Genomic DNA, 57,671 nt, shown 5'->3' on the forward strand with positions numbered 1-57,671 from the left:
CCAACCGCAGAACTTACTCTTCCTTTGATGAACTGAAACTGAGCATTTTTCAGTATATCAACGGTTTCTACAATTCTTTCAGACCTCATTCTCACAATAACGGCCTCTCTCCTGATCAGGCAGAAATGAATTTTTTGTAAAATTTGCTCTTTTACTTGTCTACTTTATTGACTATGGTCCACACATAGGACTGTCCCGTATTCTGTGCATCTTAAACTCCTTTCATTATACCAGCTCTCTTATTTTAAAGAAATACTGCATAAGTCTTCTGTTTTTCTTATAATTTAAGAATAAACCCTTTACCTGCATTCGCTCACCTCCTCTCAGAATGTGCCCATTCTTACGAATGAAAGAAATACCCTTGCCACCATTGCGAATAGAAGAAGAATTATTCTGGCAAGTCCTAAGACCAGCTTCAAAGCTCCAAGAATTATCCTTAATATCCACTTGAGTATCTCTAAAATCACTGTTCCTACGGCTCCCATAACTCTTCTCATAATAATCAGTCTCCTTTCGACATCCATCCCATTGCAAGACCTGCAACATCTGCATCGTCCATAACATCTTCTGTAAGTTCTTGTGCTTCACTATTGGCTGCCTGCATAATTACCGGCTGACCAACATTCATCCCGGATATCACTCCGCCTAACAGCTTTATTACCTCTTTTCTAGCCTCATTGGTTGCTGCTTCAATGACTTCTTCCTTAATGTCATCAATATCTTCTGACCGGATATATTCAGCCCTCTCTTTTTCCTTCTTCTTGATAACAAAGGTTTCTTTTCCATAATTATCAATGTAAAACTGAATCGCATCTATGATGAACTGATTCTTAGATTTGAAAATCTTTGGATCAAGGTTCTGAATCACATCATTGATTTTCACATGCTGAGGATTGCTCATGTTGAGGCGGACAGAAGTTTTTACTTCATATTCAAGTCTTCTTCCCATCATCTGCCTCCTTATGATAATCGCTTAGTGCTTTTAAGTCCCATCGTGGCAAGCTGTTCATATCCTCTTGCATTTGCCTTTACATCAAGGTTATAGGAAATGTTCTTTGCATCGTGACTGCCAAAATTCTTCATCACAACTGCCCCGCCACCGACAAATACAATCGGTGTAGTCTTTAAGTTATACCCAAACTCACGGATTGAGTTATATACCTTATCAACAAAATCCTCTATCTCTGCCTTGATAATGGCAAAGTATTCATCATCAATATCTGACCTGCCATATCGCATGATGTTCTGTATCTCTGACTCGTCTACCTCTCCGTTAAGCTGTCTTACACACTGCTCATTGATAGAACGCATACAGGTAATAAGACCTTTTGGAATCGTCACACACTTTGATTCATCCGGTGACTTGTTGATTACCGGCATAATGTCGATTGTCCAGCTTCCAATATCTACTATCAGTGTTTTCTTTGCCATAGCAGGAATCTTGTCCACTACTGCTGCATAGCACTGAGGAAATACTGCCACATCATCAATTTCAATATGATATGACTCATTCTCATATTTGAAGCTTACACGCTTATTCTTTGTCAGGTACTTGATAAAATCATTCTTCTCTGCTCCAAATCTTGTAAGTGGAAGTCCTACAGCAAGAAATACCTTTGCCTCTGCAAGACCTCTTCTTTTAAGTTCCTTGGCAACTGCTGCAAGAGTGAGAAGATAAAAGCTGTCATCTTCGACCTTTGTATCCTTTACTTCCTGCCTCACAGCTCCAACCTTATAGAACTTTCCTTCATACTCAAGTACATCGCCGAAAAGTGCCGGAGTTGTTGTAATCTCCTTAACACCTGTGACAAATACCTGAGAGATTGTTTTCATCATTGACCATCCATGATCAATGCCGATTACTTCTAACTTGTTATTCATGTGTTTTGCACATCCTTTCTTCTTAAACAGCCACTTGAACATCTTAACCACCTACTTTCCTATCAGCTTTCGCATACAAGGAAAACAATAACCATTCCCTCGATAATATGGACATCCGACACATTCCGTCGGAAGTTTCTGTTCCTTTTTCTTAGATGGTTTACAACATGTTCCATTGGCACATCTGTTGTTATGTCCCCAGAAGAATCTACAATGCATACAATCTTTTAATTCTCTTTCAAGCTTTTCTTCTGGAGATACAAACCTGCGTTTCTTATGCTTATCTCTTTTTTCAACTGTTCCCACCAGAGCTCTCCTCCCTTCCAAGGAGTGATTGCTCTCTTATCTGTTCCATTGTCCTGTCCGACTCTCCTGCCGTCCTAGCTAACGAATACAATACGATAAGAACAATAATTATTAATGCTATGCTAAATCCCATCACCACTTTATCCTCCTTCAAATTAGTTGCCATATAGACAGAATTTGAATTTGGAAGTGATATAGTCTACATGGCTATGCTTAACGCTAAGCATGTAGGTACACGCCAGTCTTCTAGACTCCTATATCGCCCCGTGTACAAAGAGGTGTTCTCACCTCCGGGAGTTACAGACGAGCCACAAAATGTGTTTCACGACGCCCTTCTGAATTATCAGAAGCACTATCTCCTCTTTTAGCCTTTTGAGGATAAGGACGAACTTCTCGCCCTCTGTGGTTAATTATCCTTACGCAACATGCCTATTCCTTTTACCAGATTTCCATCCAGCTTCTCGCCCTTCATCTTTCAATCCATCAGACTACTAATATGATAGCTGTGACTTTCATCCTCCAGGTACATGCCCCGTAATTTTACTACCTACAGATACTCTGCAGTGCAAACTACTTTGCAAATCTGTAACTGATTATTCAATTGTTATGTCCAATCTCTCTTGGACAATTGATATTCTACAATGCACTTTAATTTTACGGAAGTGACACCACTGGTGTATTTTTACGAATTTTCACCAGTTTTTGGTGTATTTGTCATTTCCTTTAATTTGTTCCATGTATGCTTAGGCAGTTCTCTTGCCGGCTCTCTGAATCGTTCAAGATATTTTTCAAATAATTCCGTATTGATTAATGCTGAATTACCGACTTTATAGACTGCTCCTGCCTCTCTCGCAATTACTATGATTCTAGATTTACTTATCCCATAAATAATCGCTCCTTCCTCTGCATTTACAAATTTTTTCATAAAATCCTTTGTATCTGAATAGCACTTATATGAGTAACTCATTCATCAGTCTCCTTTCACATTTGGCAATGGATGTTTCATTTCTGTTGGCGGTTCTCTGAATTGCTCCATATAATCATCAAAAATTTCCAAATTTATTAATATAGTATTTCCCTTAGCTGTTCCAATCTTATATACAGCACCCGCTGCTCTAGCCATTTCAATAAATCTATGATGCCCTATGCTATATGTCATTGAAGCTTCCCCAATTCTTACAAACTTCTTTTCTACGATTTTGTTTGAACTAGGCACTCTTGCAAAATGTTTCATAAATTTCATCAACCTTTCCTTATGTACTAATATAATCTTTGCAAGCTGATATCTTGCTCCAGCAGCTAATGCTATATCCATTGCCTCATCTCGTGTTACATCTAATAAAGCCATTACTTCATCAATACGAATAAATCTTGGTTTTACAATTTCTTTTCTATAGGCACTAACTGAACCACTCAATGTATTTACCATAACATCACCTACTTATAAAACTCAGAATCTGTAATATGAAAAGTTTCAAGATACTTATCCAATATTTCTGTATTAACAAGTACAAGCTGACCAATCTTATAACAAGCCTTGGCATCCTTAGCCACTTCTTGAAATTTTGTCATTCCCATACTGTACATCTTTGCACCATCTGAATATCTTACAAACTTTTTTGCATCCTCATATCTATCTTTTTTCTTTGATTCATCCATTGCTGTGCTCCTTTCACTTTGACTTCATAACAAATGACGTATTTTCTCCATAACGCAAAAAAGAGGACATCTTCTAAATTTCTTTAGAAAATGTCCTCTTAGTAGTTCATATTCGATTGAGTCTTATTCTTTTCAGATTGTGTACTCTTTCATACTGATGTAAATGACTATGCCAAAATACGTCTTTTAATGCGTCCTTTGACGTACTCAAATGCCTCAATCCCGCATAAACACTAGGTTTATTTATCCAAGCTCTTCATTGTCGGGAAAAGAAGTACATCTCTGATTGCAGGAGCATTTGTAAGAAGCATACACATACGGTCAATACCGAAACCGATACCGCCTGTTGGTGGCATACCGATTTCAAGGGCATTAAGGAAATCCTCATCTGTGTGATTAGCCTCTTCATCGCCTTGTGCGAGAAGTTCTTCCTGTGCTTTGAATCTTGCTCTCTGGTCAATCGGGTCATTAAGCTCAGAATATGCATTAGCCATTTCCCAACCATTCATAAAGAACTCGAAACGCTCAACATATTCAGGATTTTCTGGCTTCTTCTTTGTAAGAGGAGAAATCTCAATAGGATGATCCATAAGGAATGTAGGCTGAATAAGATGTTCTTCTACGAAAGCTTCAAAGAATAGGTTGAGAATATCGCCCTTCTTATGTCTTTCTTCGTATTCAACGCCTTTTTCCTTAGCAACAGCTCTTGCCTCTTCAAGAGTATGTATTTCGTTAAAATCAACGCCTGCATACTTCTTAACAGCATCAACCATTGTAATTCTCTCAAACGGCTTTCCTAAATCCATTTCTATGCCATTATATACGATAGTTGTTGTACCAAGAACCTCTTGTGCAACATGGCGATAGAGATTCTCTGTCAAATCCATCATACCGTGATAATCTGTATATGCTTGATAAAGCTCCATAAGAGTAAATTCAGGGTTATGTCTTGTATCAAGTCCTTCGTTACGGAATACTCGACCAATTTCATAAACCTTTTCAAGTCCACCAACTATCAATCTCTTAAGGTAAAGCTCAAGAGAAATTCTAAGCTTTAAGTCCTCATCAAGAGCATTGAAGTGTGTTTCAAATGGTCTTGCAGATGCACCACCAGCATTTGAAACGAGCATAGGAGTTTCAACCTCCATAAAGCCCTGTGAATCAAGATACTTACGAATTGTGCTGATAATCTTAGAACGCTTGATAAAGGTATCCTTTACCTCTGGGTTCATAATAAGGTCAACATAACGCTGACGATAACGAAGGTCAGTATTTGTAAGACCGTGATACTTTTCTGGAAGTGGCTTAAGTGACTTTGAAAGAAGCTTAACCTCTTTTGCATGAACTGAAATTTCACCCATCTGGGTTTTGAAAACAAAGCCCTTAATCTCAACTATATCACCAATATCCCACTTTTTGAGGAAGCCGTATTCTTCTTCGCCGAGGTCATCAAACTTTGCAAAAATCTGAATTTTGCCTGAGCGGTCCCAAAGGTCCATAAACGAAACCTTACCCTTGCCTCTTTTTGAAAGCAAACGACCTGCAACACAAACATCTTTGTTTTCGTATTCTTCAAAATTATTTTTTATTGTTTCTGTAAGAATATCACGGTCACTTGTTGTAATTACAAACGGATCTCTGCCTGCTTCCTTGAGAGCGTCAAGCTTTTCATATCTAACCTTGATAACATCGCTTGAGTTGCTCTGCTGTGGCTTTTGTTCCATTTCAATCATTCCTCTTTTCTTAAACATCAATAAATCTGACAGAACTGTAAAATCAGAATCAGTCAGTAAAAATTCTTAATTATAAAATTATTTTCTTATCTCAAGAATTTCAAACTTAACTTCTCCGTTTGGAGTTTCAACCTCTACAACATCACCGATAGCGTGTCCGAGAAGTGCCATACCAACAGGAGATTCATCAGAAAGCTTACCATTGAATGGGTCAGCTTCGCTTGCACCAACTATCTGATAGTCAACATCTTCATCAAAATCATAGTCATGTACCTTTATTTTAGAACCAACATGAACCATTTCATTTGTAAGCTCACTTGAGTCGATAACCTTTACATTCTTGAGCATAGCCTCAAGCTCTTGAATTCTGGATTCGTTAATACCTTGCTCATCTTTAGCTGCATCATACTCGGCATTTTCAGAAAGGTCACCCTGTGCACGAGCCTCTTTAAGTTTTTCTGCTATTTCTTTACGCTTAACGGTTTTGAGAAATTCAAGCTCTTCCTCATAATTTCTAAGTCCTTCATCTGTCAAAATAACCTGTTTCTGCATAGTGTGAAATCAGTCCTTTCAAAATTCACTAATACTTATTATTATATAAAAGCGTTGATTATATGTCAAGAAATTAGAATTGAAAAAGATTTATTTAGTTCGCTATTTTCTTGCTATAAAGAAAAAACTCGGAAATTTGAAAATTATCTCTTCATTTTGTTCGAGATAAGCTTTGATAACTTTCTTAAGAATATCGTTCTCAAATTCAAACTTATCATTTTCATCGATAGCACTGGATGATTATATTAAAAATGATGAAAGATTGTCTGAAAAAAATAAAGAATTAAATCCATTAGAATGGACAAAGTTAATGAATAATTACAAGAATATGGCTGAAGAAATTGTCTTAAATGAATATGTTTTTGTGTAAATAATCTTTAAAAAAGAGGAAAAAATTATCAAAATAATTTAATCCTCTTTTTATATTTTTTAGACTGTGGGAGTAAAAGTAGTGTCTAGCCAGCACTGAATTTATACTCCCGCATAAATTCTACTATGGGAATTCCCATACCCTTTTTTTATTTATAAACTTAAATTTCCAGAAATATTTTTTAGTTGCCCATTGTTATCAAATTCTACTGTTAAAATAGAATTTTCATTAAATTTAGCAATGATACTATTGTTATCATCACTATATTCAATTTCATTTTCACATAGTAATGCTTTTACCATCAATTTATGATTGACATTAAATGTTGATATTATTTCCATAACTCGTGATGAAAACTCAACAGAATTCATTTTCTTAAATATACTTTCAGGTAGTTGTTTTACAAACATATAAATAGAAGTATTACCTGACCCACAAAAATAAGCGACATTTTCAGGGGCAAAAGCTATATATATCATAGATAAATTATATCCATTTATATCACCATTTAAAGGTATTTTTCCCTCAGTTAATTCTTGTAAATTTAGTGATTGCATAGTTTTTCTTGTATTAATCATTAAATTTACATATTCATCAGGAATTACACTTTCTAATTCTGAAGAATACCAATAATTATCAGAAGTGCTTGTAGTTCCAATATATTGAACATTGAATGATTTTTCATCTAGTTTTAAAATTCCTTCTTTAACGTTAGTATCCCAATGATTATATTTTCCGATATAATCTATAAATCTACTTTGAAATAGATATGACTTTCCAATACAAATAGAAAATATATTCTTATAATTTAAACCATCTGTATTCAATAAGCTTAAAGTTTCTTTTTTTAACATATTTAGTCCTCCTCTTTTTAATTATTATACCATATTCTATCACTATTTTATATACTCCCATTGAAATTTAATGAAATTTCTTATATAATATTTTAGAAAGAGAGTGTTATGTTCGTAAGCTGTAGCTCAATCGCTCTAAAACAAATACAGCTCACAAGCTATTATAAGCTCGTGAGCTGTTAATTTTTTCATCAATTTATATACTTACATTACAAAATGGTCAATAAAGTCAAGTCCTGTAATTCTCCATAATATATTATATTTAGATATATAGAGGCGATTTAATTATAACAAAAAAGTATGACTGCACTAATTGATGCATTATGTAAGCTTTCTTTTTGTTGTAGTTTATCAACCGTAGTGTACAGGTGCTTTGTTTGTCGGCTGAACATCTTTAGGACCATTCTCTATATCATCAGGAATTGCAAGCTGATATGCAGATTCACCATGGTAATCATATGTTGAACGCCAAACTCTTTCTCTTTTGATTTCCTTACCATTTTTAAAGTAAACTCTTGCACTATATGTGCTATACTTTGAACCTGTATTCTCAACACACCATGCAATTGGAACTATCTCATCATATGCCGTTGGCTTTTCTCCATAAATTTCTACCATAAGCTCAGGATAACCATCGCCATTATTATCATACATATATGTTGCCATATACATTGCATATGCAGATGTATTCTTCATTTTGAGGTCAATATTTCCATAGTCAATAGTAGCATCAAGACCTACTGGAACATATGTTGAAGCGTATTGGTGTGGCAAACGCTCAACTATCTCCATATTTGCACGAAGCCCTGCATTATAGATTGTAGTAGCAGCCTGACAAATACCACCACCATACTGAGGCTCATAGCTGCCATTTACGATTGCCGAGGATTTAACATATCCAAGTTCACCTGTTGTTGTATCGCCTGTGCTTTTATTGAATGACCATGTTGCACCAGGTTTGATAACTGAGCCATTAATCGCTTCCATAGCAAGCTGCATATTATGGTTTGAAGCCCATACATTTGTAGATGTTGTTTCAAATGATGTAATAAGCTCTGTCTTTGTCTTTATTGTCTTTAAATCTACTTTAAAAGGAACATCAGAAAGTGAAACATTGATTGTGCCTGTCTTATTGCTTGTAGCCATTATAGTATTTAACTGCTTTATAGCACCATCTTTGTCAAGCTCTTTTCCAACTGTACCATCTTCATAAGTGAATTTTTTATTTGCAGTTGGGTCAAATTTTTTAACATGAGCATCGATTGCTTTTATATTAACCTTTTTAGCAATTTTATCAGCAACAAGGTCGATAGCATTATCACTCAATTTAGCTGTAAGTGGAAAATCCGTTACACCAGCTTCATTTTTGTTATGAGCAGCTGATGGATTATCAAGCTCACCTCTGCTGAAATGATATGCATCAATCAAAACATCAGCGGTATTATACTCATATGTGAAATCATCCTGAGTAAGATTAAAGCTTTTTTTGCCATTCTTAACTGTAATATTTATATTATCCCTTACTGATTTTTCTGCATCAGCAAGAGCTTTATATGCGTTGCTTAATGTCATTCCAGAAACATTAACGCCCTGAACAGTAACATTCTTACCAAAAACAATAGAATCTGTATTTATTTTCTTTACATCAATATCTGTTAAACTCTCTGAAGATACTGTTGAAACTACTGCTGGAACACTATCGCCAGAATTATTATTTTTTATCAAAGAAGCAATGCCTACACAAATTCCTGCTACTGCTACAACTGAAATAACACTAATTATAATAGCCTTAGTCTTCTTCGAGCTTTTAGGATTTTCTGGTGCTGAGGTTCTATAACTCGCACGCTTGTAGCTTCCTCTCTGATTGGAAGCCTTTCTCGAGCTTGATGCACTCGCAAAAACAGTTGAAGAACCACTATTCTCTTTATGAGGAGTGGTAGCGAAAACGACTTCGCCTTTGTTTTCGTCTGAGCTTTGAGCTTTAGTTTCTTTTTCTAATTCCTTATCTATATCGCCCATAGCACATACCTCCCTATCTTTATAGAATAATAATAACTCTTTTTCTCAAACTTGTAAAGTAACACTTTTTTTATTATTTAGGAATTTTCTTATGAATTTATTGGCAATTTTAGTTTTTCTTTTGTTAAAAAATTAAAAGACCAATTTTTTTAAATATAATTGATAGATTTACCTTTTTCAACAGACTTTAATTTATTGATTTTAGACAGCAATATTCATACAAAGCTGTAATTTTTGGGGATTGCAAATTTTTTGTTAAAATTACAACTGGTGTTGTTTTTGAAATTTTTATGCTATAATATTGTTAAAGCTTTACTTTGAAAAATTAAAAAACAACTTTGAGGTGACTTATGCAAATGTATGATAACATAGAAAGACCACAGCGTGCAATACTGATTAGTATAGATACTGGAGATTATGATGCGGAGGCATCTCTTGAAGAACTCAAGGAACTTATGAGGAGTGCTGGAGGTGAAACTATTGCTACTGTTTCTCAAAAAAGGGATAAACCAGATAGTGCAACCTGCTTAGGTTCTGGCAGGCTTCTCGAAGTCAAGGAATTTGCACAGGCTAATGATATAGACCTACTTGTTTTTGACTGCGAGCTTACTCCTACACAAATAAGAAACCTCGAGGCTGAAACTGACATTCGCACAATAGATAGAACTATGCTTATTCTTGATATTTTTGCACTTCACGCAAAAACTAATGAAGGTAAGCTACAGGTTGAACTTGCACAGCTTAAATATCTTATGCCAAGACTTACTGGCAAAGGTCGTGAGATGTCAAGGCTTGGTGGTGGTATAGGAACTCGTGGTCCTGGTGAATCTAAGCTTGAAACAGACCGCCGTCATATTCGCAGAAGAATTGAAACCTTAAAAGAGGAACTTTCTCATATCACTGACAGACGAAATCAACTTCGTTCAAGACGCAGTAAAGACGGTATAATTACAGTTGCAATAGTTGGATATACAAATGCTGGAAAATCTACACTTATGAATACGCTTACTCAGGCTGGTGTGCTTTCTGAGGATAAGCTTTTCGCAACACTTGACCCTACTTCCCGTTCTCTGAAATTACCGAACGGCGTTTCTGTTATGATGATTGATACTGTTGGTCTTGTAAGACGCTTGCCACACCATCTTGTCGAAGCCTTTAAATCTACGCTTGAGGAAGCCGCTCTTGCAGATATAATTGTGAATGTTTGTGATGCTACAAGTGAGGAATATCAACTTCACCTTGATGTTACAACCTCACTTCTACATGACCTTGGCTGCGAAAACAGTCCTATTATTACAGCTTTTAACAAATGCGATTTACTTTCGCCTGATGATATTCCTCATAATTCAGGAAGTGTTCTTATAAGTGCTAAAACAGGCAATGGTATTGATAAGCTTTTAGAGGCTATTGAAGAAAATCTTCCTGTTCAAATTAAGCGTTTTAATATGTTATTGCCATTTCAGAAAGCTAATCTTATAGCACCTCTTCGTTATATGGGTGCTTTAATCAGTGAAGAATATACTGCTGATGGAATACTTGTAACTGCTAATATAGAGAAGCCCAAATGGCATATATATGAACCATATGAAATTTGATAATTATTAGTATATTGACCGCTTGTCAGGAAAACCTCACAAGGAGTATCTGAAATATAAATCTTATCTTTGATATAAGTCATTATTGTGCAATTATCATTACGAAAATTGTGTGTTAGTGTTGACATAATATCCTGATAGGCTTATAATATTATGTGGTATATTCTGACAATATTCAGCAAATTTCATATGCAAGGTGTAAGGGTGTTATTTTATGAGAATTTTTAATTCAAGAGATAATGAATGTAAATCTCCGTTCGGTTCTGTTCGTGAGGGAGAAAATATTCATTTTAAGATTACTATTCCAAGATATTTAGGTTGTTCAAGTGCTATTCTTGCTTTAAAAGATGACCTTTCGGGTGATACTGTTTCTTATAGTATGTTTTGGTGCGGAATGCCTGATGAAAACAATGAGCAGTGGGAGCTTGACCTTTCAAATATAAGCACAGGGCTTTATTGGTATCATTTTAGCCTTGATACAAAACAAGGCAGAAAATATATTATGCGTGGCTGGGGTGGCGAGGGCTACTTTTCTCATACAAATAACGACCCAAGATACCAGCTTTTATGCTATGATAAAGATTTCCAAACCCCATCATGGCTACCTGGTGGAATTATGTATCAGATTTTCCCTGATAGATTTTATTTTTCAGGAGAAAAAAAGGAGGGTATTTATCCTGATAAAAAGCTCCATGATGAATGGTATAAAATTCCTGATTGGCGTCCTGATGAGAACGGAATCGTTACAAACTCAGATTTCTTTCAAGGCGACCTCAAGGGAATTACAGAAAAGCTTGATTACCTTCAAGAGCTTGGTGTAAACTGCATATATCTTAATCCTATTTTTGAGGCTTATTCAAATCACCGCTATGATACAGGCGACTATGAAAAAATTGACCCCGTTCTTGGCACAGAAGAAGATTTCAAGGAGCTTTGCAGTGAGGCTAAAAAGCGTGGTATGTATATTATAAATGACGGCGTTTTTAGCCATACTGGCAGTGACAGTAAGTATTTTAACCGTCAGGGTCGTTATCCTCAGAATGGTGCTTATAATTCAAAAAATTCACCATATTATACTTGGTATAAATTTATGGATTGGCCGAATATTTATCATTCTTGGTGGGGCTTTGACACTTTACCAGAAGTTGAAGAGCTGTCATATTCCTTTGATAGATATATCAACGGTGAGAATGGTATTATAAGAAAATGGATGAAATGCGGAAACTCAGGTTGGCGACTTGATGTTGCAGATGAACTTCCTGACCCATTTATTCAGCATATTCGTGAGGCTATAAAGGCTGAAAATCCAGACGCACTTCTTTTGGGTGAGGTTTGGGAAGATGCCTCTATAAAGGAAAGCTACAGCAGTCGCAGACGCTTCCTCTATGGAAAACAGCTTGACAGCGTTATGAATTATCCTTTCAGAGATGCTATTCTTGGTTTCCTTGATTGCGGTGATGGCAGAGATATGGTAGAAATGATTACCTGTATCCTTGAAAATTATCCTCGTCCTGTCATTCGTTGCCTTATGAACCTTCTTGGAACACACGATACTGAAAGAGTTATAACACTTCTTGCTGGTGAAAGACAAAACGGCAGAGGTCGTGAATGGCAAGCTAATACTTCACTCACACCTTCTCAGCGTGAATATGGCTTAAAGAGAATGCGTCTTGCAAGCGGTATTCAATTTACACTTCCTGGTGTGCCTTGCATTTATTATGGCGATGAAGCGGGTGTTGAGGGCTATAAAGACCCATTTAACAGAGCACCTTTCCCATGGGGCAAGGAAGATAAAGGCTTAACTGAATGGTATAAGCAACTCGCAAAGCTCCGTTCATATTGTTCTTGCCTTAAAGATGGTGATTTTAAGGAATTTGGTTCTTATGAGAGAACTATGGGTTATATCCGCTATGATGATACAGATGAACTTCTCTGTGTTTTCAATGCTGCTACCTTCCCTATCGACTTTATTGTACCAAAAGAATTTGAAGATGGTGAGGCTCTTCTTGGTACAATTCTTAATGGCAGAGATTTAGAGATTCCTGCAAATTCTTGTGCATTTGTTAAGATTTCAGCAGATAAAAAGCATATTTTAGAAGAAGCCGAAAATAAAGAGGTAATTCCTGAACCTGCTGATTAAAAAATTAATGCTGAACAATTTATATAATTGTTCAGCATTAATTTTTGAAATAAAATATTTAAATAAAAAATACGAATTGGATTTAAGAAGATGTTTGATATATCTCAAATGAATAAAGGTGGAAAGTTTGTAAAATCTATGGTTTATTCAGATAGAACAGTACAGATTCTTTCACAGTTGTTAGAAGTATAGTAAAAAGTGCTTAAAATAAGGAAATGCTACGCAAAGTAGCAGAAAAAACTGAAATGTAATTCATAATTGCTTGTAATGCGAACTATACTTTCCTATAATGAGCATATCAAAAACAAGGAGGTCATGAACATGACATTTGCAGAAAAATTAAAATCAATTCGTAAGCAGGCAGGAATGTCGCAAGAAAAGTTGGCAGAAAAGCTCGGTGTATCAAGGCAGGCAGTTACGAAATGGGAAACAGATGCAGGCATCCCTGATATTGAAAATATTATGGCAATCTCTGCACTGTTTGACCTTTCCATTGACGAACTACTCTCTAATGAAAAGGGAACGAAAAAACCGACAAAATATCTTTTTGAGAGTGTTACAGAGTACGATATTGACGAACCGAAACGCTATGATATGAAGTTTGGAGGAGCAAAGCAATTTCTATTGTCGGGCTATGAGGGCGAGAAAATCCGTGTCCGTCTGGTATCCAATACTCTCTCCACGCTCTTAAGCGATTTCAAGGTAAAGATTGATGATATTCGGAAACGGATTGATGTAGATGTAAATCGCAGAAATGGTGTATCCGAAGCAACAGCAAAAGAGGAAGTTAGTATCATTGTCCAAATCCCATCGCCATATATCGACAAAATAGAATGTGCAGTCAATGCAGAAACTGTAGAAATTCGTTCTTTGGAATGTGACAGCATAGAGCTTAATGTAAAGACCCCGAACATTGTTTTAGAGGATATTTTTGGAACAGTAGAGGTAGACTGTAACCTTGATATGGATGTTGTCTGCCATTCTTTAAATGGTGAAATAGCAATCAACCAAATATCAGCAACTTCAAAAATCCATATTCCAAAGGATGCTGTATTTACTGCCATTACAAAAGGAATAGGAACAAACATTTCCTATGAGAAAGATGGAAGGCAAGTAGAACGATTTGATACACCTGATGCAAATAATGCCATTGAACTAAACGGAATTAAGAGTGAACTTATTATATGCACAGACAGTGAAAGTAACTGATGATATGAAAACAAATTATTTAAAGAGATATATCATCAGTTCATATATTCTCGTATGGATGCTCATTATTTTTGTGGCAGGCTCAGCAAGCCTTGTTTTTCATGCACCATCAGTCATTATGTGGGTTATCCGCAATCTTATCGCATGGTCTCCGACCTATCTGATTCTAATTGGCTGGAAATATTTCAGACCCAATGAAACAAGGACAGCTTTTATAAAACGGTGCTTTTTTGGAAAAGTCAAGCCATTCCTACTACTATTTTCCTTTACTTTAACTTTTGGAATCAGCGTATTGGCTTTGTTTATATTTTCCATTATGACTGGTAAATCAATGCTATCTTACATCAATCTAGGAACGATATCATTGCCACTCAGTATCTTTCTCTCACTAACTTCAGGACCGACAGGAGAAGAATTGGGATGGCGTGGTTTTATGCGAGAAGAATTCAACAGAAAGTATGGTTTTCTTAAATCCTCTGTCTACCAAGGCTTGGTATGGTGTTTCTGGCATACACTATTATGGATAGTAGATTCAGAGTTTACTGACTGGAGAGCAATTCCTTATATAATTTCCAATATTGTTGTCATTACATCCATTACCGTGTTGATGAATATTTTTTTGGAGCGACATAATAATCTGCTCTACTCAGTATCTTTACACTTTGGCTTTAATATTATTTATGTGTTTTTGGATGCTGACATAGGATTCTTTATAATTTTAACTGTTCTTTATTTGATAATCACACCGATTGCTGTGTTGATTAGAAATAAGTTCATTAAAAATAATTGAATTGGAATGTTTTAATTAACAAGGTAACAAATTCTAACTTTATAGAAAAGCTCTTTTAGAAAAAACTCTTCTTAAATAGCTTTTTGATATAAAACTTTTATCTTATTTAAACAAGCTTATTAAATTTATCCCAAAATTCCTTTGCGGGACAATCTATAACTATTTTTTCTCCTGAATATAGGTCTTCAAACTCCGCTTGAGAACAGTGTAAGCATTGTCTATCAAATATATCAAGGTGTCCCCCATACATGTCATCACCAGCTAAAGGGTGTCCTATATGTGCCATATGGGCTCTGATTTGATGTGTTCTGCCCGTTTCAAGAACTAATTCAAGCATTGTATGATTTCCTTTTACTGCAAGAGATTTCCAATGAGTAACTGCACGAACACCATCAGCATGAACCTCTCTGCAAATTGTATGACCTTCTTTTAGTGCAAGTGGTGCGTCTATCGTTCCACTACCAAAAAGTTCTCCCTCACAAATTGCGGTATATTTTTTCTTAACTGTATTCGGTAAAATTGATGCAGTAAGTCTATCCTTGGCAATTATAACAATTCCAGAAGTATTTCTATCAAGGCGATTTACAGCACGAAATGTATAGCTCTCATCATTCTGAATTTGATAATATGCTACTATATTTGCAAGCGTATCAAAAATATGGTCATGCACTGGGTGAACAGGCATAAACGGTGGTTTATTTACTGCAAGAATATTTTTATTTTCAAAAAGTACATCAAGCTTTCCCTCTATTGGCTCTACTGAAATTTCTTCATCAGGAAATTTTATTGTTATTACATCTCCTGCATTGACTGTGTCAATACTTCTGAGAAGTTCACCATTTCTTGTTATACCATTTTCTGTGCGTTTTAATCTTGTTAAAAGTCTTGCAGAAACAGCACAATGTTTTCTTAAGAATATTTCTGCATTCATTCTATCAAATGACTGAGGTACTATAAAAATTGTTTCACTTCTTTTATTTTCCATTTTATTTATAAACATTCCTTTAACATAAATACACCGTATAATATTTGAATATTATACGGTGCTTTTTATTTTTTATGAGCTAACTTTTCCAGTAATAAGATTTCTGAAAGAATTAATTGCACTTCCGTTATTATCAGAAACAACTACTAAAACATACGGACTACAATATTCTATTTTAGTATCATCAAGCATCTTACTTTCTTTAGGATTAAGCCTTTGGAGATTAGCACTTTGCGAGTTAATATGATTTTTTATTTTATATTCTACCTTAGAATAATCAGATTCATCATTCAGCTTAAAACAAGACACCTCAAAGCATGAATCTGCACTATCAGAAATATATACTGTAGCTTCAGAAATAAGCTTCTTATCAATATCATAATATTTTGCTATATTATCAGAGCTTACACGAGAAATACCGCTATAACCAAGCTCACTGATTATTCTATCTACAATGGTATCAGTAGATATACTCACATCTGTTTGTTCCCTATTTGATGGAGGCTTTCCAAAGCCCATATGTATCAGAGCAGCAATAACAATGACAGCAATAACTAATATTGATAAAATCAAAGAAACGGATATTACTACTTTTTTCTTAGTTATTGTCATAAATTCACCACCCTTTCTGATATTTATAATAACTTAATTCTATTATACATATTTTGTATAAATTTTTCAATTACAAGCTTGTTACTATTGGTTAAATGGCGTAATATAAAGTCATTCAAAAAATAATAAAAAACCATAATCTTGAAGAAACTTATTCTTTCTGCAAGATTATGGCTTTTATTAATTATGTGAAGACAGGACAATAGAGATGTTTTTGCGTTTTTACTGTCTTGATTTGAACACTCGTCACAATCATTCTACATCACTCCGTTTCTGTTTTCAAGGCTGCTTACAGCACCATTTCAATTTCCGTGCCGCCGATAAAGACCACCTTGATTTTCTCTTTTGATTCCACCACTACGCATTCTATGATCTGACTGACGAGCGTATCGTCATATTCCATCGGGTGATTTTGCAGTCCGTCAAGTATGGTGAAAATCTCATCGAGTCGGGATTGTTGTGATATAATAAATTTGTAACACCTTGTTCGAGTAATATATTATAATATTACTCAAACAAGGAGGACGTTACTATGTCAGTACATTACACCGAAGACTTCAAAAAAGAAGTAGTTAAAGCCTATATGGCAGGCGACAAATAAATACCGCAAATTGCTGTTGAATTTAATGTTGCCAAAAGCTCCGTTAGCAAATGGGTTAACGAATACAAGGAAGAATGCCTCTATACCACCAGCACAACCGCAGAATCTAATGAAGCAAAGGAAATCAGAAGATTAAATCAGCTTCTTAATGAAAAAGATAAAGAGATTGCTTTCTTAAAAAAGCGGCGGCATTCTTCGCGAAGGAAATCGATTAGTGGTATATCGATTCATCGATGACAATAAAAATATATTTGGTTTAAGATGGCTATGCCAGAAGTTTGGCATTAGTCCTAATTGTTATTACAACTACAAAAAGGATGCAAAGCGAAAATATCGTGAACGCTTAGCACATATCTTTGAGCTTATAAAGTATGTTTATTACAACAACAATCGTGTTATAGGCTATAGGGCTATACGCATTTTTATCAAACGATATGGCTATGAGTTAAGCAATACCACAATGCATAAATATATGAACAAGGAATTGAATCTTTGTGCAGTAATTATGCATTCTAAGCTAGGTTACAAGACTGGCAAAAAGAATAAAATCTTTGACAATCTCTTAAATCAGAATTTTACTGTCGACTGCAAGAACAAAGTATGGTGCACAGACTTCACATATATGCGCCAGCCAAATGGAAAATTCAGATACAACTGTTCAATTATTAATTTGTATGACAGGTCCGCTGTCGCTTCGTTAAACAGTGATTATATCAACACTGATTTGGCAATAAGCACTCTGAAAACAGCCCTTGAAAAGGAAAACTACCCTAAAGTGATTTTGCATTCAGACCAGGGGGTACAGTTTACTTCATGGGAATTTATAAATTTTTGCAAAGAGAATAATATAACACAAAGTATGAGTAAGGCTGGCTGTCCTTATGATAATGCTCCCATGGAAAGATTTTATAACACTTTCAAAAGCAACTTTTATGACATAACTTCATTTTCAAATGTAGAGATGATGGATGAACTAACTATGAAATACATAAATTGGTATAACTATGTTCGCCCTCATTCATACAATAATTATTTAACAACAATGGAAGCTCGTTACAGGTAGATATTTATCGAACAAAGTGTTACAAAAAAGCTTGACCACAACAAAGGCATAAAGAAAGAGCGCCCAGCAAGTTTTTTACTTGCTGAGCGCTCTTGAAACTGTGCCGGAGATTGCCGTCCGGTCGGCTATTCTCTTTTCAGGCGGCATATCGCCGTCACCGTCCTTTCATGACCGCATGGGTCTTATTTTTCTGTTCTGTTCAGCGTGAATTTCTCACCCTGTGTCACCGTACCCTTGCCTGCGGTCAGCTCAAGCCCCGTATCGGTATATGCTATCTCGTACTCGCAGTCGGCCAGTGCCTCGGCTTCGAAGTCGATAGAGAGTGTCTTGCCGGACAGCGTAAAACGGAATCTATACGGTGCGCCAGAGAGCCGCAGCTCTCCGCTGCCGTCCTCACGGAAGGTATAGACGCAGCTCTTGTCGGACATTGCAAAGCTGCCGTAGATGCTCTCGTTATGAGGGCTACCCTCGGTGCGGCCGCAGCCTCGGCACAGCAGCACGATGCCCGCTATGAGCAGCACCGCCGCAAGGCCGCAGGCGGTAAGAAAGAGCGTCCTTCTCCGCTTTTGCCTTTTGATCGCCGCGCGGTGTAGCTCACGCCTGCGGAGTATTTCCGCCTCGGTCATTGGTCTCGGTATTCTGTTATCCTGCATTGCTTCACCTTACTTTACTTCGATATTCTGACCTCATCCAGGAAGTCAAAAAGCATCGACAGACCGGTGCCGACGGGCGTTTCGTCCTCTCACAGACACATCTCGCCGGTCAGCGTGACGCCGGGCTTGGTCATACGGAAAAGGAAAATCTGTCCGTTGCGGCGCGCTTCAAATGGAGCAGGGACACCTTTCCGTCCCCGTTCGGCTGGGGATACACGGTCAGAATGTGGGTGTCGCTTGCCGCCTTACGGTCAAACTCCTGCATATCCGACTCGAAGTAATATCGTGAACGCCCGTCCTCACGGAAAATGAACAGCAGCGCCATACCGTCGGTGGTGCGGCGGTCACAGCTGTAGGTATACCCTTCTTGTAGGAGCAGCAGCAGGCCGCTGAAGGGAATTCTCTCTGAAACAGTCATGGCAGCTTATCTCCTTTATCTTATCGTAGTGTCCTGTAGTCCTTCCGAAAAGCGGCAACGCCGTGGTTGCCGCCTTTCGGAAAGGGGCTTGCTGCCAAGCCCTCTTTCAGGAAAATAGGCGGTGGCGGAAAGATCCGTCACCGCCTATTGTGTTTAGGTTATTTCGATTTCGGAAGCGTCGGCTTATTCGGCCTCGGATTCCTTTCTCTTTTTGCTGCTTACGCCCAGCAAGGTCAGAACGCCGCCGCCGACGAACAGAGCAGCCAGCCAACCGATGAGGTTGCTGCTGTCACCGGTCTGAGTAGACTTGGTGGAGTCGTCCTTTCCTGGCTTATCGGTATTATTATCACCGCTGCTTGTATTGCCGGTGTTGCCGCCGTCGGGGAGCTTGTCGATGACCGTATTCTCGCTGCGCTTAGCGCCGCAAACGGTGCATTCCTCGTGCTTGATGCCGGTGGCCTCCTTGGTAGCGGCCTTGTCGATCACCCACTGGAAGCTGTGTGCTGCCGTGTCGGCCTTATCGCCGCACTCGCACTCATGCCAGTGATTGGTGCCGTCATACTTCCAATCGGTGCCGTAGCTGTGGGTATGAGCACTGCCTGTTGCGGGGATCGGTGCGGTTTCAAGAACCTTCTTGCAGACGGTGCATTCCTTATGCTTAGCGCCGTCGGCGGTTTCGGTAGCTGCCGTGTCAATGATCCACTCGCTGGCGATGTGAGCCGCAATATTGGCCTTATCGCCGCACTCGCACTCATTCCAGTGATTGGTGTCGTCATACTTCCACTCGGTGCCGTAGCTGTGGGTATGAGCGCTGCCTGTTGCGGGGATCGGTGCGGTTTCAAGAACCTTCTTGCAGACGGTGCATTCCTTATGCTTAGCGCCGTCGGCGGTTTCGGTAGCTGCCGTGTCAACGATCCACTCGCTGGCGCTGTGAGCCGCAATATTGGCCTTATCGCCGCACTCGCACTCATGCCAGTGGTTGGTGCCGTCATACTTCCACTCGGTGCCGTAGCTGTGGATATGGCTAGGAGGCGCATCCTTATAGGTGGCCTCGAGCTTCACATCATTGCCGGGCATGGTGAAGGTGGTAGTCGCCTTGGTGGCGTCTGCCAGAGTGACATTGCCCTCCAGCACGACCCACTTGTCAAAGACCTTGCCTGCCTCCGGTGCGTCCGCCGTAACGGTCACAACGGTGTTCTGCGCGATCTTGTCCGTGATTGGTGTTCCTGCGGCAACGGAGGCCGTGCCCTTGATGACCGTGACCGTGTACTCGGTCGCGGCTGGGCTTCTGACGAACCTTGTCTCGCCGCAGTCGGCGCGCTGGCAGGTGTAGAGAATCCCTTCGCTCTTGCCCTGTTTTGCGGGTTTGCCGCCGTCCCAGTCGTGGCCGAGCTTATTAATGACATGACCGTAGCGGAAAATCTGTCCGCAGCCGGCTGTGCACTGCTGGTCGCCGCTATAACCTGTGGTGGTGCATCCGGGCTTAACCACATTGATCAGCTTGGAGTTGCCGGCAATTTCGTGGAGGGACGGGGTAGAAACGCCCTTCTGCGCGATCCTGTCGCACGCTGTGCAGTACTGGTTGCCGGAATAGCCCTTCTCGGTACAGGTCGCCGCTCTTACATCCCGCAGTTCAAATGGACCGCTATGCCTGAAGTCGCCGGTCTCGCCCTTTACGGTGCCGCCGCAAGCCGTGCAGCGGTAGTCGCCCTCATAGGCGCGGTGTCGGCAGTCGCCCGAATTGACGTTATAGCGTTTGCCGCCATGGCTCGCGTCTGTGGTGGCCGAGTTGGACGTGCCGTAGTAGTACAGCGGCTGCAGTGGACCGGTATGACCGGCGTTTGCAGGGGGATAGATATCCGAACCGGCACTGATGACATAGCCGCAGTCTGCGCAGGCGGTGTCGCCGGTGTAGCCCTTGCGGTCGCAGACCTGTGCCTTCGCATTGAGCACCGTGGTGCCGCCGCTGTGGTCACAGCCTGCATAGACCGGCTCGAAGAAGAATTGGCCGCCGCCGGGTGCACCCATGGCGCTGAACGCCGGAATCGTGCAGCCCCACTCGAGCGCGGAGCCGTTGGTCACCAGCTTGAACAGGGTCTTCGCCTCGCTGGTATTCCAATTTTTATGAACCGATGCCATGCTGTCAGACACGTTGTATTCGCGGAGATACTCCACCTTCCAGCCGATGGCCTTCTGACCGGTTCTCTCCTCGGGATAAAGCTTGATCTTGTCGCCGGGCTTGACAATCATACGGGTTGCCCGGCCGTTTTTCACCGTCACAATGGCGGTATCCTTTGTCCAATCGCCGTCAATTTCCGTCTTTTTGTATTCGCAGACGCTGCATTCAGCTTCCATGCCGCCTTCGCCGCCTGTGGTATCGGGGTTTTCGACCACATTCCAGCGGCCCCAGCTATGGGGAACCATGATGAACTCCTCGCAGCCAGGTATTTTGCACTTTTCGGGGTGTGCATAGTCGGACTCAAGGATGAGCTGCTCCACCGTCTTGGTCGAGCCGCCGATGTTGAAGGTATACTCATAGATACTGCCGAAGCCGGTGCAATCCCAGTTCCAGCCGTAATCATGGACATGGCTCTTCACATAAAGGGGATAGTCGCAGACGGTGCAGTAGAGCACATCGACCTTGCCGCCGCCTACCGCATCAAGGCTTCTGTCAAACGCAAATTTATGCGGGAAGATGCGCTCCTTGGTGCCGGTGGTCATATAATGCGCTTCGTATTCGCCTGCTTCGAACAGGCACGCAAGCTTGTGGCCCTCGCTTTTGCGAACGCCGCCCACGACACCGTTATGGGTAACCCCATGCTTATCGACCCAAGTGACATTGTATTTCGGCGTTCTCTCACTGTCGTCGGTGGGCACAGGCACACCCGCCTGCTTGTGGCTGTAGGCATGGGTGGCAGTCAGCTTTGCCTCCGCCGTTTTCATGGTGTCCGAAGGGTCACCCTTTCTGCCGATGACGCAGAAGTAGGAGTAGTCCTCCTGGCAGGCCTGGGTGGAAACCGGCATCTTCAGTGTGGAGGTCGTCACACCCGTGTAAAACCTATCCTCCGGCAGCTTGTAGGGCGCCGCCGTGGGAATCTCATTATTCTTCCGATACCACTGATAGGTCAGCTCGTCGCCCTTCAGGCTTCTTGCCGAGACAGAGAAGGTGATAGGGTGATTTTCATAGTACAGCAGGCCGTTTTCCGGCTCTTCGTTATAATCATCGTAGATGGAGGTCTTGCTCTTGATGTCCCTCGGCTGGCGGGTGATAACGATGGAGCTGCCGCTGATGTAGCCGCAGATCTTGCACACGCCCTTGGCGTCATATTCATGGTTGGCAGGATTCAGCTTTTTGCCGTCGCAATAGCGGCAGGGGTGCCAGTGCTGCGTTCCGTCAGCCTCCCAGGTGGCGGAGGCTATGTGGGTATGCCCGGCGCCGGAATGCTCCGTCTTCAGATGATTCTCAAAATCAGAGTCGCTGAAGCACCAGTCGTCATGATCGCAGCCCATAGCTCTCACGGCATCGAGGCAGCAGTCCTTGCAGCGCTGATCGCAGCCGTCCTCGCAGGGATCGCTGTCGTGGAAGCACAGACCGCAGTCCTCGCAGAAGTGATCCGCATAGTCCGTATCCATTACGCACATCCCCTCGGAGCAGTCGGAGTTGCCTTCGCAGCACTCTTTGCACAGCTCGCAGGTTTCGCAGAACTCGTCCTCGTCCTCCTTATCCGCGACCCAGCCGCCGCAGCCCTGGCAGATGTGCTCGTCCCACTCGGCGCTTTCCACGCAGGTCTCGCCGTCCGGGCAGCCGCCGCCCTCGGAGTTATCACGGCAGCAGTCGATGCACAGACCGCAGTCCTCGCAGCTCTCCTTGGCCAGCAGGCATTCCTCGCACTGCTCGCAGGACGTGTGGCAATCGACGCAGTGTATGACGCCGGTATCATCGTCGTCAACGCACTCGTCCACCGCACCGAAGCAGGCGTTACACAGCGAGCAGTGCATCGGGTCGCTGTCATCGTTTGCGCAGTCATCGCAGAAGCCGCAGGAGTCGCAGATGGTTATGGAGCAGCAGGGGCCCTTATAGCATTCGCCGCACAGCTGGTCATCCTCGCCGATGTAGCACTTGCCGCAGGTGGAGCAGTGCGTTTCCTCCATGCACTCCGCACACTTGTAGCACTCATCGCACCAATAGGCTGTATTGAACAGACACTCACCACAATCGTTGCAGTGGAATTCAGCGAAGCAGTCGGAGTTGCAGTCAACAGTGCAGAACCCGCAACCGTCGCACATATTCTCAGCCCAGTGGTAGTGGTCGCAGTATTCACAATCTTTGCCGTTGTCGTAGTCTTCCCAAAAGGCATGGGCGGGAACCGCCAGACTCGGCATCAGTGAGACCAACATCACAAGTGTCAACAGGACGCTGACGATGCGCCTTCGTGTATTTGTTTTTGTCATACTATCATCTCCTCCTTAAAAATTATTTTGAAGATTTTTATGCGTTTTGTGTTGCCTGATTTAAACACTGTCGATGACCGAAGCAAAATAGTTTTCGGATACCGAACCGAAGAGAAAAGCGTCTATCAGACCCTCGCGCTTTGCCTGCCGTACCTTTTCGGTCAACTCTCCGTCTGTATCGTCATCCACAAAGAGAATGACCCGGCAGTTTTCCGTGTTCCGTTTTACCTTGTCACGGATTGCCATTCGTTCTTTGAACATCCAGGGCGAATACGCCTTGACCTCCATTAAAAGCACATCTGGTCGATGCGTTTTGCACCACTCGGCGGTTGCGTCCGGCGACTCAGAAATCACAACTTGGCAATCGTCCAATTTTTGCATCAGCATTCGCTCCATGGTGTGCGCATGGATATCGCTCTGAATGTCCAGAACGATTTTTTTCATCATTCATCACCACCTTCTAAAAGCACAATCCTAATCTTACAGTATCTATTGTACGGATTTTTTTGGCGTTTGTCACTGGCACTTGTGCCAGTAACAGAAGAAAAATCTCGATTTTTCCAAAAAATTTTTGCCTTTTGGGCGCGAAAAACCCCTTGACCGTACAGCCAAGGGGTTCAGTTTTGCTTATTCGTCTTTTAAGGTGGTTACCATGAGTTTGTTTTCAATGGCGGTTGCAACCAGTGCTTCTCTGCTTTCAAAGCCGCCCTTTTCCACCATATCGTCCAGGTTCCAGCGAACGCCGTTTTTGGAAATGCCCAGCTTATCGGCAATTTCCTGATAGGTAAAGCCCTTTATATAAAGGCGTAAGATGTATAACTGCCGGTGCGAGAAGGCATCGGACATCGTTCCCTCCATTTCAACGGCCGGAGCGATATCGGGGAAGACCTTTTCCCCTGCCAGGGTGCGCTTTACCACACTCATCAGCTCCTCTGTGCCGTGGTCCTTATACCACAGGCTGTCGGCAGCACCTATTTTGGCTCTTTGCAAAACTTCGGGATCGACAAGCGAGGTAGCCACAACGATTTTGATTTGCGGAAAAGCCTTTTTGATGCGCTCTGCGGCGGCAAGACCGGAGTGCTTATGCTGCGTCTGCACATCCATAAGGACGAGCTTTACGGTGGCGTCGCAGTGCTTTTCCGCTTCAAAGGCGTCACGGAAAACGCCGACAAGATGAAACTCGCCGTCTGCCGCAAGACGATCGACAAAGTGCTTTTGGATGTATAAATCATCCTCTACAAGTATGGTGTTTATCATAGGCTGATCTCCTTTGCGGGAATCGTAATCAGAAGAGCAAAGCGTGGATTGTGCGAAATATGCATTTCACCGCCGGAGCTTTCAATACTGCGGCGAAGCGTTGACAGGCCGCTGCCTTCCTTTATCGGCTCTGTGGGTATTTTGCCGTTGTTGGTTATGGTAACATCATAGCGTTCGCCGCGCTGGGCAATGCGGATATATACCTCATTCCCGTCTGCGTGCTTGATGCAGTTGGTCACGCACTCCTTGGCGGCAGCAACGGTCAGCTCCTCGGCTGCGGTATCACGAGGCAGGTAGCCATCGATTTTTACAGCCACGCCAAGCTGCTGTGCGGTTCTTTTTACCTCGTCCATTGTGCTGACAGAGGTGACACGGTTGCTTGCCAGCATACCGATGGCATTTTGCAGCGCCTCAAGCTTTCGCTCGGTATCCTCTCCGCTGTCTATGATGTCACGGATGGTCAGGAGGCTTCGCCCGATGGTGTCATGAATATAGACCTTTAGGTCAAGGCTTTCCTTTTCTTTGACATCGTCCTCCATGCGAGCGTACATCTTCCTGAGCTTTCGATTGACTTCTGCCAGTTCTTCATTTATTTTCTCTTGCTTTTGGTAGCCGTTATACAGCTCGGTTACATTGTGCGCCGTTATCTGCTGCCAGCGGTCATCGCTGTCCACGGTGATATTTTGTGTGCGAAACTGCCAGACGGTCTTGTCGGGCAGGATGTAGCAATCATCCTTGACGGTTACGGATCTGTCCGGCACGCTCAGGGCATTTTCCATATCGCTTTTGATTTGCAGCTCGTGGCCGCAAAGGGCAAAGGAGAGCCTGCGCATACGGTTGTTGCGCAGGATGATCCTGCCGTTCGGGTCGGCAAAGCAGATGCCCATAGGCAGTTTATCGGTTGCTTCCTTAATGGAGAACGGCGAGAGCTCGTTCTTTTTGCGGCGGTATTCCCGCGGCAGAGCAATGGCAAAGTGAACTGCCGCAAGGAAAATGGCAGTGGCAAATATCAGCCACGGTGCGCCCAGCAGAAATGCGTCCCCGATATTATCGGGATCTGCCTGGGAAACGGAGAACAGCAGCGGGATCATCACCGCCATAACCGCCAGACTCAGCAGGCTGCGCACCGGCTTATTGCTGCGAAGAAGCTGATACATAAACAGCCCGATTTCAAGGACGATCTCCACAAGCATGATAAACGGCAGCATAGTCTGCCAAAATTCAGAAAGGGAAGAAAATGCACTCATTTCCTGTCACCTTCTTTCGCTTCAAATACAAGGCGCTGGTATTCCTCGTCATCCTCTTTTTCACAGCGGATACCGTCTCCGCTTACCAAAGCGGAAAGGTCGGCTTTGCAGCACACATTCAGGGACAAACGCAAGCCGTCTGCCTTTATGAGGCTTACTTGTATGCCTGTTAAATTCAAAATGTCGGCTTCAATAACCGATTCATAAAAATCAAATACAGCGGTCGCCATTTTGCCGGAGAGCATGGAAAGAGACTCGTCCACATAGAGTGAGCTGCGGACGCCCAACAGCTTCAGCGTTTGGAGGGACTCATTGAAAGCACGGTGGAGTTCCGTTGCCGCTATTTTAATATCTCGGTCGGTAAGGAGCGTCAGATGCTTGCGGCGTTTAATATAGCTGCACAGCACGGCAATCTCGGCAAGGAGCGTTTTGGCACTGTCGGGATCGGTGCTTGAGATTCGGCGGTATTCCTTAGTGAGCTCCGCAATGCGGTCGATCTGCGTCTGCGTAGCGGAACGCAGGAGATCATACAGGCGGTTTTGTTCCTCCACCTTGCGGCGCTTGGCTTCACGCTTGTATTCATAATGGAGTATTTCGTTCCTGTCGGCCAGCTCGTCTGCAAGAAGCTCGGAGTCCTCCTTAATGTCACGCAGAGCCGACACATCCTCTGTCCATACGGCATAGCCGCCGTCAATGGGCATGGTGTGAACGGTCAAGCCGCCCATCGTGACCGGGCTTTGCTCGGCTTTTTTCATCGTTTCCTTTGCGATAGGCGCAGTGTTTACAGCTGCATACCGAACGGTAAAGTCCTTGTCGGTGATCTCTGCCGATGTGCCGACAGAGGAGGCAAACAAGTCCACATAACGGCTGTTTGAATGTATATATCCACAGGCGATGCAAAACTCAAAGGTCAGAATATACATCACACTTTGGAATGCGGCAATATCGCCGAACAAGTGGAGCAGCCAATCCGCACCCGCATAGTAAAGTACACTGTAAACAATCGCCAGCAGCATAGGAACAATGGGAAGAAAGTGGAGCCTTCCTTTTTGCACGCGGCATTTGAAAAACATAATTACGAGTGCGGCAAAGGCACACAGCACCTGCCAGCCCACAATAATGAAGTAACCTACCGAGTAGCCGTTGTTTTTGTCCGTCCACACGGCGGCGTCCTTCGGAAAGGTAAATACGAATTGGTGCAGGTCATTTGTGAGCACGAGCAGAAGCAATGCGCCGGAGATGATCCACAGAACCGACATTCCCTTGGGGAATTTGTATTCGTCCGGCTTTCCCAATGACATAGCAATCAGCAGTGCCAGCATAGGCACAAACAGCATGGGCAGATAGAACAGATACCACAGGTAACGGACGGCGTCCGGCTGCCAAAATATAAAATACTTTGCCGAACGGACTACCATCCATATGATGAGCAGTACTGCGGTGACCGTCATAAACCTGCACACCTGCTTTTGCACGATCCGCTGGCGGACAGAAAGCCCCCAGGCGGCGAACAGACCGATATAGATAAAGCTGCGCAGATAGGAGAACAGCATCGGGTAGAAACTGCCCCTGCCCACAATTCGGAAGCAATATGCCAGTATCACGGCAAGTACAGCGATGCCGCTTGTTATGATAGTATTCTTTTTCTGCTTGGTCATAAACAGGCCCCATTTCGCCTTCATTCGTTTTTGCTTACCCTTGGGTATAACTTTTCAGATTAGATTATAGCATAAATCCGTCTATTTCTCAACTGCTTCTTACGAGGCTTTGCACAAAAGCCACACTTTTTACCCCACAACAGAGAAAAAAGGTCGGTCTTTGACCTGCACAAGTCGAACCGATTCCATCTTATACTCTGTGTTGTGATATAATAAATTTGTAACACCTTGTTCGAGTAATATATTATAATATTACTCAAACAAGGAGGACGTTACTATGTCAGTACATTACACCGAAGACTTCAAAAAAGAAGTAGTTAAAGCCTATATGGCAGGCGACAAATAAATACCGCAAATTGCTGTTGAATTTAATGTTGCCAAAAGCTCCGTTAGCAAATGGGTTAACGAATACAAGGAAGAATGCCTCTATACCACCAGCACAACCGCAGAATCTAATGAAGCAAAGGAAATCAGAAGATTAAATCAGCTTCTTAATGAAAAAGATAAAGAGATTGCTTTCTTAAAAAAGCGGCGGCATTCTTCGCGAAGGAAATCGATTAGTGGTATATCGATTCATCGATGACAATAAAAATATATTTGGTTTAAGATGGCTATGCCAGAAGTTTGGCATTAGTCCTAATTGTTATTACAACTACAAAAAGGATGCAAAGCGAAAATATCGTGAACGCTTAGCACATATCTTTGAGCTTATAAAGTATGTTTATTACAACAACAATCGTGTTATAGGCTATAGGGCTATACGCATTTTTATCAAACGATATGGCTATGAGTTAAGCAATACCACAATGCATAAATATATGAACAAGGAATTGAATCTTTGTGCAGTAATTATGCATTCTAAGCTAGGTTACAAGACTGGCAAAAAGAATAAAATCTTTGACAATCTCTTAAATCAGAATTTTACTGTCGACTGCAAGAACAAAGTATGGTGCACAGACTTCACATATATGCGCCAGCCAAATGGAAAATTCAGATACAACTGTTCAATTATTAATTTGTATGACAGGTCCGCTGTCGCTTCGTTAAACAGTGATTATATCAACACTGATTTGGCAATAAGCACTCTGAAAACAGCCCTTGAAAAGGAAAACTACCCTAAAGTGATTTTGCATTCAGACCAGGGGGTACAGTTTACTTCATGGGAATTTGTAAATTTTTGCAAAGAGAATAATATAACACAAAGTATGAGTAAGGCTGGCTGTCCTTATGATACTCCCACGGCAAGCTGTCTGTAATCGGAGACATCGGCAGCTTTCATCTGCGGTGCGTGTTCGTACAGGCCGACATATTCCCGCACTGTAGAAATCTCATCCTGAATATATGCAATTTTACTGCGGTATTCATCCAAGAGGTTTTGGTCGGCGTTGCTTAGAAATTGACCGTTGTATTTTATCCGGCAGAGGGGGATGCCGTCCGAGGATACTTCTAACCATCCGCTTCCGTCCATCTTGGTGTCATACCGAGCCTTGAGCCGTTTGGCTAATTCTTTCTGTAGCATATTTGATTTCTCCTTTTTAGGGTAATAAAAAAGGCAGATAGATTTTTGCTTTCTATCTGCCTGTGTATCTGATATTTACTTTTCGGGAGTTCAAGTCTATCCACAAAGGGAAAACGGCGATTTTACATCTGTGTTTTGGTACAGAGAAAAATCGCCGTTTGGGTAGCAAAAAAGCCCGATATAATCGAGCTTTTCGCAGGAGACATCTTTTTTGTCTCCACATTATGGTCCGAGTGACTGGAGTCGAACCAGCGGCCTCTTGAACCCCATTCAAGCGCGCTACCAAACTGCGCCACACCCGGAAATATCACGACGATTATTATATCATAGCAAAAAATGTTTTGCAAGTATTTTTTAATGATACTTAAATCATAAACCTCCAAAAACAAGGCTTTTTTGCTAATAAATGTGAATAGTCAAAAAACTATGGTGAATAATAACTAATAAGTTCACAAAACTTACTAAAATATAAAAGTACTCGGAGGTTAATTATATGAAAGCAACAGGAATTGTGAGAAGAATAGATGACCTTGGGCGTGTGGTAATACCTAAGGAAATAAGAAGAACATTGAGAATAAGAGAGGGCGACCCACTCGAAATTTATACAGATACTAACGGAGAAGTTATTTTCAAAAAATATTCACCAATCGGAGAACTTTCTGATTTTGCATCTCAATATGCAGAGGTTATTTCTAAAATTTCAGGAAAACCTATGATAATAAGTGATAGAGACCATATTATTGCGGTCGCAGGAGTTTCTAAAAAGGAATATCTTGAAAGAAGAATTTCTCCTATTATAGAAGAACTTATGGAAATGAGAAAAAATTACTTTGCTAAATCTGATAGTATCGGTGAGCTTATGCCAATAGAGGGTATAGAAAGAACAGCTTTAGTTATATATCCGATTATATCTTCTGGAGATGTGACTGGTTCAGTTGTTATGCTGCAAGGAGAAGAAATTCAAGCGCCAAATGAAACAGAAATTAAACTCACACAAGCTGCAGCTGCTTTTTTAGGAAAACAAATGGAAGAATAGAATATAAAGCATAGCTAATATTGCATATTTTATAAAAGTTTTTAAAAAAATTAAGAAAAAGTATTGAAAAAAATAAAAATATGTGTTATATTATAATCAGTTCAAAAATAATAGAACTTAATAAAATTGAAAGATTCCATATTTTTGTTTTTCATTATCCCTCCCTTTTTGCATTTAGCGAGATCGAAAGATCTCGCTTTTTGCTTTTTCTTTATATTTATACTTTATGTAAATTTACCATAGAAAAGTTTATAATATGCTTGAAGAATCATATTATAAAATGTTATAATCAGTCCATAAAATCTATAATTTAAAAAATATAATAAATTTAAAATTAATAAGATAGGAATGATTTAGATGTATAACAAAGCAGTTGCCATTATAAATGAAGTTCGCAAAGCTGTTGTAGGAAAAGACGAAATAATCGCAAAAATTCTTATGGCTATTCTGGCACAAGGTCATATTCTACTTGAAGATTGCCCAGGCGTTGGTAAAACTACCATGGTTTTAGCTTTTTCAAAGGCACTCGATTTATCATACAAGCGTCTACAATTTACACCTGAAATTCTTCCAGGTGATGTTGTTGGTTATACCGTTATAAATAGAGAAACAGGAAAAACAGAATACCGACCTGGTGCGGCATTGTGCAATCTTTTTCTTGCAGATGAAATCAATCGTACAAGTTCTAAAACGCAAAGTGCTTTGCTTGAAGCTATGGAGGAGGGCAGTATTACTGTTGATGGAACAACACATATTATACCAAGACCTTATACAGTTATAGCAACTCAAAATCCCATTGGTTCCACTGGAACACAGCTCTTGCCTGAATCTCAGATGGATAGGTTTATTATAAAGATTTCTATTGGTTATCCAAGTATAAATGACGAGGTTCGTATTCTTAAACAAAAGCAGGGACAAAATCCACTTGATAATGTAGGAAAAGTTGCAGATAAAAATGATATTATCGAAATGCAAAAGTCTGTTGAAAATATTTATATTTCTGACGAAGTTTATGAATATATTGCAAGACTTGCAGCCGCTACACGAAATAGTCCTATGATAAAAATGGGAGCAAGCCCAAGAGCATCAATAGCCCTTGCAAGAATGAGCAGAGCAGCAGCATGGGTTTCAAGAAGAGAATATGTTGTGCCAGAAGATGTTCAGAATGTATTCTTTGATGTTTTTGAACATAGAATTTTGATAAACTCTCGTGCAGGTGTGAGTGGTGCATCAGCACATACAGCTCTTGAAGATGTATTAAAAAGGGTTTCAGCCCCAAGACTTTCATAAAGGTGGCAAATTATGCTCTTTAATCGAATTATGTATTTTTTACTGCTTTTTGCTGCAATAATATTTTTAATCTTTTTTGATGGTTATCTTGCAGTATTTTTTTTGTTATTAGTTTTATGTATGCCTATTATATCCTTTATAATTATGTTCTTTTTAAGAAAACAAATTGTTTTGAGTATTTTGCCTGCTAAAGAAGCTTATTTTAAAAACGAAAAAGCTATAATTCGCCTCAGAAGTTATACAAAGCATCGATTTCTTTCGGGGAAAATCGCTATAAGGCTTAAAACAACAAATACATTTACAGGCGAAGAAAGTAAAGATTATATTTATATCTCGCCTACATATTTTCCACAAAGTATAGATATGTTTTTCAGCTCAAAAAGCTGTGGTTCTCTTTTATGTAAAATAGATGAGGTTAAAATATATGATTTTTTAATGTTATTTTCTATAAAGAAAAAAACAGATATTAAGTCTATGTCCTGTAAAGTGGCTATAATGCCAGAATTTAGAAAAAATGCAATAGAACACAAAATTAAGAGCGGAATAGAAGACGAAAGCCTTGAATACTCAAAGCGTGTTTCTGGTGATGACCCATCAGAAATTTTTGATATAAGAGAATATCGTGAGGGTGATAGAATAAGAAGAATTCATAGATGGCTTTCTGAAAAGCACGATTCTATTATTATAAAAGACTTTGGAGAACCAATAGCCAGCAAAATCTTAATTCTTGTGGATTTTTCAGATAGTATAAGGCTTTCTGAAGCAACACTTGAACTTTTATATGAGATACTTCAAAATTTTAAAGATAATGAGATAAAGCCTGCTATCAAATGGTTTGACGCAAATAATAAACATATAAATGAATATTCCGAAAATGATTTCGATATTCAAAGCTTTTTTGCAGTTATGCTGGAAAGTTCAAGCTGTAATTTTGGGCTTATATATAATTACAATATTTCAGAGGATTTTGGCAAATATTCCTCTGTTATATATATTGGTTCTAAGCTTGATAAAAATTCGATAACCGCTCTATATGAGCTTTCAAATTCTGTTTCAACAACTGTTTATGAGATATGTGATATGCAAAATCAGCATCTTAAAGAGCTTCAAAATCTTCCCCTGCAATTATATGTCTTAAACGCATAGCATAAAAGGTGAGTTTTTATAAATTATGAAAAATACAATTTTAAAAAAAGGACAAAATCCAATCGTTTTGGAAGAATTAAAACTTTCTGCTTCAGAACCTAATTTACTTCAAACAGCAATATTTTATTTGCTCTTTTTGATGTTAGGTGTAGGCTCATCACTTGGTTGCCTTTATTCATCATTTGCAATTCCAATAGCACTGCCTGTAATTGTTTTGTTTTTTATTATTTTTTCTTGTATTTTTACAGGAATTTATCTTATGAAACGGAAAAACTTATGGTTTATTATAGGAAGTGCAATACTTGGAGCTTTATTTTATCTTATATTTCAGGATTCGATATATCGTGGCTTTCTTATAGAAGTGAAATATATTTTAGAAGCATTTCGTTCAAAGGGTTCAGGCGTATCGTTTCCAAGAGGTTGGAATGATTTAATTAAGGGTGCAAATTATGAATTAGATTCTACTATCTTTTTGTTATTTTTAATGTATATATTTATTTTTCTTGAAGCATGGGCAATCATTAAAAGGAGAAACTTCTTTCTTGCTACATTTGTAACATTACCATTTATAATTGCACCTATATTAGTACCTCTCACACCATCATATTTTGCAGTAGCACTTTTATTTGCATTTTATGGAATGTCAATGTTTCTTTCTCCTACTATTGGCGGAAACAAAGTCTTCAAAAGAGGTCTAAAAGGTTATCACATCTCATCACCTTCCGCCGCACAACCCATTGCATTTGTAGCATTACCGATATTATTATCAATAATGCTTGTTATATCATTAATTTTCCCTCAATCAGCATTTCACCGCTCAGAATTTCTCGATTCTGTCAGATTAAGCCTTGTAAACGGCTTTGATAGTACAGAAATCTCACGATATTTAAATTCAAAATTTGGAGGAGACACAAGCTCTATCAACTTTAATGATGTCGGAGATATAAGCTTTAAAAATAAGCCTGTTTTAAGGCTTACTCTTACCAATGGTGCGGAATTGAGAAAAGAAAATATACCTCATGATGAATATATAAAGAGTTATATTGGAAGTGTTTATAGCAAAAGTGGCTGGGGACTGCTTTCAAACAACAAATCAGCAGAAGTTAAAAATATTATTGGCAATAACAGTACACAGCAAATTTTTGATAATGTAAATAAAATATTTGGAATTTCAGAAAATTCAACTACATTTTCTGTTGTAGCAGAATGGTGCAACGGAGGAAATCCAAGACTTATTTATACGCCATATAATCTAATTGATATAGAACCAAAAGACGAAATTTCATATATTGATGACGGTTATATAACAGCAAAAAATGAACAAAGAGGTCTTGATAAATATTCTTATAGTGCATATTCATCAACAAGCTTTTTAAATTTTTCTCTTGATGATTTAGTGCAAACAATGTATAAGCTTAATAGCTATTATGTATTAGATGATTATTTTGATGGAGTAGCTGTTGAAGATGGAACACTAAAAGTAGATAGAGAAACTGGTGAAATCACCTTCATAGATGAAAACGGAAATGTATATACAACAAACGAAAAAATCAATCTTGACGAATACTATTCAAGAAATAAATATATAGACTCAGATGCAGATACACGAACTCTTGTTTCTGAATTATATAATTCTGGCAACATAGATATAAATGATTTTAATTATCTTAATATGTTGATAGATTATGATAAGTTTGTCAATGAAAATTACACACAGCTTCCTGAAAATACAAAAAGCTTTCTCCAGAAATTTATAAAAGATAAAAATATCAATACAAGCTCTATGGATAATACAATAATTGATGTTATGAGTCTTTTAGTAGGTTCAAATGAATATAAGTACACTCTTTCACCAGGAAAAACTCCTGATGGAGAAGATTTTGTTGAATATTTCTTAAGCAAAAATAAAAAAGGTTATTGTAGGCATTTTGCCTCATCAGCAGTTCTATTACTTCGTGCGGCAGGAATACCTGCAAGATACGCAGAGGGCTTTAAATTTAACACTGCAAAGCTCACAAATATCGGTTCTATCGAAATGCTCGATTCAGATGCCCACGCATGGGTAGAAGTTTATTACTCAGGAACAGGCTGGAAAGCATTAGACTTTACCCCCTCAGATTCGCTTCGCAGTGAAAGCAGTATAGAAGATAGTTCTGATAGCAGTACTGAAAGCTCGAAAAGTATGGTAGAAAGCAGTAATAAAAAACACTCTGAAGCATCACCATCTGATACATCTTCTGAACAAACTTCTGCAAGCACTCAATCTAATACAAGCTCTACCCCAGTGATAGTATATATATTGTTTATTCCAATGTGTGCTACAATAGTATTTGCTACACTTTGGATAAATAGATTTATAAGGGTAAAAAAGCGAAAGAAAATATTTAGTGATAAGAATAAAAATAAGGCTTTACTCGCTATTTATTCATATATAGTTCAGCTTTTACTATATAAAGTTCAAATTGATGAAAATAATTCAATATATGATAATATCAAGCAACTTATAGAAAAGGGAGATACTCCACAAGAAAAGAAAAAGTGGTATGAGCTTTTCTTTAAAGAAATTTATCCAATAGCAGAAAAAGCAAAATTCAGTGGCAAACCTATATCATCTGAAGAACTTTCGCTTTTCCTGAAATATTCGCAGGAAATTCATGATACGGTTATGAATAGCTTGAATTTCTTTCAAAGACTTGTTGCAAAGTATATGGATATACTTTAATTATGACTATCTACAATTTTTGCAAATTTAAAAATTTATGCTTGACATTTTATTTTAGTTGTGCTATTATAAATGAGCGGTTTGGAAAGAACCGCAAATGCGCCAGTAGCTCAGCTGGATAGAGTGTTTGGCTACGAACCAAAAGGTCGGGGGTTCGAGTCCCTCCTGGCGCGCCAAGCTAAAAAGTCCGTTACTTCGGTAACGGGCTTTTTGTGATTTTATAAAAGAAGTTAAAGAAAAAAAGAACTTATTAAAATGTACACCTACTACTCCCTCATCTTGGAATCTCATTCCATTTTTTGAATTCATTATAAACTAAATTTATATAAAATTCAAAGTTTGTATTCTTTGTTAAATACAATTATTTCTTGCCTTGCAATAGGATTTCGGATATAATCATATATAGAAAACTATCGAAAGTATTAAGAGACTGATAAAATCCGTTTCTTGAGAAAAATGAAATGTTAAAGGCTTGACCTAAACTTTTAAACGTCTTTTAAAAGTTAGTCAGCAAATCATAGGAACGAATTATATCCGTTCTAACAACAGAAAGGTATGATATTTTGAATAAAAATGATGCTGAATTAAGAGCGGACGAGCTCCGCAGGCTTATAGATTATCACAATCAAAAATACTACAATGAAGATTCTCCTGAAATTGATGACTTTGAATATGATAAGCTTCTTCGTGAACTTGAAAATATTGAAGCCGAATATCCCGAATTGATTACAACAAATTCTCCGACACAAAAAGTCGGAGGAAATGCTTCAGGTGAAAAATTTGCTCCAGTTGTGCATAATGTTCCGATGGAAAGTTTGCACGATTCTTTTTCACATAGCGAAATAAGAGATTTTGATAAGCGAGTTCGTGAAACCATATCAAATCCAACCTATGTTGTTGAACCTAAAATTGATGGACTTTCCGTATCCGCTGAATACAAAAACGGAATATTTGTGCGTGGTTCAACTCGTGGTGACGGTTCTGTTGGTGAAGATATTACAGAAAATCTTATGACTATAAAATCACTGCCTATGAAGCTCAACAAACCTATTCCCTACCTTGAGGTTCGCGGTGAGGTTTATATGTCAAACGATACCTTTATGAAAATAATCACGGCTCAAGATGAAAATGGCGAAAAGCCTTTCAAAAATCCAAGAAATGCCGCTGCTGGTTCTCTCCGCCAAAAAGACGCTAAAATCACAAAGGCTCGTTCTCTTGATATTTTTGTTTTCAACATTCAGCAAATAGACGGTGTAACTCTCAATAGCCACAAAGAAAGCCTTAACTTCTTAAAGGAATTAGGCTTTACTGTTTTGCCTTTCTATAATGATTTCAATGATATAGAAAAGGTTATTGATGAAATAGAGCGTATAGGTGAAGTTCGTCAGTCACTCCCTTTCCAGACAGATGGTGCAGTTATTAAAATTGACAGCTTTGCACAGCGTACAGAACTGGGAAGTACAGCAAAATTTCCGAAATGGGCAGAAGCCTATAAATATCCACCTGAGGAAAAGGAAACCACTCTCCTCGATATTGAAATAAATGTCGGCAGAACTGGTGTTCTCACTCCTACTGGAATATTCTCACCTGTTTCTCTTGCTGGCACAACTGTAAGCCGAGCAACCTTGCATAACATTGACTTTATAAAAGAAAAAGATTTGCGTATTGGGGATACCGTTGTTCTTAGAAAAGCTGGTGAAATTATTCCTGAGGTTGTAAAAGTTACCGCTCACACAGAAAATTCTGAACCTTTTGAATTTCCTAAAATATGTCCGTCCTGCGGTTCACCTGTTACTCGTGAAATTGATGAAGCCGCTTTCCGTTGCACAAATACCGATTGTCCGGCACAGCTCATAAGGCACTTAATACACTTTGTTTCTCGTGACGCTATGGATATTGATGGACTTGGCTCAGCTGTTATTGAACAGCTTGTTGACAATGAAATGATTTCCTCTCCGCTTGATTTATACAGAATAAATTCCGCACAGATTCAATCTCTTGAAAGAATGGGTGAAAAATCTGCAAATAACCTTATAAATGCAATAGAAAAATCTAAGTCGAATGATTTATATAGGCTTGTTTTCGCACTTGGAATAAGGCATATCGGACAAAAAGCCGCCAAATTACTCGCTGATGAATTTGGTACTCTTGATGCTATTGCAGAGGCAAGTATTGAACAGATTTCTGCTATCGAAGGCTTTGGCGGTATTATGGCAGAATGTGTATATGATTATTTCAGACTACCTGAAACTAAGGTTCTGATTGAAGAAATTAAGACTCTTGGTCTTAATACACAGGCCGAAAAGAAGTCAAAAAGCGAAACTAACGCATTATTCGAAGGCAAAACCTTCGTTATTACTGGCACTCTCAAAAATTACAAGCGTACAGAGGCAGCCTCTATTATTGAGCAGCTTGGCGGAAAAACTTCTTCAAGCGTTTCTAAAAAAACCGACTTTGTACTTGCTGGTGAAGAAGCTGGAAGTAAGCTGACAAAAGCTCAATCACTTGGCGTAGCAGTAATTGATGAGGAAGAATTTGAGCGTATGCGTTCATTACAAGAATAAAAGGAGAATTTTTTATGAGCGAAACACTTTCAAAAGAAGCCACTCAGCTTTTGTATCAATATTTTGATGCCGCAGCAAATCTATATGGTGTAATTCCACTTCGCACCCTGCTTAGAATATACAATAGTCAAAATGAGCCTATCTCTGAGGACGATTTCGTAAAATTCGTTGAAAGCATTTATCTTGATATTAAATGCTATTCAATCTTCGCAACAGATGAATTATTCCCTAATCCTCCTAAGATAAAAACTATTGATAAAAATTTAGTTGCCGAAAATCTTTGTCTTGGTAACTGCGATGAATATTTTGATATGATTGAGTTACAAAAAGGAAAACCATATTATATTCCCGATAAAAAACAACTCTTGAAATATGCTAATGATGGATATTTTGAAAAAACTCTTGAATTTATCAGCCTTAGAGCATTTCTTAGAAATCTGCCTAATCTCGAAAAAGAAGAAGCTGATATTCTTGCAGATGATATTCAGCTAATCATTTCAATTGAAAAAGGAAGTCTTACACTTGCTATCCAAAGAGCAGCTCAATTTGGCTTAGACTTTGACAATGCAAGTATTCGTTCTGAATTTTCAAAATTATGTAATGATTTATGTAATCATACAAGAATGAATATGCACTGCGGGCATACACCTGCTGAACTATACAATATATAAGATTATATATAATTAAAAAGCTTAGTCGCTGCTCATAATTGTTGAGTAGCGACTTTTTAATTTATTAAATGCAAGTTTGATAAATTAAAGGTTTCACTTAGTATTTATTTTTTGGAAAGCCCTTGAAAATATATCTTGATTAAAGCTTTGAATTTTAGCCTCAACTATTTTGCAAAATAGCTAAGTTTATTAAATTATATATTGTATTTTTGAATTTTATTTCATTTAATCTTTCATTTTTAGTTTTGATTTTGAACATTATTCTTCTACTATTTTAAAAGTTTCTTACATATATGGTATAAATTTGCGTAAAGCATTGACAAATTAAACATTTTGACGGATAATATTAAGTGAATTTTATATGTGTAGAAAATTCATTTTGAGTTTTTACACTAAATCTTTACAAGGGGGATTAACCATGGGTTATACACTCGCACAAAAAATTATTAAAGAACACATTCTTAGTGGCGAAATGACTGTCGGCTCTGAAATTGGTCTTAAAATCGACCAAACTCTTACTCAAGACGCAACAGGTACAATGGCTTATCTTGAATTTGAGGCTATTGGTATTCCAAGAGTTAAGACAGAAAAGAGCGTTGCTTATATCGACCATAATACTCTTCAGACTGGCTTTGAAAATGCTGATGACCACCGTTTCATTCAGTCTGTTGCAAAGAAGCACGGTATCTACTATTCTCGTCCTGGTAACGGTATCTGCCATCAGGTTCATCTCGAGCGTTTCGGCAAGCCTGGCAAGACTCTTATAGGCTCTGATAGCCATACTCCAACAGGCGGCGGTATAGGTATGCTTGCTATGGGTGCGGGTGGTCTTGATGTTGCCGTTGCTATGGGTGGCGGTGCTTACTACATCTCTATGCCTAAGATGGTTAGAATCAATCTCACTGGCAAGCTTCAGCCATGGGTTGCTGCTAAGGATATTATTCTTGAAGTTCTAAAGATTATGTCTGTTAAGGGTGGTGTAGGTAAGATTATCGAATACGGCGGTGAGGGCGTTAAAACTCTTACAGTTCCTGAAAGAGCTACTATCACAAATATGGGTGCTGAGCTTGGTGCTACTACTTCTATCTTCCCTTCTGACGAAATTACAAGAGAATTTATGAAGGCCCAAGATCGTGAAGAGGATTGGATTGAGCTTCAGCCTGATGCTGACGCTTTTTATGATGAGGTTATCAATATCGACCTTTCAGCACTCGTTCCTATGGCTGCATGTCCACATAGCCCTGACAATGTTAAGTCTATTGAGGAAATCGGCCCACAAAAGATTGACCAAGTTCTTATTGGCTCATGCACAAACTCATCTTATCTCGACCTTATGAGAGTTGCTCATATAATGAAGGGCAAGACTGTTCACCCTGATGTAAGCTTTGGTATCGCTCCTGGCTCTAAGCAGGTTTATAATATGCTCGCAAGAAATGGTGCTTTGGCTGACCTTATCGAGGCTGGTGCAAGAATTCTTGAGTGTGCTTGCGGTCCTTGCATAGGTATGGGACAATCCCCTAATTCTAAGGGTATTTCTCTCCGTACATTCAACAGAAACTTTGAAGGCCGTTCTGGTACTGCTGATGGCCAGATTTATCTTGTCAGCCCAGAAACTGCTGCTGTTTCTGCTATTGCAGGTGTATTCACAGACCCAAGAACTCTTGGTGACGCTATCGACATCAAGCTTCCTGAAAAGTTTGAAATCAACGATAATATGGTTGTTGCTCCAGAGCCAGAAGAAACTATGGACACTGTTGAAATTCTTCGTGGTCCTAACATCAAGCCTTTCCCACAGACTTCTCCACTTGAAGATTCTATTGATGTTCCTTGCTCACTCAAGGTTGGCGATAACATCACAACAGACCACATTATGCCTGCTGGTGCTAAGATTCTTCCTCTCCGTTCAAATATTCCTGCTATTTCACAATACTGCTTCACAGTATGCGATAAAGAATTCCCTAAGAGAGCTTTAGAGCTCGGCGGAAGCATCATTGTTGGTGGAGTAAACTATGGACAAGGTTCTTCAAGAGAACACGCCGCTCTTGCTCCTCTTTATCTTGGAGTTAAGGCTGTTTTGGTTAAGTCCTTCGCAAGAATTCACCGCTCTAACCTCATCAATGCAGGTATTCTCCCACTTACATTCGTAAATGAAGCTGATTATGATTCTATCAGCGAGGGCGACGAGCTTGCTATTCCTGATGTTAAGAAGCTTATTATGAACGGCAGTGAACTTACTGTTATCAATAAGACAACAGGTAAGGAAATCCCTGTACTTTGCGAGCTTTCAGACCGTACAAGAGATATTATTCTTGCTGGCGGACTTCTTAACTATACTAAGGAAAATTCTTAATGTTCCACACATAATACCCGCTTAATATAAGAAAGGAATGATAATGATGACAAAGATTCAGATGAAAACACCTTTAGTCGAGATGGACGGCGATGAAATGACCCGAATCATCTGGAAGATGATTAAGGATATTCTTCTCCTCCCTTATATCGACCTCAAGACTGAATATTATGACCTCGGACTTGAGCATAGAGAGGCTACTAAGGACCAAGTTACTTTTGATTCCGCAGAAGCTACTAAAAAATATGGCGTTGCTGTAAAGTGTGCTACTATTACTCCTAACGCAGAAAGAGTTAAAGAATACAACCTCACTGAAATGTGGAAATCACCTAATGGTACTATTCGTGCAATTCTTGATGGTACAGTTTTCAGAACTCCTATTCTCGTTAAGGGTATCACACCATTTATTCCAAGCTGGAAAAAGCCTATTACTATTGCTCGTCACGCTTATGGCGATGTTTATAAGAATACTGAAATGGTTGTTCCTGCTGACTGCAAGGCTGAGCTTGTTGTAACAGACGCAAACGGTGTTGAAACTCGTTCACTTATCCACGATTTCAAAACTCCTGGTATTATTCAAGGTCTTCACAATCTCGATAAAAGTATCAGCAGCTTTGCAAGAGCTTGTTTCAACTTTGCTCTCGACCAAAAGAAAGATATTTGGTTTGCTACTAAGGATACTATTTCTAAGAAATATGACCACCGTTTTAAGGATATTTTCAACGAAATATTTGAGGCTGAATATAAGGATAAATTCAAAGAGGCTGGTATCGAATATTTCTATACTTTGATTGATGACGCTGTTGCAAGAGTTGTTCGTTCAGAGGGTGGATATATCTGGGCTTGCAAAAACTATGATGGTGATGTTATGTCCGATATGGTTGCTACTGCTTTCGGTTCACTCGCAATGATGACCTCTGTTCTTGTTTCTCCTGATGGCGTTTATGAGTATGAAGCTGCACACGGAACTGTTCAGCGTCATTACTATAAACATCTCAAGGGTGAAAAGACTTCTACAAACTCTATGGCAACTCTCTTTGCTTGGACTGGTGCTTTGAGAAAGCGTGGAGAACTTGATAATCTTCCTGAACTTATCGACTTTGCTGATAAGCTTGAAAAGGCTTCTATTGAAACAATTGAAGATGGTGTTATGACTGGTGACCTTGCTGCTCTCTCAAGCCTTGATAACATCACTAAGGTTGATACAGAAGCGTTCCTTACAGAAATTGCAAAAAGATTAGATAAAAAAATGGCTTAATATAAAAAATCTCTTTTAATCAGTAAAAAATGTGCTATAATAAGGTGTGGGAATTTGTCCCACACCTTATTTTTTGGAAGTCGGTGAATAAAACTTGTCTAAACACGAAAATATATCAGTTCAAGTAATAAATCGTTTGCCAAGATATTACCGTTTTCTTGGTGAATTGCTTGATAAAAATATAACAAGAATTTCTTCAAGAGAGCTTTCAGACAGAATGCACTTAACCGCATCACAAATTCGACAGGATTTAAACTGTTTTGGTGGTTTTGGTCAACAGGGATACGGCTATTCTGTTCAAGCTCTGCATGATGAAATAGGCCATATCCTTGGCATTGATAATCAATATAGTGCTATAATGATTGGTGCTGGAAATCTCGGAAAGGCTGTTGCAACACATATGTCTTTTGAAAAACGAGGTTTTAAACTTACAGGTATTTTTGATAGCGATAAAAATAAAATCGGACAGAAAATTCGTGACATAAGCATTATGGATACGGAATTTCTTGAAAAGTTCTGTTCAGAAAATCATCCTGATGTTGCAATATTTTGTGTTCCGAAAGCTGCAACACCAGCACTTGCAACTAAACTTCATTCATATGGTGTAAAAAACTATTGGAATTTCAGCCATTATGACCTAACACTCGATTTTGATGATATTATTGTACAAAATGTTCATCTCAATGATAGCCTTATGGTTCTATGCTATATGATAACCGATAGCCGAAACAAAGCTGATGAAAAAACAATTAACTAAACAACATATATTAGTTCATTCTATCTTTCTATGGGCTATAAAACATAAAGTATTCTACTTTTTCCTTGCCTCCTTAATTCTGTTATTTCGTTTTCATAAACGCTTATATGTTGATAACTTCTTGGCATTAAAAATCCCTCCTGATGTATATTCTACATCAAGAGGGATTTTTTCTATTGTCCTTTTTTACAGACTTGTTCAAATCTGTTTCATAGCTTTTTACTTTATAGATTTATTGAATTGTCAAAATCAATTATCTATTAGCCTTCTTCTTTGCTGTAACAAATACTATGCCTGCGATTGCAAGAAGTGCTACACCTGCGAACGCAAACCAAACGATTGGTGTGCTTGTATCGCCTGTATTTACGCCATTTGAATTATCGTTAGGTGTAACCTTGCTTGTATCCTCTGGATTAGAATTATCAGGAGTACCATTTGTATCGCCAAGAACAAGTACCATTGTTGACTGAGCCTTGACTGTTACTGTGTCACCGTTGATTGTTTCGATAACATCTGTACCAGCCTTCTCGCCATTGACACAAACCTGCCACTTGTCGCTCTTTGGAAGCTTAACCTGAACATCTTCCTTATTAGCATTGTATGCTACAAAGATAGAATCAGCCTTTTCGCCATTTGGCTTGCCGCTTACTTCATAAGCAACAACATTATCGCCAACATCTTCGGAGAATTTGATGCTGTTGTTGACATCTTCTGTTGTTGTAAGTCTGAGTGATGGGTGAGCCTTTCTGAATTCAATAAGGCCCTTATAGTAGCTGCTTACGTCTGAAACAAGATTGCTTGAGAGTGTATCCCACTTAACGCTGTTTGTAGAATCAGGTGACTTATAGCTGTTGCTATCTAGCTTGCCATTAGCAAGAGGCTTTGTTCTGCACATTTCTTCGCCACCGAGGAAGAATGGTACACCCTGTGATGTAAATACAACTGAGCTTGCGAGCTTAGTCATAGCTGCCTTTTCTTCATCTGTTGCGTCTGGGCAAGAATTTGTAAATCTATCCCAGAGTGTGTTGTTATCGTGGCAGGAAACATAGTTAATTGTCTGTGTAGGAGCACCTGCCCATGAATCAGTTGCACCGAGAACGCCAGACTTAACTGTGCTCTCAAGACCACTCTTACCACTTACGAAACCTGTATCTTCTTCATCAAATACATTACCCTTGAGGCCATCTCTGATGTCATCGCTGAATGCACCAAAACCAGGCATCTTAGAAATTTGAGCCTTCAAAGCTGCTTGTGATGATGGAAGTGTTGATGAACCGCCTGTCCAACCTTCACCATATGTGATGATTGTTGGGTCAATCTCATTAAGAGCTGCTCTGATTTCATTGATTGTTTCTTGGTCATGAAGTCCCATAAGGTCAAAACGGAAACCATCAATATGATACTCTGTTGCCCAGTAAACAACAGATTCTACGATATACTTTCTAACCATTGAACGCTCAGTAGCTGTTTCGTTACCACAGCCTGAACCATTTGAGAAGCTACCGTCTTCATTTTCTCTATAATAGTAGTCAGGGAATGACTTATTGAAGTTAGAATCATATGTAGCTGCTGTGTGGTTATAAACAACATCCATAATAACTCTTATACCACTCTTATGAAGTGACTGAACCATCTGCTTGAACTCGTTGATTCTTACTTCACCGTTGTAAGGGTTTGTTGAATAAGAGCCTTCTGGGAAGTTGTAGTTCTTAGGGTCATAGCCCCAGTTGTATTGAGCCTTATCAAGCTTTGTTTCATCAACGCTTGAAAAGTCAAATGCAGGCATAATCTGAACGTGTGTGATTCCGAGATTCTTAAGATAATCAAGGCAAGTAGAATTACCATTTGAATTCTTTGTACCTGTTTCTGTAAATGCAAGATACTTACCCTTATGAGCGTCAGAAACGCCTGAACTTGCATCAATAGAGAAATCTCTTATATGTTGCTCATAAACAATAGCGTCTGTTGCATTACCACCAAACTCTGGACGAACATCGCTATCCCAACCATCTGGGTTTGTAGACTTGAGGTCGATAATCATACCTCTGTCGCCGTTTACGCCACCTGCTCTTGCATAAAGGTCAACAGCCTCGTTTTCGCTGCCATTAATCTTGAATGTATAAGTGTAGTATACGCCATTGAGGTCGCCTGCTTCTTCTGCTGTCCAGACGCCCTTATCGCCAAGTGTCATATCAACAGATTTGATAAGTGTGTCGCCATTGCCTGTTGAGTAGAGGTTAAGTGTAACTTTCTCTGCGAGAGGTGACCATGTCTTAAATGTTGTTTTTTCTGCTGTGTAGTTAGCACCGAGGTCGTTGCCGTCATAAGTATACTTCTGCTCGAACTCATTTGTATCATAAACAGCAGCAGTAGAAACATCAAGCTCAATAAAGCCATCAATGTAGAGCTTATAGCTCTTGCCATAAGGAAGCTCATCAGAAGTCATCAAGCTACCATTCTTGCCATCTGTTGTAACAGAAGCTACTGCATAAGTATTTCCTTCGGAATCCTTAACAGTTACATCGCTTGCCTTGAGATTTGCTTCCTGAGAAAGTGTGAAGTCAATCTGGCTTGTAGAAACCATCTTTGCCTTCTTGATTCTTGGAGATGTAAGTTCAGCCTCTGTATAGCCAAACTCAGCCTGTCCTTGAAGAACATAAATATCTACTTTTCCGTCTTGAGCCTTAGCTGTTTCGATGAAGCGGTCACCGTCTGTATCCTTAGATTCCCACTTACCCTTACGGATAATAAAGCCTATTTTGTCAATACCAGCTACATCCATGTTGAACTTGGATACTGCACCAAAGCTATCGCTTGATGTGAAATCCTGTTGACCTCCGTCTTTGCCATCTGCCCAAACCCAGATATTCCAATTATCATAATTAGAATCGCTTCTTTGGTAGTGAACAGTAACTTCGAGGTCATCTGTCGCTGCAACTGAAGGTACAACAAATACTGCTGCAATCATCATAAGTGACAGAAGTAGTGCTAAGAATTTTTTCATTGTTCTTGTTGCCATTTTTCAAATTCTCCTTTTTTTATTATCCGAAATCTTACTAAAAAATGATTTCAGATTAACCTGATTATATCATATTTATAAAAATTTTAAAAGAATTTATAAATTTTTTTCATACAAATTATTAACAGGCGATCTGTCTAATTTGCACAAACTTTTATGTTAATATTTGGTTCTTAAGGAAAATTTTAATTTATATGGAAATATATATAAATAATTCTTTCTTTTTCAATATATTAATATTGATATTAGAAAAATAAAAGTTTCGCTCAAACTTTTTCTTATGGAAACATATTTGACTTTAACTTACTTTTATAAACCTTAAAGCAGAACCATCATAAGAAAGCTCAAGTTCATTTCCATAAAGCTTATATTTGAATACTATATTTCCATAATCTTCAGAAACTATTATAATCTTCTCATTATCTATTTCATAATATTCATTTAATTTCAATTCGCTTTTATCTGTCTTTTTTACATTTAAAATAATATTTCTATTTTCAAAGCTAAGTGTACCCCTACTTTCTTTGCTATTATCATCACTTTTTAATTTCCACGAATATAATACAATTTCTTCTGCAGCGGAATCTGGTGGTGATACTGTGCAGCCACACAAGCTAATGATAAGAATACTTGCAAGTATGAAAGCTCTTCGTTTCATAATAAACCTCCGTTTTTATTAAAATGGATTTTTTATCCGTCAAAAAGGCAAGCAAAGCTCATTATATTCGATTATTTTTGAATAAAATAATAAATTTTGCAAGAATATAAAATAAGACTTGCATTTTTACATATATTATATTAAAATATTAAGCGGAAATCGACTGTATTTTGCAGTTCATAAAATAATTTATGCTATTTTAGGGGGATTCATAATGTCAGACTATCAGTCTATGGACAAAAATGCTCTTGAATCAGAGCTTAAAAATCTTAAAGCAGAATATGAGGATTATAAGGCTCAAGGTCTAAAGCTCAATATGGCAAGAGGTGTTCCAAGTACAGCTCAGCTTGAGCTTTCACTTCCTATGCTTGATATACTTAAAAGTGGTAGTGATTGTCTTTCTGTATCAGGTGCAGATTGCCGTAACTATGGTATTCTCGATGGTATTGATGAGGCCAAGGAACTTTTTGCACAAATGCTCGGTGTTAAGCCTGAAAATGTATTCATCGGTGGCAACTCAAGTCTTAATATGATGTTTGATACAATCGCTTGCTTCTCTGAAAATGGTGTTGCTGGAGAACAGCCTTGGCTTCTTCAGGGAAAGATTAAGTTCCTCTGCCCTGCTCCAGGATATGACAGACATTTCGGCGTTACAGGCTTCTTCAAAAATATTGAAATGATTACTATTCCTATGACTGAAAATGGTCCTGATATGGATATGGTAGAAAAGTATGTTGAGAACGACTCTACTGTCAAAGGAATCTGGTGCGTACCTAAGTATTCAAACCCAGACGGCATAACATATTCTGACGAAACTGTTAAGCGTTTCGCAGCATTAAAGCCTGCTGCTAAGGATTTCAGAATTATGTGGGATAACGCATACTGCATACATGACCTTACTGACACCCCTGATACTCTCCTTAATCTTTATGATGAATGTCTTAAAAACGGCAATGAAGATTTGCCAATTATGTTCTGCTCTACTTCTAAGATTACTTTCCCAGGCTCTGGTGTTTCCGCTCTCGCAGCATCAAAGAATAACCTTGATGTTCTCAAAAGCAGATATAAGTTTCAAACTATCGGTTATGATAAGCTTAATATGCTCCGCCATATCAGGTTCTTTAATAATTATGAAGGCGTTGTTGCACATATGCAAAAGCATAAGGCTATCCTTGCTCCAAAGTTTGAGCTTGTCATAAGTAAGCTTACAAAAGAACTTGGCGACAAGAATATTGCAAGCTGGCATAATCCTAATGGTGGTTACTTTGTCAGCGTAAATGTTCTCAATGGCTGTGCTAAAAAAGTTGTTGCCCTTTGTAAAGAGGCTGGAATTAACCTCACTGGTGCAGGTGCTACATATCCTTATGGTATTGACCCTAACGATTCTAATATCAGAATTGCCCCAAGCTTCCCTCCTCTTGATGAACTTGCTAAGGCTCTTGATATTTTCTGTCTATGCACAAAGATTGCAGCCATAGAAAAGCTTTTGGATAAATAATATATAAATTCTGCCCTATTACGAAAGCTTTTAGCTTTATTTGATATTAATTTGTCTTAATCACATTGACTTTTTCGACCATAAAATATATAATTAACCTTGTTACCTCTGTTTTCGTGAGTGACAAGGTTTTTTATTTTGCAAAATTCCTTAAAGCTACTAAAACAGACAAATGAATTTATTGGAGGATACCGTATGAAAAAAGTTGGAAAACCAGTATTTTTCATCGTCGCTATTCTTATCTTCGCATTGGCGTATACGTCCATCTTCGGCATATATGGCGAAAACGGCGATTTTAAGATTACCTACATCAAGGGTGTCAGCGACATAAGATGGGGAATCGACATTAAGGGTGGCGTTGAAGCTACTTTCAAGCCTTCCGGAAATGTCAAAGCAACAGCAGAACAGATGTCTGCAGCAAAGTCTGTTATAGAGCTTAGACTTGTCACTAATAATATTACTGACTATGAGCTTTATCAGGACAACGATAACGGCCTTATCATCGTCCGTTATCCATGGAAAGAGGACGAAGAAAACTTCGACCCAAGCACGGCTATTGAAGAGCTTGCCGCAACTGCAAAGCTTACTTTCAGAGAAGGCAATAGCTATACCAAACAAGAATATGATTCTAACGGTGAATTAGTATATAAGACACCGTCAGGAACAACAGCTTCTCACATATACCTCGATGGTAGTTCTATTAAAAGTGCAAGTGCCGATTATGTACAGCTTGAGAACGGTGGCAAGGCTCAATACATAGTTTCTCTCGAGCTAACCGATGAAGGAAGAAAGCTTTTCAAAGAGGCTACAACCGAGCTTTCTGCTAAGTCTTCAGGCGAAAATGTTATGTCCATCTGGATGGACGATACTATGATTTCTGCTCCTACTGTTGAGAGCGTTATCGACAGCAACAGTTGTATGATTACAGGCGGAAACAAATCTGACAGCTCTGCTGGCTTCACCGCTTCTGAAGCAACAGCTCTTGCAAATAAAATTAACGCAGGTGCTTTGCCATTCGAGCTTGAGGTTGACAGCTATGGCTCAATCAACCCAACTCTTGGTGACTATGCACTCTTTGCAATGGCTCTCGCAGGAATTATCGCTCTCGCACTTATTATTATCTTTATGATAGTATATTACAGACTTCCTGGTTTCGTTGCTTCTATCGCACTTATTGGTCAAGTTGCATTGTCACTTGCAGCTGTATCGGGTTACTTCCCATTCGCTTCAAGCTTCACTATGACGCTTGCTGGTATAAGTGGTATCATTCTTTCAGTTGGTATGGGTATTGACGCAAATGTTATTACCTCAGAAAGAATTAAGGACGAGCTTTATCAAGGAAAAACACTTGATGGCTGTATCAGATATGGTACAAAGAACAGCTTCTCAGCTATCTTTGATGGTAACATCACAAATATTATAGTTGCTCTTATCCTTATGCTTGTGTTTGGTCCTGCAAATATCCTTTCAGGTATTTTCGGTGCTTCTACAACAGGTGCTATCTACGCATTCGGTTACACACTGCTTGTCGGTGTTATCGCAAACTTCGTAATGGGCGTTTTTGCTTCAAGATTGATGCTTATGTCACTCTCACGCTTCAAGTTCCTGCGAAACAAGAAACTTTATGGAGGTAAGTGACTATGAGACAAAAATTTCATTTTGACTTCGTTGGAAATTCTAAGAAGTTCTTTATCTTAACACTCAGCCTTATGCTTATCTGCCTTATTCTTAATATTTTCGTTTTCCACACAGAGCTTGATATTCAGTTCACTGGTGGTGCTATTATGAAATATAGCTACTCTGGTGATAACCTCTCAGAAAACGAAATTTCTAAAGTAGTTCAGGCTGCTACTAAGGAAGATGTTTCATTCCAGTATAGTAAGAATATGTCTGCTGCAGCTACTGAAGAAAATGCAAACACACTTTCTATCGAGCTTACAGAGGCAAAAACCATTGACCCTGAAACTGAAAAAGGTGTTACAGACGCCCTTAAAAAGGCTTTCCCTGATAATAACTTCACAAGAACTGAAATCACATCAGTTGACCCTTCAAAGGGTGCAACATTCTTCTGGAAGTGTATGGCTGCTGTTGGCATGGCCGCTCTCCTTATGATTCTCTATGTTGGCTTCAGATTCAGAAAAATCGGTGGTCTTTCCGCTGGCTGCACAGCCGTTATCGCACTTATACACGATATAATTATGGCATACTTCACTTTCGTTATTTTCAGAATGCCACTTGATGATAACTTCATAGCCGTTATCCTTACTATCATAGGTTATTCTCTTAATGATACTATTGTTATCTTCGATAGAATCAGAGAAAATCGTAAGTATATTGGTCCTAAGGCTTCAACAGCAGAGCTTGTAAACACAAGTCTTAATCAGACTCTTTCAAGAACAATATGCACAGCTATAACAACTATCCTTGCAATCGGTTCTGTACTTGTTGTTGCACTTATCTATGATATTCAGACAGTTGTAAGCTTTGCACTTCCTATGATGATAGGCGTTATCTTCGGTTGCTATTCTTCAATCTTTATCTCTGCTCCTCTTTGGGTTATGTGGACAAACTACAAAAAGAGAAAAGCTTCTGAAAAGAAAACTAAAGCTAATAAAAAGGCTAAAGAAAGCAAAAATAAAAAATAATTTACTTAAATCGGAAAGTCGAAAGGCTTTCCGATTTTTTGTTTGTTATCTCTGCAAGTCTATATATTGTCAAAATAATAGTTGAAATTTCTGAAATAATATGTTAAAATTATTATATTAAATTATACGGAGGTAATTTCTTATGAAAGAAACTAAGCACATAAAGACACTTAATAGTGCAAATCTTAAAGAATCAGCAGTTAAGGGTGGCTGTGGCGAATGTCAAGCTTCTTGCCAGAGTGCTTGCAAAACTTCTTGCACAGTCGCTAACCAGAAGTGCGAGTCCGCTAATCGCTAATTAATGCCGATTTTAATATGCAAAACCATTCTTAAAAGAGCGGACTTAGTTCGCTCTTTATTTATGCAATTTAAATATAAAAAGGAAGCGTGACTAAAATATGATACATAAATATAATCTTTTGGGGAATAACATTTGTCTTGATGTTCATAGTGGTGCTGTACATATTCTTGATGATATTTCCTATAAAATGCTCGATTATCTTGATGAAAATATGACCGAGAATATTCCTGATTCAGTAATTGAAGCTATGAGTGGAGAATACTCTGAGGAAGACCTCACCGAAACTTATAATGACCTCTACGAGCTCTATAAGATGGGACAACTTTTCTCTGATGATGACTATGAGAAGTTTGCTAACCTTATGAAAGGTGCTCCTGTTAAATCTATGTGTCTTAATGTTGCACACGATTGTAATCTCCGCTGTGAATATTGCTTTGCTGCAAAGGGCGACTTTGGCAAAGGTCGCTGTCTTATGCCTCTTGAGATTGGTAAAAAAGCTATCGACTTCCTTATCGAAAAATCTGGTTCAAGAAGAAACCTCGAGCTTGATTTCTTTGGCGGTGAACCACTTATGAATTTCGATGTTGTCAAGGGCGTTATAGAGTATGCAAGAAGCATCGAAAAACAGCACAATAAGAATTTCCGCTTCACTATCACTACAAACGGACTTCTTCTCACAGATGATAAGATTGAATATATTAATAAAGAGATGAATAATGTTGTTCTTTCTCTTGACGGAAGAAAAGAAGTAAACGACAGACTCCGTATAACTCCTAACGGCAAAGGCTGTTATGATATTATTGTTCCTAAGTATCAAAACCTCGTTCAAAATCGTGGCGATAAAGATTACTACATTCGTGGTACATTCACAAGATATAACCTCGATTTTACAAACGATGTTCTCCATATGAAAGACCTCGGCTTTGAACAGCTATCTATCGAGCCTGTTGTATCCGACCCACTTCTCTCCTACTCTATCAAAACAGAAGACTTACCTGCTGTATTTGATGAATACGAAAGGCTCGCCAAAACTATTGTTGAGAGCCGAAAGAAAGGCGAATTCTATAATTTCTTCCACTTTATGATTGACTTAGACCAAGGCCCTTGTGCAGTTAAGCGTTTGCGTGGCTGCGGTTGCGGAAACGAATATGTTGCTGTAACTCCTGAGGGTGATATTTATCCATGTCATCAGTTTGTTGGCGAAGACGATTACAAGATGGGTAATCTTAATGACGGTACTTTCGATGAAGATATGAAAGCAAGATTTGCACTTGCTAATGTATATTCTAAGGATAAATGTAAGAACTGCTGGGCTAAGTTCTATTGCAGCGGTGGTTGTAACGCTAATAACTTCAAATATGAAGGGGATATTCGTAAATCTCACGAAACATCTTGTGAATTGGAAAAAAAGCGTCTTGAATGTGCAATAGCTATTAAAGCAGCGCTTGCTGAATAATTAGGGGCAAAGCTTATGAAAATTCGTAAGCCAAAAGAAATCCTTGCAATAATACTTATCGCAGTTGCATTTTTGCTTGCTACCATTATTATTACAAACTCAATAATAAATTCTTTTAATTTAGTAGAAGATGAACACCCTTCTATGATGAGCTATGAAACTTATACTACTGCCGATAATATAACATATACTCATACTTCGGAAGATAGCTATACTGTAAGTTCTAAGCAAAATATGTCTAATAATTCCATTAATTCAAGCAATAATAATTCTATTATTGAAAGTTCTATTAACAACTCAGCCACAAGCCTTTTGAATCAGTCTACAACAAGTACAAATTCTTCAAGCAGCACTCAATCATGCAAAAATGAATCTGTTTCAAGTTCTACAAGCTACAAAGCTTCATCAAAAAAAGAAACTGAAATTTCTAAAACCAAAAATGAAGAAACTACTCGACAGGTTGAAGAACAAATTCCTATTCATGAGCATAATTATATGGAAAGGGTTATATCTCCTAACTGTACTTCAAAGGGTTATACCCTGCACAGCTGTGACTGTGGAAAATCTTATGCAGATAACTATAAAAATGCTCTTGGACATAAATGGGGAGATTGGGAAACAATATCTGAAGCCACTATAACAAGCAAAGGACTTCAGCAACGAATCTGTCAAAGATGCTCTGCAAAAGATTATAGATATATTGAAAAAATAAAGGCTAATAACTCACCAAACTCTAAATTTTCAGAAGAGGTCGTAAGACTTATTAATGAAGAACGCAAAAAGAATGGTGTAAGTCCACTCAAGATTGATTACACTCTTATGAATAATGCCTATACACGCTCTACTGAACTTGAAACTAACTTTGGGCATAAGCGTCCTAATGGAGAGCCTGGCTACACCTTTGTTCTTGACCTTGATTATTCTATTGTTGGTGAAAATATTGCCGCAGGTCAGAACACACCTCAAGAAGTTGTCAATGCTTGGATGAATTCAACTGGTCACCGCTCAAATATCTTAAATTCTGAATTTACAAATACTGGTGTAGGCTGTTATATGGCAAGTGATGGTTGGGTATATTGGTCACAGCTTTTCGGTGGTTAATTAATGTTTATGTTGAAATTTGCCGAATAATGTGTTATAATATTTAAAAATGGTCTTCGATTGACTGTCCGTATGGTTAGCGAACGATGTTGTTCGTTTTAAGCGGACAGTCATTTGCTGTTCATTTTAAATTATAAGAGGAGTTTTTTTATGGAGGAGTATCATTATCTTTTGGATTTAGCTTTGATTCTATTTACAACAAAGCTATTCGGCTTAATCTCTCAAAAATTTAAAATGCCACAAGTCGTTGGAGCTTTGCTTGCGGGTCTTATTTTAGGTCCGGCAGTACTTAACATTGTACAAAAATCCAACTTCATCACCACAACATCAGAAATCGGTGTTATTATTTTGATGTTCTGTGCAGGCCTTGAAACTGATGTTAAGGAGCTTAAAAAATGTGGCAAAGCTTCATTTGTTATTGCTTTGCTTGGCGTTATAGTTCCACTTCTTGGTGGATTTGGCGTTGCCTATTTCTTCAATCAGCCTGGAATAATAGATTCAGGTGCAACCTGCAATGTATTCTTACAAAATGTCTTTATTGGCGTAATACTCACAGCTACATCTGTAAGTATTACCGTTGAAACACTTAAAGAGCTTGGAAGGCTAAAGTCCGAATCAGGTAATGCTATACTTGGTGCTGCTATTATAGATGATATTCTTGGTATCATCGCTTTAACCGTTATCACAAGCTTAGCAGACTCAAGTGTTAATGTTTGGATAGTTCTTTTAAAAATTCTTGGTTTCTTTGCAATGGTTATTGTTGCAGGCTTTGCATTCTATAAGCTATATGTCTGGTGGGCTAATCGCTCTAAACATCTTAGACACAGACACGCAATTATTTGCTTCGTTTTCTGCCTTGGTATGTCTTATGCCGCAGAAGCTCTTTTCGGAGTTGCAGATATTACTGGTGCATTTTTTGCTGGACTTATCATTTCTCTTACACAAAGCTCAGAATATCTTGCAAAGAAATTTGATGTTCTTTCATACCTCTTACTTTCACCTATCTTCTTCGCAAGTATCGGCTTAAATGTTGTACTTCCATCAATGAGTGTACAAATTATAGTTTTCGCAGTTGTAATAACAATAGTTGCAATTATAACAAAGATTATTGGCTGTGGCTTAGGTGCAAAAATTTGTGGATATAAGAATTATCAGTGCAAGAGAATTGGTATAGGTATGATTTCTCGTGGTGAAGTTGCTCTTATCGTTGCAAATAAGGGTGCTTCTATGGGTTTGCTTGGCTCTGTAATGCTTGGCCCGATAGTTATTATGGTTATCGCAACTACTATAATAACTCCGATTTTGTTAAAAATTGTTTATTCAAACAAAAAGACAAAGAATATTGATGAAACTATACCTGCAGAAAATACTATAAATTCTGTTACGGAAAGAATCCAAGATAGCTATGTCAATGAAGTAGTAAACGCAGAGGTTCCTGAAATACCACTCTCAGATAAAAAAATTGGAAGTAATAAAAAAGTAAAATAGTATCATAATTCAAAAGGACACTCTGATTTGAGTGTCCTTTTTGCTGTCATCATTTATATAGAAGTGCTTGCTTTAAAAGCACTTCTCTTTTATTTTTGCAATTTTCAGAAATTACATCTTCAAGTAGCTTATTAAGTACAATGCCAATATTTTTTCCTACTATGCCAAATTTCTTTAAATCATCACCCGAAATATTCAGTTCAGATATAATACAGCAAAGTTTTTTTTCATCTATTTCATCAAAGAATCTGATAGCATTATAATAAAGCTGTGCTGTACTTTCTTTATGAGGTTTTGAAAAGACATCAGAATACTTTATATCAAGCCAATCCTTTGTAAAATCATAGCCAAAATCACGCACAAACCTTCTCATATCTGCAAGAGCTTTTGGAAATCTTATACTATGATTTATTATAAGCTTCAAGACCTCTGTATTAACTATTTTTTCAAATCTGAATCGTGAAAGAATTTCTTTCGCTATCTCTGCACCCTTTTCAGCATGATTAGGATATTTTTCTTTATCATCAACCATAACCATACAAGACGGTTTTGCAACATCGTGCAAAAGCATACATAATCTCTCACATAGATTTTTTGACATTGAAACCGATTTTACAGTATGCTCCCAAAGCGTAATATCAGGATATTTTTTCATAATATAACTATCCTCAATACGCAATTCAGGAATTAGTTCATATATAATCTCTCTGCATGACATAAGCACATCATAAATGCTTTCACCTAAAAGCACACCTCTAAATTCGCTTGTAATTCTTTCCTTTGCAATTTTTTGAAGTAAATTTTTTGTTTCAAGCATAGCTGAAAGCGTTTCTTCCTCTATTCTAAATCCTAAGGTTGAAGCAAACCTCATTCCACGCATAATTCTAAGAGCATCCTCAGAAAATCTCTTATGTGGATTTCCGACACAGCGGATTAATCTATTTTTTAAATCTTCCTGTCCGCCATAAAGGTCTATTATTCCCTCGGATTTACGATAAGCCATAGCATTAATTGTAAAATCACGCCTTGCCAAATCTTCTTCTATATTTCGCTCAAAAGAAACCGAATCAGGTCTGCGTGAATCAGTATAAGTACCATCACTTCTGAATGTTGTAACCTCGACAAGCTTGTTCTCAGATACAACTGCAACTGTTCCATGCTTTATGCCATTATCTACTGTTTTATAGTCCTTGAAAATTTCAAGCATTTCTTCTGGCAAAGCTGAGGTCGCAACATCAAAATCATTTATTGGTCGTCCAAGCAGATAATCTCTGACACAGCCTCCAACGACATATGCAGAAAAGCCATTTTCCTCAAGTCGGTTTAAAACATCAGAAACATATTTCGGTATACTCATCATAAAATCGCCACCTAATAAAGCAAAATTATTCTTTCTTAGCTTTTAATTCTGCCATCTGCTCACGCTCTTTTTTAAGCTCTTCAAAAAGAGTATTTACATTCCAATCTTTGTTAGTTTCAGTAAGAATTGCAGTAAGCTTAACAAGCCCTGCACCTGTTTTTCTCATTGCAAAGAATAGCTTGTCTATAAGATTGTCTGAAAATCCGCATAATACCATCATCTCCTCAGAAATTCCGTCACCATCATATGCAAGCTCTGTTTCTTCTGAAATTCCTGCAAGCTCACCAAGAGTTTTGGCAAAATCAGATTTAGAAACAGTCCTTACACGCAGTTTCAGTGGAAGTGCTGCACGAGTTATTTTAGCAGCTTTCTGCTTAGGAACATTAAAAAGCAGTACAGTTTGTATCATATTACACTTTATCCTCTCTTGTATGCAATCCGTTATGATTTCTCAAAAAGAACAGCATATCTATAAAGCTTTTATTATACGGAATAAATTCTCCGCTCTCAATCATAGACTTTATTTCATCAGCCGTTGCCCATTTAACTTCTTTAACTTCTTCGTATTGAAGCTTCAAAGTGTCTATTTCAATTTCTCTTTCAACTAAGTAAATATCATTAAAGCCATTTTTAAAATTTATCGTAAATGACGGACGAATATTACTCAAATCAAGCTTATATCCTATTTCTTCTAAAACCTCTCGCTCGGCGGCAGTCTGACTTGTATCTCCACTAACAGCAGAACCTCCAACGGTAATATCCCACAAATCCGACCAAC

Annotated in this window: 51 protein-coding genes and 2 tRNA genes (1 of these 53 running past the window's edge); 25 read left to right on the forward strand and 28 right to left on the reverse strand. The window is 38.8% G+C overall.

Going from position 1 to position 57,671, the window contains the following annotated elements:
• On the forward strand, positions 1-140 hold a 140-nt coding region (locus C9914_RS09560), incomplete at its 5' end, for an IS3 family transposase (protein ID WP_158707287.1).
• 183 nt (positions 141-323) lie between these two features.
• Here C9914_RS09560 and C9914_RS09565 read toward each other — a convergent pair.
• From C9914_RS09565 to greA, 10 genes are all read right to left on the reverse strand, one after another.
• Positions 324-497, reverse strand: coding sequence for a hypothetical protein (locus tag C9914_RS09565; RefSeq protein WP_172622380.1), 174 nt, complete (start codon positions 495-497; stop codon positions 324-326).
• 5 nt (positions 498-502) lie between these two features.
• Positions 503-949, reverse strand: coding sequence for an ATP-binding protein (locus C9914_RS09570; protein WP_226801078.1), 447 nt, complete (start codon positions 947-949; stop codon positions 503-505).
• Positions 950-960: 11 nt separating this feature from the next.
• Positions 961-1,881 carry a ParM/StbA family protein gene (locus C9914_RS09575; RefSeq protein WP_077327778.1) on the reverse strand — a complete coding sequence of 307 codons (921 nt, stop codon included), beginning with the start codon at positions 1,879-1,881 and terminating at the stop codon, positions 961-963.
• 51 nt (positions 1,882-1,932) lie between these two features.
• Positions 1,933-2,187, reverse strand: coding sequence for a hypothetical protein (locus C9914_RS09580; protein WP_077326156.1), 255 nt, complete (start codon positions 2,185-2,187; stop codon positions 1,933-1,935).
• Positions 2,174-2,323 carry a hypothetical protein gene (locus tag C9914_RS09585; RefSeq protein WP_227081570.1) on the reverse strand — a complete coding sequence of 50 codons (150 nt, stop codon included), beginning with the start codon at positions 2,321-2,323 and terminating at the stop codon, positions 2,174-2,176. Before C9914_RS09585 ends, C9914_RS09580 begins: the two co-directional genes overlap by 14 nt.
• A gap of 546 nt (positions 2,324-2,869) precedes the next feature.
• Positions 2,870-3,154, reverse strand: coding sequence for a DUF6462 family protein (locus C9914_RS09590; RefSeq protein WP_005340582.1), 285 nt, complete (start codon positions 3,152-3,154; stop codon positions 2,870-2,872).
• A gap of 3 nt (positions 3,155-3,157) precedes the next feature.
• Positions 3,158-3,616, reverse strand: a complete 459-nt coding sequence (locus C9914_RS09595) for a DUF6462 family protein (protein WP_008395356.1) — start codon at positions 3,614-3,616, stop codon at positions 3,158-3,160.
• Between the two features lie 8 nt (positions 3,617-3,624).
• The gene (locus tag C9914_RS09600) at positions 3,625-3,846 is read right to left on the reverse strand and encodes a DUF6462 family protein (protein ID WP_008395358.1); all 222 of its coding nucleotides are present in this window, start codon (positions 3,844-3,846) and stop codon (positions 3,625-3,627) included.
• A gap of 239 nt (positions 3,847-4,085) precedes the next feature.
• Positions 4,086-5,597, reverse strand: coding sequence for a lysine--tRNA ligase (gene lysS / locus C9914_RS09605; protein ID WP_408003196.1), 1,512 nt, complete (start codon positions 5,595-5,597; stop codon positions 4,086-4,088).
• Between the two features lie 60 nt (positions 5,598-5,657).
• Positions 5,658-6,131 carry a transcription elongation factor GreA gene (gene greA, locus C9914_RS09610; protein WP_022263786.1) on the reverse strand — a complete coding sequence of 158 codons (474 nt, stop codon included), beginning with the start codon at positions 6,129-6,131 and terminating at the stop codon, positions 5,658-5,660.
• A 172-nt stretch (positions 6,132-6,303) separates the two neighbouring features.
• Here greA and C9914_RS12030 point away from each other — a divergent pair, with 172 nt between their 5' ends.
• Complete coding sequence (locus C9914_RS12030) at positions 6,304-6,501, forward strand: TnpV protein (protein ID WP_106765057.1); 198 nt, start codon at positions 6,304-6,306, stop codon at positions 6,499-6,501.
• A gap of 152 nt (positions 6,502-6,653) precedes the next feature.
• On the opposite strand, the gene C9914_RS09620 is transcribed toward C9914_RS12030, so the two are convergent.
• Positions 6,654-7,355, reverse strand: coding sequence for a DUF6882 domain-containing protein (locus C9914_RS09620; protein WP_106765059.1), 702 nt, complete (start codon positions 7,353-7,355; stop codon positions 6,654-6,656).
• Between the two features lie 351 nt (positions 7,356-7,706).
• Positions 7,707-9,374 (reverse strand): VanW family protein, encoded by a 1,668-nt coding sequence (locus C9914_RS09625; protein WP_106765061.1) that lies wholly within the window; start codon positions 9,372-9,374, stop codon positions 7,707-7,709.
• 350 nt (positions 9,375-9,724) lie between these two features.
• On the opposite strand from C9914_RS09625, the gene hflX reads away from it, so the two are divergent.
• From hflX to C9914_RS09645, 4 genes are all read left to right on the forward strand, one after another.
• A complete protein-coding gene (gene hflX, locus C9914_RS09630; RefSeq protein ID WP_106765063.1) occupies positions 9,725-10,969 on the forward strand; it encodes a GTPase HflX in 1,245 nt (414 codons plus the stop codon).
• A gap of 214 nt (positions 10,970-11,183) precedes the next feature.
• Positions 11,184-13,109, forward strand: a complete 1,926-nt coding sequence (locus C9914_RS09635; protein WP_242972106.1) for a glycoside hydrolase family 13 protein — start codon at positions 11,184-11,186, stop codon at positions 13,107-13,109.
• A 321-nt stretch (positions 13,110-13,430) separates the two neighbouring features.
• Positions 13,431-14,318, forward strand: coding sequence for a helix-turn-helix transcriptional regulator (locus C9914_RS09640; protein WP_106765065.1), 888 nt, complete (start codon positions 13,431-13,433; stop codon positions 14,316-14,318).
• A 73-nt stretch (positions 14,319-14,391) separates the two neighbouring features.
• Positions 14,392-15,108, forward strand: coding sequence for a CPBP family intramembrane glutamic endopeptidase (locus tag C9914_RS09645; protein ID WP_242972107.1), 717 nt, complete (start codon positions 14,392-14,394; stop codon positions 15,106-15,108).
• 106 nt (positions 15,109-15,214) lie between these two features.
• On the opposite strand, the gene C9914_RS09650 is transcribed toward C9914_RS09645, so the two are convergent.
• Both C9914_RS09650 and C9914_RS09655 read right to left on the reverse strand, forming a co-directional pair.
• Positions 15,215-16,093: an RluA family pseudouridine synthase gene (locus tag C9914_RS09650; protein ID WP_158707395.1), complete on the reverse strand. Its 879-nt coding sequence runs from the start codon at positions 16,091-16,093 to the stop codon at positions 15,215-15,217.
• A 72-nt stretch (positions 16,094-16,165) separates the two neighbouring features.
• Entirely contained in the window at positions 16,166-16,705 is a 540-nt protein-coding gene (locus tag C9914_RS09655) for a DUF4358 domain-containing protein (protein ID WP_106765069.1), read from the reverse strand.
• A gap of 791 nt (positions 16,706-17,496) precedes the next feature.
• Between C9914_RS09655 and C9914_RS09660 the strand changes: the two genes are divergently transcribed.
• Positions 17,497-18,369 (forward strand): IS3 family transposase, encoded by an 873-nt coding sequence (locus tag C9914_RS09660; protein WP_106765071.1) that lies wholly within the window; start codon positions 17,497-17,499, stop codon positions 18,367-18,369.
• A gap of 182 nt (positions 18,370-18,551) precedes the next feature.
• Here C9914_RS09660 and C9914_RS11540 read toward each other — a convergent pair whose 3' ends face one another.
• The 7 genes from C9914_RS11540 to C9914_RS09700 form a co-directional block, all read right to left on the reverse strand.
• Entirely contained in the window at positions 18,552-19,022 is a 471-nt protein-coding gene (locus C9914_RS11540; RefSeq protein WP_158707397.1) for a DUF5640 domain-containing protein, read from the reverse strand.
• Between the two features lie 130 nt (positions 19,023-19,152).
• Complete coding sequence (locus C9914_RS09670; RefSeq protein ID WP_106765075.1) at positions 19,153-19,440, reverse strand: hypothetical protein; 288 nt, start codon at positions 19,438-19,440, stop codon at positions 19,153-19,155.
• Between the two features lie 183 nt (positions 19,441-19,623).
• The gene (locus tag C9914_RS11615; RefSeq protein WP_181013449.1) at positions 19,624-23,892 is read right to left on the reverse strand and encodes an InlB B-repeat-containing protein; all 4,269 of its coding nucleotides are present in this window, start codon (positions 23,890-23,892) and stop codon (positions 19,624-19,626) included.
• A gap of 60 nt (positions 23,893-23,952) precedes the next feature.
• On the reverse strand, positions 23,953-24,339 hold the full coding sequence (locus C9914_RS09685; protein WP_106765078.1) for a response regulator transcription factor: 387 nt from the start codon (positions 24,337-24,339) through the stop codon (positions 23,953-23,955).
• Between the two features lie 180 nt (positions 24,340-24,519).
• A complete protein-coding gene (locus C9914_RS09690) occupies positions 24,520-25,149 on the reverse strand; it encodes a response regulator transcription factor (RefSeq protein WP_106765080.1) in 630 nt (209 codons plus the stop codon).
• Positions 25,146-26,396 (reverse strand): sensor histidine kinase, encoded by a 1,251-nt coding sequence (locus tag C9914_RS09695; RefSeq protein WP_106765082.1) that lies wholly within the window; start codon positions 26,394-26,396, stop codon positions 25,146-25,148. Before C9914_RS09695 ends, C9914_RS09690 begins: the two co-directional genes overlap by 4 nt.
• Positions 26,393-28,054 carry a hypothetical protein gene (locus tag C9914_RS09700; protein ID WP_106765154.1) on the reverse strand — a complete coding sequence of 554 codons (1,662 nt, stop codon included), beginning with the start codon at positions 28,052-28,054 and terminating at the stop codon, positions 26,393-26,395. The genes C9914_RS09695 and C9914_RS09700 overlap by 4 nt, the downstream gene beginning before the upstream one ends.
• Before the next feature lie 560 nt (positions 28,055-28,614).
• On the opposite strand from C9914_RS09700, the gene C9914_RS09705 reads away from it, so the two are divergent.
• Positions 28,615-29,310 (forward strand): IS3 family transposase, encoded by a 696-nt coding sequence (locus C9914_RS09705; protein ID WP_158707398.1) that lies wholly within the window; start codon positions 28,615-28,617, stop codon positions 29,308-29,310.
• On the opposite strand, the gene C9914_RS09710 is transcribed toward C9914_RS09705, so the two are convergent.
• Positions 29,280-29,573: a hypothetical protein gene (locus C9914_RS09710; RefSeq protein WP_106765086.1), complete on the reverse strand. Its 294-nt coding sequence runs from the start codon at positions 29,571-29,573 to the stop codon at positions 29,280-29,282. The two genes, C9914_RS09705 and C9914_RS09710, sit on opposite strands and share 31 nt — an antisense overlap.
• 225 nt (positions 29,574-29,798) lie before the next feature.
• Positions 29,799-29,875 (reverse strand) — tRNA-Pro (locus tag C9914_RS09715).
• Positions 29,876-30,066: 191 nt separating this feature from the next.
• Between C9914_RS09715 and C9914_RS09720 the strand changes: the two genes are divergently transcribed.
• The 10 genes from C9914_RS09720 (at position 30,067) to C9914_RS09765 (ending at position 43,367) form a co-directional block, all read left to right on the forward strand.
• Positions 30,067-30,609, forward strand: a complete 543-nt coding sequence (locus C9914_RS09720) for a stage V sporulation T C-terminal domain-containing protein (protein WP_022263606.1) — start codon at positions 30,067-30,069, stop codon at positions 30,607-30,609.
• Positions 30,610-30,966: 357 nt separating this feature from the next.
• Positions 30,967-31,899, forward strand: a complete 933-nt coding sequence (locus tag C9914_RS09725; protein ID WP_022263607.1) for an AAA family ATPase — start codon at positions 30,967-30,969, stop codon at positions 31,897-31,899.
• Positions 31,900-31,911: 12 nt separating this feature from the next.
• Positions 31,912-33,045: a DUF58 domain-containing protein gene (locus C9914_RS09730; RefSeq protein ID WP_106765088.1), complete on the forward strand. Its 1,134-nt coding sequence runs from the start codon at positions 31,912-31,914 to the stop codon at positions 33,043-33,045.
• Positions 33,046-33,070: 25 nt separating this feature from the next.
• On the forward strand, positions 33,071-35,767 hold the full coding sequence (locus tag C9914_RS09735) for a transglutaminase domain-containing protein (RefSeq protein ID WP_106765090.1): 2,697 nt from the start codon (positions 33,071-33,073) through the stop codon (positions 35,765-35,767).
• Between the two features lie 99 nt (positions 35,768-35,866).
• Positions 35,867-35,943: transfer RNA gene (locus C9914_RS09740), tRNA-Arg, on the forward strand.
• Positions 35,944-36,330: 387 nt separating this feature from the next.
• Entirely contained in the window at positions 36,331-38,331 is a 2,001-nt protein-coding gene (gene ligA, locus C9914_RS09745; protein WP_106765092.1) for an NAD-dependent DNA ligase LigA, read from the forward strand.
• Between the two features lie 14 nt (positions 38,332-38,345).
• On the forward strand, positions 38,346-39,002 hold the full coding sequence (locus C9914_RS09750) for a hypothetical protein (RefSeq protein WP_022263611.1): 657 nt from the start codon (positions 38,346-38,348) through the stop codon (positions 39,000-39,002).
• Between the two features lie 418 nt (positions 39,003-39,420).
• On the forward strand, positions 39,421-41,352 hold the full coding sequence (locus C9914_RS09755) for an aconitate hydratase (RefSeq protein ID WP_106765093.1): 1,932 nt from the start codon (positions 39,421-39,423) through the stop codon (positions 41,350-41,352).
• Between the two features lie 46 nt (positions 41,353-41,398).
• Complete coding sequence (locus C9914_RS09760; RefSeq protein WP_106765095.1) at positions 41,399-42,610, forward strand: NADP-dependent isocitrate dehydrogenase; 1,212 nt, start codon at positions 41,399-41,401, stop codon at positions 42,608-42,610.
• Positions 42,611-42,704: 94 nt separating this feature from the next.
• The gene (locus C9914_RS09765) at positions 42,705-43,367 is read left to right on the forward strand and encodes a redox-sensing transcriptional repressor Rex (protein WP_106765096.1); all 663 of its coding nucleotides are present in this window, start codon (positions 42,705-42,707) and stop codon (positions 43,365-43,367) included.
• 253 nt (positions 43,368-43,620) lie between these two features.
• Here C9914_RS09765 and pulA read toward each other — a convergent pair whose 3' ends face one another.
• Positions 43,621-46,386: a type I pullulanase gene (pulA, locus tag C9914_RS09770; RefSeq protein WP_106765098.1), complete on the reverse strand. Its 2,766-nt coding sequence runs from the start codon at positions 46,384-46,386 to the stop codon at positions 43,621-43,623.
• Positions 46,387-46,684: 298 nt separating this feature from the next.
• Positions 46,685-47,044, reverse strand: a complete 360-nt coding sequence (locus C9914_RS09775) for a hypothetical protein (RefSeq protein WP_106765100.1) — start codon at positions 47,042-47,044, stop codon at positions 46,685-46,687.
• Positions 47,045-47,258: 214 nt separating this feature from the next.
• Between C9914_RS09775 and C9914_RS09780 the strand changes: the two genes are divergently transcribed.
• The 7 genes from C9914_RS09780 (at position 47,259) to C9914_RS09810 (ending at position 55,533) form a co-directional block, all read left to right on the forward strand.
• Positions 47,259-48,542, forward strand: a complete 1,284-nt coding sequence (locus C9914_RS09780) for an aminotransferase class I/II-fold pyridoxal phosphate-dependent enzyme (RefSeq protein ID WP_106765102.1) — start codon at positions 47,259-47,261, stop codon at positions 48,540-48,542.
• A gap of 195 nt (positions 48,543-48,737) precedes the next feature.
• The gene (locus C9914_RS09785; protein ID WP_106765103.1) at positions 48,738-50,180 is read left to right on the forward strand and encodes a preprotein translocase subunit SecD; all 1,443 of its coding nucleotides are present in this window, start codon (positions 48,738-48,740) and stop codon (positions 50,178-50,180) included.
• Positions 50,181-50,182: 2 nt separating this feature from the next.
• Positions 50,183-51,187 carry a protein translocase subunit SecF gene (gene secF / locus C9914_RS09790; RefSeq protein ID WP_106765105.1) on the forward strand — a complete coding sequence of 335 codons (1,005 nt, stop codon included), beginning with the start codon at positions 50,183-50,185 and terminating at the stop codon, positions 51,185-51,187.
• Between the two features lie 142 nt (positions 51,188-51,329).
• Positions 51,330-51,485 (forward strand): six-cysteine ranthipeptide SCIFF, encoded by a 156-nt coding sequence (gene scfA, locus C9914_RS09795; protein ID WP_022263620.1) that lies wholly within the window; start codon positions 51,330-51,332, stop codon positions 51,483-51,485.
• A 100-nt stretch (positions 51,486-51,585) separates the two neighbouring features.
• Entirely contained in the window at positions 51,586-52,944 is a 1,359-nt protein-coding gene (scfB, locus tag C9914_RS09800) for a thioether cross-link-forming SCIFF peptide maturase (protein ID WP_022263621.1), read from the forward strand.
• A 15-nt stretch (positions 52,945-52,959) separates the two neighbouring features.
• Positions 52,960-54,045: a CAP domain-containing protein gene (locus tag C9914_RS09805; protein ID WP_106765107.1), complete on the forward strand. Its 1,086-nt coding sequence runs from the start codon at positions 52,960-52,962 to the stop codon at positions 54,043-54,045.
• A gap of 150 nt (positions 54,046-54,195) precedes the next feature.
• Positions 54,196-55,533: a cation:proton antiporter gene (locus C9914_RS09810; RefSeq protein ID WP_106765109.1), complete on the forward strand. Its 1,338-nt coding sequence runs from the start codon at positions 54,196-54,198 to the stop codon at positions 55,531-55,533.
• A 49-nt stretch (positions 55,534-55,582) separates the two neighbouring features.
• Here C9914_RS09810 and C9914_RS09815 read toward each other — a convergent pair whose 3' ends face one another.
• The 3 genes in view from C9914_RS09815 to C9914_RS09825 are tightly spaced (at most 25 nt apart) and all read right to left on the reverse strand, a layout consistent with a single transcriptional unit that may run on beyond the window.
• On the reverse strand, positions 55,583-56,893 hold the full coding sequence (locus tag C9914_RS09815; protein WP_106765110.1) for a CCA tRNA nucleotidyltransferase: 1,311 nt from the start codon (positions 56,891-56,893) through the stop codon (positions 55,583-55,585).
• Positions 56,894-56,918: 25 nt separating this feature from the next.
• Positions 56,919-57,302, reverse strand: a complete 384-nt coding sequence (locus C9914_RS09820) for a DUF3783 domain-containing protein (protein WP_106765112.1) — start codon at positions 57,300-57,302, stop codon at positions 56,919-56,921.
• 1 nt (position 57,303) lies between these two features.
• On the reverse strand, positions 57,304-57,671 hold the 3' portion of the coding sequence (locus C9914_RS09825) for an NUDIX hydrolase (protein ID WP_106765114.1). The gene runs 163 nt beyond the window's last position; the window shows 368 of its 531 coding nt (coding positions 164-531); its start codon lies off the right edge, out of view; the stop codon is at positions 57,304-57,306.

Source organism: Pseudoruminococcus massiliensis (genome assembly GCF_900291955.1).
GTDB classification, from domain to species: Bacteria; Bacillota; Clostridia; order Oscillospirales; family Acutalibacteraceae; genus Pseudoruminococcus; species Pseudoruminococcus massiliensis.

Bases quoted from the DNA above. Each gene is read 5' to 3' on its own strand.
- C9914_RS09565 (WP_172622380.1), bottom strand. From the start codon at position 497: ATGAGAAGAGTTATGGGAGCCGTAGGAACAGTGATTTTAGAGATACTC.
- C9914_RS09570 (WP_226801078.1), bottom strand. From the start codon at position 949: ATGGGAAGAAGACTTGAATATGAAGTAAAAACTTCTGTCCGCCTCAAC.
- C9914_RS09575 (WP_077327778.1), bottom strand. From the start codon at position 1,881: ATGAATAACAAGTTAGAAGTAATCGGCATTGATCATGGATGGTCAATG.
- C9914_RS09590 (WP_005340582.1), bottom strand. From the start codon at position 3,154: ATGAGTTACTCATATAAGTGCTATTCAGATACAAAGGATTTTATGAAA.
- C9914_RS09595 (WP_008395356.1), bottom strand. From the start codon at position 3,616: ATGGTAAATACATTGAGTGGTTCAGTTAGTGCCTATAGAAAAGAAATT.
- C9914_RS09600 (WP_008395358.1), bottom strand. From the start codon at position 3,846: ATGGATGAATCAAAGAAAAAAGATAGATATGAGGATGCAAAAAAGTTT.
- lysS (WP_408003196.1), bottom strand. From the start codon at position 5,597: ATGTTTAAGAAAAGAGGAATGATTGAAATGGAACAAAAGCCACAGCAG.
- greA (WP_022263786.1), bottom strand. From the start codon at position 6,131: ATGCAGAAACAGGTTATTTTGACAGATGAAGGACTTAGAAATTATGAG.
- C9914_RS09620 (WP_106765059.1), bottom strand. From the start codon at position 7,355: ATGTTAAAAAAAGAAACTTTAAGCTTATTGAATACAGATGGTTTAAAT.
- C9914_RS09625 (WP_106765061.1), bottom strand. From the start codon at position 9,374: ATGGGCGATATAGATAAGGAATTAGAAAAAGAAACTAAAGCTCAAAGC.
- hflX (WP_106765063.1), top strand. From the start codon at position 9,725: ATGCAAATGTATGATAACATAGAAAGACCACAGCGTGCAATACTGATT.
- C9914_RS09635 (WP_242972106.1), top strand. From the start codon at position 11,184: ATGAGAATTTTTAATTCAAGAGATAATGAATGTAAATCTCCGTTCGGT.
- C9914_RS09640 (WP_106765065.1), top strand. From the start codon at position 13,431: ATGACATTTGCAGAAAAATTAAAATCAATTCGTAAGCAGGCAGGAATG.
- C9914_RS09650 (WP_158707395.1), bottom strand. From the start codon at position 16,093: ATGGAAAATAAAAGAAGTGAAACAATTTTTATAGTACCTCAGTCATTT.
- C9914_RS09655 (WP_106765069.1), bottom strand. From the start codon at position 16,705: ATGACAATAACTAAGAAAAAAGTAGTAATATCCGTTTCTTTGATTTTA.
- C9914_RS11540 (WP_158707397.1), bottom strand. From the start codon at position 19,022: ATGCAGGATAACAGAATACCGAGACCAATGACCGAGGCGGAAATACTC.
- C9914_RS09670 (WP_106765075.1), bottom strand. From the start codon at position 19,440: ATGACTGTTTCAGAGAGAATTCCCTTCAGCGGCCTGCTGCTGCTCCTA.
- C9914_RS11615 (WP_181013449.1), bottom strand. From the start codon at position 23,892: ATGACAAAAACAAATACACGAAGGCGCATCGTCAGCGTCCTGTTGACA.
- C9914_RS09685 (WP_106765078.1), bottom strand. From the start codon at position 24,339: ATGATGAAAAAAATCGTTCTGGACATTCAGAGCGATATCCATGCGCAC.
- C9914_RS09690 (WP_106765080.1), bottom strand. From the start codon at position 25,149: ATGATAAACACCATACTTGTAGAGGATGATTTATACATCCAAAAGCAC.
- C9914_RS09695 (WP_106765082.1), bottom strand. From the start codon at position 26,396: ATGAGTGCATTTTCTTCCCTTTCTGAATTTTGGCAGACTATGCTGCCG.
- C9914_RS09700 (WP_106765154.1), bottom strand. From the start codon at position 28,054: ATGACCAAGCAGAAAAAGAATACTATCATAACAAGCGGCATCGCTGTA.
- C9914_RS09710 (WP_106765086.1), bottom strand. From the start codon at position 29,573: ATGCTACAGAAAGAATTAGCCAAACGGCTCAAGGCTCGGTATGACACC.
- C9914_RS09720 (WP_022263606.1), top strand. From the start codon at position 30,067: ATGAAAGCAACAGGAATTGTGAGAAGAATAGATGACCTTGGGCGTGTG.
- C9914_RS09725 (WP_022263607.1), top strand. From the start codon at position 30,967: ATGTATAACAAAGCAGTTGCCATTATAAATGAAGTTCGCAAAGCTGTT.
- C9914_RS09730 (WP_106765088.1), top strand. From the start codon at position 31,912: ATGCTCTTTAATCGAATTATGTATTTTTTACTGCTTTTTGCTGCAATA.
- C9914_RS09735 (WP_106765090.1), top strand. From the start codon at position 33,071: ATGAAAAATACAATTTTAAAAAAAGGACAAAATCCAATCGTTTTGGAA.
- C9914_RS09750 (WP_022263611.1), top strand. From the start codon at position 38,346: ATGAGCGAAACACTTTCAAAAGAAGCCACTCAGCTTTTGTATCAATAT.
- C9914_RS09755 (WP_106765093.1), top strand. From the start codon at position 39,421: ATGGGTTATACACTCGCACAAAAAATTATTAAAGAACACATTCTTAGT.
- C9914_RS09760 (WP_106765095.1), top strand. From the start codon at position 41,399: ATGACAAAGATTCAGATGAAAACACCTTTAGTCGAGATGGACGGCGAT.
- pulA (WP_106765098.1), bottom strand. From the start codon at position 46,386: ATGGCAACAAGAACAATGAAAAAATTCTTAGCACTACTTCTGTCACTT.
- C9914_RS09775 (WP_106765100.1), bottom strand. From the start codon at position 47,044: ATGAAACGAAGAGCTTTCATACTTGCAAGTATTCTTATCATTAGCTTG.
- C9914_RS09780 (WP_106765102.1), top strand. From the start codon at position 47,259: ATGTCAGACTATCAGTCTATGGACAAAAATGCTCTTGAATCAGAGCTT.
- C9914_RS09785 (WP_106765103.1), top strand. From the start codon at position 48,738: ATGAAAAAAGTTGGAAAACCAGTATTTTTCATCGTCGCTATTCTTATC.
- secF (WP_106765105.1), top strand. From the start codon at position 50,183: ATGAGACAAAAATTTCATTTTGACTTCGTTGGAAATTCTAAGAAGTTC.
- scfA (WP_022263620.1), top strand. From the start codon at position 51,330: ATGAAAGAAACTAAGCACATAAAGACACTTAATAGTGCAAATCTTAAA.
- scfB (WP_022263621.1), top strand. From the start codon at position 51,586: ATGATACATAAATATAATCTTTTGGGGAATAACATTTGTCTTGATGTT.
- C9914_RS09805 (WP_106765107.1), top strand. From the start codon at position 52,960: ATGAAAATTCGTAAGCCAAAAGAAATCCTTGCAATAATACTTATCGCA.
- C9914_RS09810 (WP_106765109.1), top strand. From the start codon at position 54,196: ATGGAGGAGTATCATTATCTTTTGGATTTAGCTTTGATTCTATTTACA.
- C9914_RS09815 (WP_106765110.1), bottom strand. From the start codon at position 56,893: ATGATGAGTATACCGAAATATGTTTCTGATGTTTTAAACCGACTTGAG.
- C9914_RS09820 (WP_106765112.1), bottom strand. From the start codon at position 57,302: ATGATACAAACTGTACTGCTTTTTAATGTTCCTAAGCAGAAAGCTGCT.